General features: G+C 64.5%; 53 protein-coding genes and 2 tRNA genes (2 of these 55 running past the window's edge). 37 read left to right on the top strand and 18 right to left on the bottom strand.

Annotated features, from left to right (window positions below; all coding sequences use genetic code 11):
- On the top strand, positions 1–551 hold the 3' portion of the coding sequence (phoU, locus tag QA639_RS04350; protein ID WP_028333751.1) for a phosphate signaling complex protein PhoU. It extends 166 nt beyond the left edge of the window; 551 of the gene's 717 nt are visible here — the last part of the coding sequence; the start codon falls outside the window, past its left edge; its stop codon occupies positions 549–551.
- A 129-nt stretch (positions 552–680) separates the two neighbouring features.
- The gene (gene phoB, locus QA639_RS04355) at positions 681–1,391 is read left to right on the top strand and encodes a phosphate regulon transcriptional regulator PhoB (protein WP_016844067.1); all 711 of its coding nucleotides are present in this window, start codon (positions 681–683) and stop codon (positions 1,389–1,391) included.
- 229 nt (positions 1,392–1,620) lie between these two features.
- Here the strand turns inward: phoB and QA639_RS04360 are convergent, their stop codons facing one another.
- Positions 1,621–2,133: a GcrA family cell cycle regulator gene (locus QA639_RS04360; RefSeq protein ID WP_018269585.1), complete on the bottom strand. Its 513-nt coding sequence runs from the start codon at positions 2,131–2,133 to the stop codon at positions 1,621–1,623.
- A 486-nt stretch (positions 2,134–2,619) separates the two neighbouring features.
- Between QA639_RS04360 and QA639_RS04365 the strand changes: the two genes are divergently transcribed.
- The 3 genes from QA639_RS04365 to QA639_RS04375 all read left to right on the top strand — a co-directional run bounded on the left by QA639_RS04365 (position 2,620) and on the right by QA639_RS04375 (position 5,952).
- Positions 2,620–3,828: an aspartate aminotransferase family protein gene (locus tag QA639_RS04365; protein WP_283089245.1), complete on the top strand. Its 1,209-nt coding sequence runs from the start codon at positions 2,620–2,622 to the stop codon at positions 3,826–3,828.
- Positions 3,828–4,754 (top strand): ornithine carbamoyltransferase, encoded by a 927-nt coding sequence (gene argF / locus QA639_RS04370; protein ID WP_028333749.1) that lies wholly within the window; start codon positions 3,828–3,830, stop codon positions 4,752–4,754. Before QA639_RS04365 ends, argF begins: the two co-directional genes overlap by 1 nt.
- Before the next feature lie 196 nt (positions 4,755–4,950).
- Entirely contained in the window at positions 4,951–5,952 is a 1,002-nt protein-coding gene (locus QA639_RS04375; protein ID WP_050384728.1) for an Hsp33 family molecular chaperone, read from the top strand.
- Positions 5,953–6,061: 109 nt separating this feature from the next.
- On the opposite strand, the gene apaG is transcribed toward QA639_RS04375, so the two are convergent.
- Complete coding sequence (gene apaG / locus QA639_RS04380; RefSeq protein ID WP_028333747.1) at positions 6,062–6,460, bottom strand: Co2+/Mg2+ efflux protein ApaG; 399 nt, start codon at positions 6,458–6,460, stop codon at positions 6,062–6,064.
- 301 nt (positions 6,461–6,761) lie between these two features.
- Here apaG and QA639_RS04385 point away from each other — a divergent pair, with 301 nt between their 5' ends.
- From QA639_RS04385 to QA639_RS04440, 12 genes are all read left to right on the top strand, one after another.
- On the top strand, positions 6,762–8,021 hold the full coding sequence (locus QA639_RS04385; protein ID WP_028333746.1) for an OpgC domain-containing protein: 1,260 nt from the start codon (positions 6,762–6,764) through the stop codon (positions 8,019–8,021).
- Positions 8,018–8,800, top strand: coding sequence for an SGNH/GDSL hydrolase family protein (locus QA639_RS04390; protein ID WP_152977610.1), 783 nt, complete (start codon positions 8,018–8,020; stop codon positions 8,798–8,800). Before QA639_RS04385 ends, QA639_RS04390 begins: the two co-directional genes overlap by 4 nt.
- A 13-nt stretch (positions 8,801–8,813) precedes the next feature.
- Entirely contained in the window at positions 8,814–9,803 is a 990-nt protein-coding gene (locus QA639_RS04395; protein WP_028333744.1) for an SGNH/GDSL hydrolase family protein, read from the top strand.
- A 257-nt stretch (positions 9,804–10,060) separates the two neighbouring features.
- Positions 10,061–11,563 (top strand): glycerol kinase GlpK, encoded by a 1,503-nt coding sequence (glpK, locus tag QA639_RS04400; RefSeq protein WP_028333743.1) that lies wholly within the window; start codon positions 10,061–10,063, stop codon positions 11,561–11,563.
- Between the two features lie 281 nt (positions 11,564–11,844).
- Entirely contained in the window at positions 11,845–14,289 is a 2,445-nt protein-coding gene (locus QA639_RS04405; RefSeq protein ID WP_283089246.1) for a penicillin acylase family protein, read from the top strand.
- A gap of 768 nt (positions 14,290–15,057) precedes the next feature.
- Positions 15,058–15,315, top strand: coding sequence for a hypothetical protein (locus QA639_RS04410; protein ID WP_283089247.1), 258 nt, complete (start codon positions 15,058–15,060; stop codon positions 15,313–15,315).
- A 212-nt stretch (positions 15,316–15,527) separates the two neighbouring features.
- Positions 15,528–16,121 carry a GNAT family N-acetyltransferase gene (locus QA639_RS04415; protein ID WP_283089248.1) on the top strand — a complete coding sequence of 198 codons (594 nt, stop codon included), beginning with the start codon at positions 15,528–15,530 and terminating at the stop codon, positions 16,119–16,121.
- A 332-nt stretch (positions 16,122–16,453) separates the two neighbouring features.
- The gene (locus QA639_RS04420; RefSeq protein WP_283089249.1) at positions 16,454–17,080 is read left to right on the top strand and encodes a glutathione S-transferase family protein; all 627 of its coding nucleotides are present in this window, start codon (positions 16,454–16,456) and stop codon (positions 17,078–17,080) included.
- 528 nt (positions 17,081–17,608) lie between these two features.
- Positions 17,609–19,024, top strand: coding sequence for a threonine synthase (gene thrC / locus QA639_RS04425; RefSeq protein ID WP_198400320.1), 1,416 nt, complete (start codon positions 17,609–17,611; stop codon positions 19,022–19,024).
- Positions 19,024–20,313 (top strand): M16 family metallopeptidase, encoded by a 1,290-nt coding sequence (locus tag QA639_RS04430; protein WP_157348368.1) that lies wholly within the window; start codon positions 19,024–19,026, stop codon positions 20,311–20,313. The genes thrC and QA639_RS04430 overlap by 1 nt, the downstream gene beginning before the upstream one ends.
- A gap of 59 nt (positions 20,314–20,372) precedes the next feature.
- Positions 20,373–20,960 carry a GNAT family N-acetyltransferase gene (locus tag QA639_RS04435; protein ID WP_026191927.1) on the top strand — a complete coding sequence of 196 codons (588 nt, stop codon included), beginning with the start codon at positions 20,373–20,375 and terminating at the stop codon, positions 20,958–20,960.
- 115 nt (positions 20,961–21,075) lie between these two features.
- A complete protein-coding gene (locus tag QA639_RS04440) occupies positions 21,076–21,726 on the top strand; it encodes a hypothetical protein (protein ID WP_028333737.1) in 651 nt (216 codons plus the stop codon).
- A 128-nt stretch (positions 21,727–21,854) separates the two neighbouring features.
- On the opposite strand, the gene QA639_RS04445 is transcribed toward QA639_RS04440, so the two are convergent.
- From QA639_RS04445 to QA639_RS04465, 5 genes are all read right to left on the bottom strand, one after another.
- Positions 21,855–22,340 carry a F0F1 ATP synthase subunit B family protein gene (locus QA639_RS04445; protein ID WP_028333736.1) on the bottom strand — a complete coding sequence of 162 codons (486 nt, stop codon included), beginning with the start codon at positions 22,338–22,340 and terminating at the stop codon, positions 21,855–21,857.
- 3 nt (positions 22,341–22,343) lie between these two features.
- A complete protein-coding gene (locus tag QA639_RS04450; RefSeq protein ID WP_028333735.1) occupies positions 22,344–22,910 on the bottom strand; it encodes a F0F1 ATP synthase subunit B in 567 nt (188 codons plus the stop codon).
- Positions 22,911–23,022: 112 nt separating this feature from the next.
- The gene (locus QA639_RS04455) at positions 23,023–23,253 is read right to left on the bottom strand and encodes a F0F1 ATP synthase subunit C (protein ID WP_016847054.1); all 231 of its coding nucleotides are present in this window, start codon (positions 23,251–23,253) and stop codon (positions 23,023–23,025) included.
- A 55-nt stretch (positions 23,254–23,308) separates the two neighbouring features.
- Entirely contained in the window at positions 23,309–24,058 is a 750-nt protein-coding gene (locus QA639_RS04460) for a F0F1 ATP synthase subunit A (protein WP_016847053.1), read from the bottom strand.
- Between the two features lie 72 nt (positions 24,059–24,130).
- On the bottom strand, positions 24,131–24,502 hold the full coding sequence (locus QA639_RS04465; protein ID WP_028333733.1) for an AtpZ/AtpI family protein: 372 nt from the start codon (positions 24,500–24,502) through the stop codon (positions 24,131–24,133).
- Positions 24,503–24,776: 274 nt separating this feature from the next.
- Between QA639_RS04465 and QA639_RS04470 the strand changes: the two genes are divergently transcribed.
- The 3 genes from QA639_RS04470 to QA639_RS04480 all read left to right on the top strand — a co-directional run bounded on the left by QA639_RS04470 (position 24,777) and on the right by QA639_RS04480 (position 26,694).
- Positions 24,777–25,400 (top strand): 2-hydroxychromene-2-carboxylate isomerase, encoded by a 624-nt coding sequence (locus tag QA639_RS04470; RefSeq protein ID WP_028333732.1) that lies wholly within the window; start codon positions 24,777–24,779, stop codon positions 25,398–25,400.
- A 30-nt stretch (positions 25,401–25,430) separates the two neighbouring features.
- Positions 25,431–25,955, top strand: a complete 525-nt coding sequence (locus tag QA639_RS04475; protein WP_157348367.1) for a hypothetical protein — start codon at positions 25,431–25,433, stop codon at positions 25,953–25,955.
- A 265-nt stretch (positions 25,956–26,220) separates the two neighbouring features.
- Complete coding sequence (locus QA639_RS04480) at positions 26,221–26,694, top strand: secondary thiamine-phosphate synthase enzyme YjbQ (RefSeq protein WP_028333730.1); 474 nt, start codon at positions 26,221–26,223, stop codon at positions 26,692–26,694.
- A 97-nt stretch (positions 26,695–26,791) separates the two neighbouring features.
- Here QA639_RS04480 and QA639_RS04485 read toward each other — a convergent pair whose 3' ends face one another.
- The gene (locus QA639_RS04485) at positions 26,792–28,417 is read right to left on the bottom strand and encodes an MFS transporter (RefSeq protein ID WP_080667053.1); all 1,626 of its coding nucleotides are present in this window, start codon (positions 28,415–28,417) and stop codon (positions 26,792–26,794) included.
- 349 nt (positions 28,418–28,766) lie between these two features.
- On the opposite strand from QA639_RS04485, the gene QA639_RS04490 reads away from it, so the two are divergent.
- Entirely contained in the window at positions 28,767–29,441 is a 675-nt protein-coding gene (locus tag QA639_RS04490; RefSeq protein ID WP_157348366.1) for a response regulator, read from the top strand.
- 78 nt (positions 29,442–29,519) lie between these two features.
- On the top strand, positions 29,520–30,815 hold the full coding sequence (locus tag QA639_RS04495; protein ID WP_244978816.1) for a lactonase family protein: 1,296 nt from the start codon (positions 29,520–29,522) through the stop codon (positions 30,813–30,815).
- Positions 30,816–30,999: 184 nt separating this feature from the next.
- Here QA639_RS04495 and QA639_RS04500 read toward each other — a convergent pair whose 3' ends face one another.
- The 6 genes from QA639_RS04500 to QA639_RS04525 all read right to left on the bottom strand — a co-directional run bounded on the left by QA639_RS04500 (position 31,000) and on the right by QA639_RS04525 (position 41,279).
- Positions 31,000–34,512: a PAS domain-containing hybrid sensor histidine kinase/response regulator gene (locus QA639_RS04500; RefSeq protein WP_028333726.1), complete on the bottom strand. Its 3,513-nt coding sequence runs from the start codon at positions 34,510–34,512 to the stop codon at positions 31,000–31,002.
- Positions 34,513–34,628: 116 nt separating this feature from the next.
- The gene (gene hemA, locus QA639_RS04505) at positions 34,629–35,858 is read right to left on the bottom strand and encodes a 5-aminolevulinate synthase (protein WP_028333725.1); all 1,230 of its coding nucleotides are present in this window, start codon (positions 35,856–35,858) and stop codon (positions 34,629–34,631) included.
- Between the two features lie 185 nt (positions 35,859–36,043).
- A complete protein-coding gene (locus QA639_RS04510) occupies positions 36,044–37,108 on the bottom strand; it encodes an MBL fold metallo-hydrolase (protein WP_283089250.1) in 1,065 nt (354 codons plus the stop codon).
- Between the two features lie 282 nt (positions 37,109–37,390).
- Positions 37,391–39,535, bottom strand: a complete 2,145-nt coding sequence (locus QA639_RS04515) for a methyl-accepting chemotaxis protein (RefSeq protein ID WP_283089251.1) — start codon at positions 39,533–39,535, stop codon at positions 37,391–37,393.
- Positions 39,536–39,888: 353 nt separating this feature from the next.
- Positions 39,889–40,632 (bottom strand): outer membrane protein, encoded by a 744-nt coding sequence (locus QA639_RS04520; protein WP_283089252.1) that lies wholly within the window; start codon positions 40,630–40,632, stop codon positions 39,889–39,891.
- Between the two features lie 326 nt (positions 40,633–40,958).
- Complete coding sequence (locus QA639_RS04525; protein ID WP_050382334.1) at positions 40,959–41,279, bottom strand: hypothetical protein; 321 nt, start codon at positions 41,277–41,279, stop codon at positions 40,959–40,961.
- Positions 41,280–41,481: 202 nt separating this feature from the next.
- Between QA639_RS04525 and QA639_RS04530 the strand changes: the two genes are divergently transcribed.
- The gene (locus QA639_RS04530) at positions 41,482–41,607 is read left to right on the top strand and encodes a hypothetical protein (protein WP_283089253.1); all 126 of its coding nucleotides are present in this window, start codon (positions 41,482–41,484) and stop codon (positions 41,605–41,607) included.
- A gap of 176 nt (positions 41,608–41,783) precedes the next feature.
- On the opposite strand, the gene QA639_RS04535 is transcribed toward QA639_RS04530, so the two are convergent.
- Both QA639_RS04535 and QA639_RS04540 read right to left on the bottom strand, forming a co-directional pair.
- Positions 41,784–42,974: a hypothetical protein gene (locus tag QA639_RS04535; RefSeq protein ID WP_157348361.1), complete on the bottom strand. Its 1,191-nt coding sequence runs from the start codon at positions 42,972–42,974 to the stop codon at positions 41,784–41,786.
- A 197-nt stretch (positions 42,975–43,171) separates the two neighbouring features.
- Positions 43,172–43,246, bottom strand: a tRNA-Thr gene (locus QA639_RS04540).
- Positions 43,247–43,560: 314 nt separating this feature from the next.
- Here QA639_RS04540 and QA639_RS04545 point away from each other — a divergent pair.
- From QA639_RS04545 to QA639_RS04600, 12 genes are all read left to right on the top strand, one after another.
- A complete protein-coding gene (locus QA639_RS04545) occupies positions 43,561–43,797 on the top strand; it encodes a hypothetical protein (RefSeq protein ID WP_283089254.1) in 237 nt (78 codons plus the stop codon).
- Positions 43,798–43,954: 157 nt separating this feature from the next.
- Positions 43,955–45,655, top strand: coding sequence for an FAD-dependent oxidoreductase (locus tag QA639_RS04550; RefSeq protein ID WP_051376116.1), 1,701 nt, complete (start codon positions 43,955–43,957; stop codon positions 45,653–45,655).
- A gap of 8 nt (positions 45,656–45,663) precedes the next feature.
- Positions 45,664–45,975, top strand: coding sequence for a UBP-type zinc finger domain-containing protein (locus tag QA639_RS04555; protein WP_028333718.1), 312 nt, complete (start codon positions 45,664–45,666; stop codon positions 45,973–45,975).
- A 176-nt stretch (positions 45,976–46,151) separates the two neighbouring features.
- Positions 46,152–46,652: a hypothetical protein gene (locus QA639_RS04560; RefSeq protein WP_038377410.1), complete on the top strand. Its 501-nt coding sequence runs from the start codon at positions 46,152–46,154 to the stop codon at positions 46,650–46,652.
- A 127-nt stretch (positions 46,653–46,779) separates the two neighbouring features.
- Entirely contained in the window at positions 46,780–47,604 is an 825-nt protein-coding gene (locus tag QA639_RS04565) for an alpha/beta fold hydrolase (RefSeq protein WP_050382324.1), read from the top strand.
- A 339-nt stretch (positions 47,605–47,943) separates the two neighbouring features.
- Positions 47,944–48,372: a DUF2948 family protein gene (locus QA639_RS04570; RefSeq protein WP_028333715.1), complete on the top strand. Its 429-nt coding sequence runs from the start codon at positions 47,944–47,946 to the stop codon at positions 48,370–48,372.
- 104 nt (positions 48,373–48,476) lie between these two features.
- Positions 48,477–49,772 carry a histidinol dehydrogenase gene (gene hisD / locus QA639_RS04575; protein WP_028333714.1) on the top strand — a complete coding sequence of 432 codons (1,296 nt, stop codon included), beginning with the start codon at positions 48,477–48,479 and terminating at the stop codon, positions 49,770–49,772.
- Positions 49,769–50,275 carry a UPF0262 family protein gene (locus QA639_RS04580; protein WP_016841326.1) on the top strand — a complete coding sequence of 169 codons (507 nt, stop codon included), beginning with the start codon at positions 49,769–49,771 and terminating at the stop codon, positions 50,273–50,275. The genes hisD and QA639_RS04580 overlap by 4 nt, the downstream gene beginning before the upstream one ends.
- A gap of 159 nt (positions 50,276–50,434) precedes the next feature.
- On the top strand, positions 50,435–50,899 hold the full coding sequence (locus QA639_RS04585; protein ID WP_283089255.1) for an arsenate-mycothiol transferase ArsC: 465 nt from the start codon (positions 50,435–50,437) through the stop codon (positions 50,897–50,899).
- 198 nt (positions 50,900–51,097) lie between these two features.
- On the top strand, positions 51,098–51,727 hold the full coding sequence (locus QA639_RS04590; RefSeq protein ID WP_050382316.1) for a Maf-like protein: 630 nt from the start codon (positions 51,098–51,100) through the stop codon (positions 51,725–51,727).
- 190 nt (positions 51,728–51,917) lie between these two features.
- Positions 51,918–52,100, top strand: a complete 183-nt coding sequence (yacG, locus tag QA639_RS04595) for a DNA gyrase inhibitor YacG (protein ID WP_028333712.1) — start codon at positions 51,918–51,920, stop codon at positions 52,098–52,100.
- Positions 52,101–52,240: 140 nt separating this feature from the next.
- Positions 52,241–52,316: transfer RNA gene (locus tag QA639_RS04600), tRNA-Phe, on the top strand.
- A gap of 352 nt (positions 52,317–52,668) precedes the next feature.
- Here QA639_RS04600 and QA639_RS04605 read toward each other — a convergent pair.
- Positions 52,669–53,544: an ArdC family protein gene (locus QA639_RS04605; RefSeq protein WP_283089256.1), complete on the bottom strand. Its 876-nt coding sequence runs from the start codon at positions 53,542–53,544 to the stop codon at positions 52,669–52,671.
- Positions 53,545–53,607: 63 nt separating this feature from the next.
- Entirely contained in the window at positions 53,608–53,931 is a 324-nt protein-coding gene (locus QA639_RS04610; RefSeq protein ID WP_283090546.1) for a helix-turn-helix domain-containing protein, read from the bottom strand.
- Between QA639_RS04610 and QA639_RS04615 the strand changes: the two genes are divergently transcribed.
- Complete coding sequence (locus QA639_RS04615) at positions 53,819–54,070, top strand: hypothetical protein (RefSeq protein ID WP_283090723.1); 252 nt, start codon at positions 53,819–53,821, stop codon at positions 54,068–54,070. The genes QA639_RS04610 and QA639_RS04615 overlap by 113 nt on opposite strands.
- A gap of 174 nt (positions 54,071–54,244) precedes the next feature.
- Positions 54,245–57,042 carry the 5' portion of a P-loop NTPase gene (locus QA639_RS04620; protein ID WP_283089257.1) on the top strand. It continues 343 nt past the right edge of the window, so the window shows 2,798 of its 3,141 coding nt (coding positions 1–2,798); it begins with the start codon at positions 54,245–54,247; its stop codon lies off the right edge, out of view.

The raw sequence follows: 57,042 nt of genomic DNA on the forward strand, positions 1-57,042 counted from the left end.
AGATCGACAATCTGCAGCGCAACATCGAAGAGCGCGCGGTGCTGACGATCGCGCGCCGCCAGCCGATGGCGATCGACCTGCGTGAGATCGTCAGCGCGATGCGCGTCGCCACCGACCTCGAGCGGATCGGCGACCTCGCCAAGAACATGGGCAAGCGCGTCGCGGCGCTGGAGAGCGATTTCCAGCCGCTGAAGCTGATCCGCGGCCTCGAGCACATGACCGACCTCGTGCTGTCGCAGGTCAAGTCGGTGCTCGACGCCTATGCCGCGCACGACCTGCCGGCGGCGATGAACGTCTGGAAGGGCGACGAGGAGGTCGATGCGATCTGCACCTCGCTGTTCCGCGAACTGCTCACCTACATGATGGAAGATCCGCGCAACATCTCGTTCTGCATCCATCTGATGTTCTGCGCCAAGAACATCGAGCGGATCGGCGATCACGCCACCAATATCGCCGAGACCGTATTCTACATGATCGAGGGCCAGCAGATCACCGACAAGCGCCCGAAGGGCGACATGACCACTTTTGCCACCACGGTGCCGGGCAGCTGAGGCTTGATCGGCAAGCGCGGAACCGGATTGTCCTTCGACAACTCGTTTCCGCGGGGACTATGCTCAAGGAAGTAAGCGTTTCGGTTTGCGTCTGGGCAACGGATCACCACAGAGAAAGAACTTAAACCGATGAGCGCACGCATTCTGGTAGTCGAAGACGAGGAAGCGCTGACGACGCTGTTGCGCTACAATCTCGATGCGGAAGGCTACGATGTCGAGACGGTCGGGCGCGGCGACGATGCCGACACCCGCCTGAAGGAGCGCGTTCCCGACCTCGTGGTGCTGGACTGGATGCTGCCGGGCCTGTCCGGCATCGAGCTGTGCCGCCGCCTGCGGGCGCGGCCCGAGACCAAGCAACTTCCGATCATCATGCTGACCGCGCGCGGCGAGGAAAGCGAGCGCGTACGCGGGCTTGCCACCGGCGCCGACGATTACATCGTCAAGCCGTTCTCGGTGCCGGAGCTGCTGGCGCGGGTGAAGGGCCTCTTGCGCCGCGCCAGCCCGGAGCGGCTTGCGACCGTGTTGACCTACGGCGACATCGAGCTCGACCGCGAGAAGCGCCGCGTGGCGCGCTCGGGCCGTCCGATCGATCTCGGGCCGACCGAGTATCGCCTGCTCGAATTCTTCCTCGAGCATCCCGGCCGCGTCTTCAGCCGCGAGCAACTGCTCGACAGCGTCTGGGGCCGCGACATCTACATCGATGAGCGCACCGTCGACGTGCATATCGGCCGTCTGCGTAAGCTCCTCAATCCCGGCCGCGAGCAGGACCCGATCCGCACCGTGCGCGGCGCCGGCTACGCGCTCGATGACCGCTTTGCCAAGGCCGAGCCGCAGCCGTAACGGCCAAGCGGCATTCATAAACCGCAACACGGCGAAAGCCGGGATCAATAGCCACCAATGGGCGTTGTTAGAAAGCCGTCTGGCCGCTTGCCGATTGCGCCGGCCGCGGCGTATGGGTCCCGGCATGCGCCGGGACGACGCTGGTGATATAGCCGGGCTGCGTCACACAAAAAAATCCCCGCTTTCGCGGGGATTTGTTTTTGAGGTCTTCCGACGTTTTCCCGAGTGCTCACTTGATCTGCGGTTTCGCCGACGGCCGGCGGCGATCGGCGGCGGGCTGGTAGGCGACGCGCGAGTGATGCGCGCAATAGGGCAGGCCGGCGAGCGCCTTGCCGCCGCAGAAGAAGAATTCCGGGCTCGAGGGATCGCCGACCGGCCAATGACAGGTGGCCTCGTTCAGCTCGAGCAGCGAGAGCCGCTGGCTCATTGGCACCACATTGTCGTAGGAGATCGGATCGGGCTCCATTTCGACCTCGAAGGCGTGCGCCAGCGCGGTGTTGCCGCGCGAGACCGGTCGCGCCACCCGCATCATGTGCTGGGCGGGGCGAGCCTTGCGCTGCCGCGGCGCGGCCGTGGAGGGCGCCTTGGCGCGGCCGGAGAGGCCGAGCCGATGCACTTTGCCGATCACGGCGTTTCGCGTCACATTGCCAAGTTCCGCCGCGATCTGGCTGGCCGACAGGCCGGACTCCCAGAGCTTCTTCAGCTGCTCGACGCGATCGTCGGACCAGGTCAATACAGTCATCGCATTCTTCCCTTCGCGTAGCGCCGGCCAATCGTTGGAGCGGCGCTGCGAGCCAATCTGGACAAATATCCCTGCGGCCAGAATCCCTTAGCCCTCGCCGGGCACGGTGTTGCGCCCGAACGTTTACGCGAGACACGAAGGCTACTTAGAGGGTCCAGTACCGCCGCACGAGATGTCGTACCCGACAGGCCAAACGCTACAATATGGCGTGACTCAGGCGCAAGAGTCCGCGGCCGTGCGTCCACATGTTCCCACACAGTTAAGCATTTCGATGAGGCTTTTCCACCGCACCGGAATGCTCCGGATTGCGCTCGTTTCGCATTGCAGGAAGGCCACTTCGTGGCGATTGACACTTACTGACCGCAGCATAGAATGCCCGCCACGTGCCGCCCGCAAAGGCGGCCGTTTTGTTTTCCGAAGCTGGCCGTTGCTGCGCTGGCGTCAAGGCGCGCGGCAATTGTCGGCTTCAAACCGTCAGTGATCGCCATGACCAACGCTGCCACGTCGCATCTGCTCCCCGTCTTCGCCAGGGTCGATCTCGGCTTCGAGCGCGGTGAGGGCGCCTGGCTGATCGCAACCAACGGCGACCGCTATCTCGATTTCACCTCGGGCGTCGCGGTCAACGCGCTCGGGCATGCGCATCCGCATCTGGTCAAGGCGCTGCAGGAGCAGGCGACCAAACTCTGGCACATGTCGAACCTGTTCAAGAGCCCGGACGGCGAGGCGCTTGCCGCGCGGCTGTGCGAGCAGAGCTTTGCCGACTTCGTGTTCTTCTGCAATTCCGGCGCGGAAGCGATGGAGGGCGTGATCAAGCTGGTCCGCCACTATCACTTCTCCAAGGGCCACGGCGAGCGCTACCGCATCATCACCTTCGAGGGCGCCTTCCACGGCCGCACGCTGGGCACGCTGGCGGCGACCGGCTCGGCGAAATATCTCGAGGGCTTCGGGCCGCCGATGGACGGCTTCGACCAGGTGCCGCATGGCGACATCGAGGCGGTGAAGAAGGCGATCGGTCCGCACACCGCCGGCATCCTGATCGAGCCGGTGCAGGGCGAGGGCGGCGTGCGCTCGGCGCCGCAGGCGTTCTTCAAGGCGCTGCGCGCGCTCTGCGACGAGCACGGCCTGCTGCTTGCCTTCGACGAGGTGCAGACCGGCATGGGCCGCACCGGCGAGCTGTTCGCCTACAAGCGCACGGGCGTCACGCCGGATGTGATGTCGCTGGCCAAGGCGCTCGGCGGCGGTTTCCCGATCGGCGCGGTGCTGGCTACCGCGCAGGCCGCGGCCGGCATGGCGCCCGGCTCGCACGGCTCGACCTTCGGCGGCAATCCGCTCGCGGTCGCCGCCGCCAATGCCGTGCTCGACGTCATGCTGAAACCGGGCTTCTTCGAGCATGTGCAGAAGATGTCGCTGCTGCTCAAGCAGAAGCTCGCCTCCGTCGTCGACCGCTATCCCGGCGTGCTGTCGGAGGCGCGCGGCGAGGGGCTGTTGATCGGCGTCAAGGCCGTGGTGCCGTCGGGCGACCTGATCGCCGCCCTGCGCAACGAGAAGCTGCTCACCGTCGGCGCCGGCGACAATGTGGTGCGGTTCCTGGCGCCGCTGATCGTGACCGAGGCCGAGATCGATACGTCGATCACCGCGCTCGAGCGCGCCTGCGCGACATTGTCGGCGGCGCAGCCGAAGAAGGCGGCTGGATGATGAGCAAGCCGGTCCGTCACTTCCTCGACATCAACGAGCTGCCGCTCGGCGAGCTGCGCAACATGCTGTCCGCCGGAGCCGCCATGAAGGCGAAGCTGAAGGCGCATGAGAAGGGCAGGAAGCCGCTCGAAGGCAAGACGCTGGCGATGATCTTCGAGCGCCCGTCGACCCGCACAAGGGTGTCGTTCGACGTCGGCATGCGCCAGCTCGGCGGTGAATCCATCATGCTGACCGGCGCCGAGATGCAGCTCGGCCGCGGCGAGACCATCGCGGACACCGCGCGCGTGCTGTCGCGCTATGTCGATGCGATCATGATCCGCATCCTCAACCATGACGCGCTGCTCGAGCTCGCCGCCCACGCCACCGTGCCCGTGATCAACGGCCTGACCCGGCGCTCGCATCCCTGTCAGGTGATGGCCGACCTCATGACCTATGAGGAAAATCGCGGCTCGATCGAGGGCAAGACCGTGGCCTGGACCGGCGACGACAACAACGTGCTGGCCTCCTGGGCGCATGCCGCCGAGCGATTCAAGTTCCAGCTCAATGTCGCAACCCCGCCGGAGCTCTCGCCGAAAAAGCCGATGCGCGACTGGATCAAGGCGACCGGCGCGCCGATCGTGCTCGGCACCGATCCGGAAGCCGCCGTGCGCGGCGCCGACTGCGTCGTCACCGACACCTGGGTGTCGATGGGCGACAAGGAGGGCGAGCACCGTCACAACGTGCTGCGGCCGTATCAGGTCAATGCCAAGCTGATGTCGCTCGCCAAGCCCGACGCACTGTTCATGCACTGCCTGCCCGCGCATCGCGGCGAGGAGGTCACCGACGAGGTGATCGACGGGCCGCAATCCGTGGTGTTCGACGAGGCGGAAAACCGCCTGCATGCGCAGAAGGGCATCCTGGCCTGGTGTTTCGACGCGGTCGCGTAGCGCCCATTCAATGCTGTCGTCCCGGCGAAGGCCGGGACCCATAACCACCGATGTAAATTTTGCGAAAGCTGGAGCCCCAGCTGAATGCAGCAACTCACATCGGCGGTTATGGGTCCCTGCTCTCGCAGGGACGACGGATAGATCCGTTCTGCTGAACCCCTTTCGTTTTGCGGTCCGAGACCCCAGATAGAGCGCCATGGTTTCACAATCCCCCGACATCAAAATCACGCCCGAGGCGCCGGTTCGCGCGCCCTCAGCGGTTCCTGTCGACGATGCCGTGCTGGCCTTCGAGGTCGGCGCGCTGGATCTGCGTGGCCGGTTGACCCGGCTCGGACCCGCGCTCGACGAGATCCTGCACAAGCACGATTATCCGCCCGCGGTCGGCAAGCTGCTCGGTGAGGCGATCGTGCTCACCACGCTGCTCGGCTCGTCGGTCAAGTTCGAGGGCCGCTTCATCCTGCAGACCCGGACCGACGGTCCGGTCTCGCTCCTGATCGTCGATTTCCAGGCGCCCGACCGGTTGCGCGCCTATGCGCGCTACGACGCATCGCGCCTCAAGAATGGCCAGAGCTCGGGCGAGCTGCTCGGCAAGGGCCACCTTGCGATGACCATCGATCAGGGCTCCAACACCAGCCGCTACCAGGGACTGGTCGCGCTCGACGGCGGCGGCCTGGAAGAGGCGGCCCACGAATATTTCCTGCGCTCGGAGCAGATCCCGACGCGGGTGCGGCTTGCGGTCGGCGAGGAGATGCGCGGCGGCGAGGGCGGCAAGCTGCACTGGCGCGCCGGCGGCATCCTGCTGCAATTCCTGCCCAAGGCGCCCGAGCGCGCCAAGCAGGCCGATCTGCATCCCGGCGACGCGCCGGAAGGCACGACCACGCATAGCGTGCCGGACGACGACGCCTGGGTCGAGGGCCAGTCGTTGATCTCGACCGTCGAGGATGTCGAGCTGATCGATCCCGATCTGTCCGGCGAGCGGCTGCTCTATCGCCTGTTCCACGAACGCGGCGTTCGCGTTTTCAATCCGCAAACGCTGCGCGCGCAGTGCTCCTGCTCGCGCGATGCGGTGTCGTCGATGCTGAAGAGCTTTGCGCCGAACGATCGCGCCGAGATGGTCAAGGACGGCAAGGTCGTCGTGACCTGCGAGTTCTGCTCGTCGGTGTATGAGTTCACGCCGCAGGAAGCCGGCGTCGAGTAGGCGCGTTCGTCATCGTAGCCCGGATGAAGCGCAGCGAAATCCGGGGTCGCTCCAACCGCGGATGCACCTGCCCCGGATTGCACTTAGCTCCATCCGGGCTACGCAGGCGTCAGTTCAGCACCCTTTTCCCGCCCGGGCTCGGGCTGTCCAGCGAGAATGTCGGCACGTCGATGTCGAAGCGCTCGCCGGCTTCGGTGACCATCTGATAGCTGCCGGTCATGAAGCCGGAGGCGGTCGGCAGCGGCACGCCGCTCGTGTATTCGAAGCGCTCGCCGGGGGCGAGCACCGGCTGCTCGCCGACTACGCCCTCGCCGCGCACCTCCTGGCGGCGGCCGGTGGCGTCGGTGATGATCCAGTGCCGCGTCCGCAGCTGCACCGTTTCCGGGCCCGAATTGACGATCACGATCTTGTACGACCAGAAATATTCGCGCCGGTCGACCGACGAGCGCTCCGGCATGAAGTTCGGCTCGACGGTGACTTCGATCTGGCGGGTAACGGCGCGGTACATGCGGCTCAATCCGATGGTCCTGGCGCATGCTCCGTTTTCGACCGGATCATGCTCAAACAGGGCGCTATCATAGCCAATTGAACCGCCGGAACCAATCGCCTGCCGGGCTGTGAAAAGGCGGGCTTGGAAAGCGGGACTTGGAAAGCCGGATTTGGGGCGGTCCGTTCATCGCGGTTTCAACATAGTTCCGCTCTAAAGCGCGGCCGCATGCCGCCGCACTCCGTGCTTTGTCGGCAACTCGCGGACCGATATTATCTTTTCAGCACGGCGTGCGGGGCGTCCGCAGCCGACACGGTGTTTGATGAGCTCGATTGCCGACCCCATAGCCGGTTCGCCGGCGGCCGACGCCAAGACCGAAGTAGAGGCTGAGGCCGAGGCGAAGGTTGCTGCGCCCGCGATCACGCTGCCGGCGACCGGCGAGCGCGAGCTCCGCCTCGATCTGTTCCGCGGGCTCGCGCTGTGGCTGATCTTCATCGATCATCTGCCGACCAATCTTCTGACCTGGCTGACGATCCGCAATTACGGCTTCTCCGACGCCACCGAGATCTTCATCTTCATCTCCGGCTACACCGCGGCGTTCGTCTATGGCCGCGCGATGCTGGAGGGCGGTGTCGTGATCGCGACCGCGCGCATCCTGCGCCGGGTCTGGCAGATCTATGTCGCGCACGTCTTCCTGTTCACGATCTTCCTCGCCGAGATCTCCTATGTCGCGACCTCGTTCGAGAACCCGCTCTACTCGGAAGAAATGGGGATCATGGACTTCCTCAAGCAGCCCGACGTCACCATCGTCCAGGCGCTGCTGCTGCGCTTCCGTCCGGTCAACATGGACGTGCTGCCGCTCTACATCGTGCTGATGCTGTTCCTGCCGCTGATCCTGTGGCTGATGAAATGGAAGCCCGATGTCACGCTCGGCCTCTCGGTCGTGCTCTACGCGCTGACCTGGCAGTTCGACCTTTATCTGTCGGCTTATCCGAACGGGTTCTGGGCGTTCAATCCGTTCGCCTGGCAATTGCTGTTCGTGTTCGGCGCCTGGTGCGCGCTCGGCGGCGCGCGGCGGATGTCGCGCATCCTGTCGTCGAACATCACGATGTGGATCTGCATCGTCTATCTGGTCGCGGCGTTCTTCGTGACACTGACCTGGTACGTGCCGCAGCTCGGCCACATCATGCCGAAGGTGATCGAGCAATGGATGTATCCGATCAACAAGACCGACCTGGACGTGTTGCGGTTCGCGCACTTCCTGGCGCTCGCCGCGCTCACCGTGCGCTTCCTGCCCAGGGATTGGCCGGGCCTAAAATCGCCCTGGCTGCGACCTTTGATCCTGTGTGGCCAGCATTCGCTTGAGATATTCTGCCTCGGGGTCTTCCTCGCCTTCGCCGGTCACTTCGTGCTTGCCGAAGTCTCTGGCGGTGCCGCACTGCACGCCTTGATCAGCGTCTGCGGCATCCTCATCATGTGCGGCATGGCGTGGATCATTTCGTGGTACAAGCACTCCGCCGACAAAGGCGCCTCGAAAAAAGGCGCCGCCGGCAACGCCGATCTGGCGGGAGGGGGAGCATGAAGTCCGCGCGGACGATGCTGGGCCTGACGCTGCTCGCAGCCTGCCTGACGGCCGGTTTGGCGGCGGCGCCCGCGCGCGCCGGCGACACCGCGGAGCCGCCCCCGCCGCCGCCCTGCGACGTGCCCGCCTATCTGCTTACGAGCGAGAGCTCGCTGCCCAAGGTCACCGACGCCATCAAGTCCAACCGGCCGCTCAACGTGCTGGTGGTCGGCAGCCGCTCCTCGACCATCCAGGGCAACGAGGCGAGCGCCTATCCGGCCACACTGCAGGCGGCGCTGAAGGAAGCGTTGCCGTCGTCGACGATCGATCTATCCGTAGAATTACAGGGTAAGAGCACCGCCGAGGAGACCGCGGGAACTCTTGTTAAGCTTGTTGAAGCAAAAAAGCCTACTTTGGTTATCTGGCAGACCGGAACCGTCGATGCTATGCGAGCGGTCGATCCCGACGATTTCCGTACCGCCATCAACGAAGGCGTTGTTGCGTTGCGGGACGCCGGGACCGACGTGGTGCTGGTCAATCTGCAATACAGCCCGCGTACGGAGACGATGATCTCTGCGCCGCCCTATCTCGACAACATGAAGGTGGTGGCGCAGCAGCACGACGTTCCGCTGTTCGACCGGTTCGCGATTATGAAGCAGTGGAGCGACGCCGGATATTTTGACCTGTTCAGCACCTCGCATGGTGTCGATCTGGCCAAGAAGGTTCATGCCTGTCTCGGCCGCGCACTGGCGAAATTCGTGATCGATGCGGCCCATCTGGGCCCGGTGCAGCAGAATTAAGGAAGCAGAGTAAATGCGTTTTGCCTTCCCTTTTCGCGCTTCCGCAGGGCGAGGTCTCCGCGCCGTTGCGGTGCTGACGCTGCTCGCGGTCGTGCCGTCGCGCGCGCAGACCGACCAGCATGCGGCGCTTTCGTCCGACGGCAAGACCGAGGCTGCAAAGCCTGATGCGACGCTGCCGGCTGCGACGACCGATGCGACCAATCCGCCGCAACCCGGCGTCGCCGCGAAGGCGCTCGACAGGGTGAAGCAGGCCGCGAAATCCGCCAGCGACATCTTCCACCGCGTGCCCTGTCATCAGCCCAAGGGCGTGCCGAACAGTACCGGCTCGCTGCCGCATGTCGCGGCCAAGCTCGCCGCCGGCAAGCCGGTCGTCATCATCGCGTTCGGCTCGTCCTCGACCCAGGGTTATGGATCGTCGGCGCCGGAATTCACCTATCCGAACCGGCTGGCCGGACAGTTGCGGCGGCAGTATCCGTCCGCCGACATCACCGTGCTCAATCGCGGCAAGGGCGGCGAGGACGCGCCCGAGATGATGGCGCGGCTGCAAACCGAGGTCATCGACGTCCATCCCGACATGGTGATCTGGCAGGTCGGCACCAACGCGGTGCTGCGCAACCTCGATCCCGCCGAGACCGCCAAGCAGGTCGAGGACGGCGTGGCGCGCCTTCAGGCGTCCGGCGCCGACGTCGTGCTGGTCGATCCGCAATATTCGCCGCGCGTCACCGAGCGCCCCGAAAGCGCGCGCGGCATGGTGAAGCTGCTCGGCCGCATCGCAGCGCTGCGCCATGTCGGCATCTTCCCGCGCTTCGAGGTGATGCGCGACTGGCACGAGAAACAGGCGATCCCGATCAACGATTTCGTCATCGCCGACGGCCTGCACATGAACGACTGGGGCTATGCCTGCTTCGCCCAGCTGCTCGGCGACGACATCATCCGCTCGGTCGGCGCGATCAAGATCGGCGTCAACGTCCCCGCCGACGTCAGGACCTACCGGCCGATGTGATCGGACTCTCTCTTCGCGGACCCGTTGGCGCGCGTCAGAGAATGTAGGTGCATGAATCACCAGCGGCACCAAGCATTCAATGTTGTCCCGGCCTAGTGCGCAATTGCGCACTAGGCCGGGACGACAGCGGAGCGTGTGGCGCCACTCGCGCCTTAGGACCACGGGTCGCTCACCACCACCTCCCCAAGCTTGACCTTGCCACGGTAATCCGCTCCTTTGGCCTTGACGCATTCTCCTAAGCGCCAAAGGAAACGCTCATGTCTTTCGTGCTGGCCATCGATCAGGGCACCACATCGTCGCGCGCCATGGTGTTTCGCGGCGACATCTCCATCGCCGCCGTCGCGCAGCAAGAGTTTCCGCAGCATTTCCCCGCCTCCGGCTGGGTCGAGCACGAGCCGGAGGATATCTGGACCTCGACCGTGATGGTGTGCCGCGAGGCGCTGGAGAAGGCCGGCCTCAAGGCGAAGGACATCGCCGCGATCGGCATCACCAACCAGCGCGAGACCACCGTGGTGTGGGACCGCGCCACAGGACAGGCCGTGCACCGCGCCATCGTCTGGCAGGACCGCCGCACCGCCGACATCTGCGCCAGGCTCAAGGCCGAGGGCCATGAGCCGGCGATCTCGGCCAAGACCGGCCTGATCATCGATCCTTATTTCTCCGGCACAAAAGTGGCCTGGATCCTCGATCACGTGCCGGGCGCGCGCGAGCGCGCCGAGCGCGGCGAGCTGCTGTTCGGCACCGTCGACTGCTATTTGCTGTGGCGGCTCACCGGTGGAAGAGTCCACGCCACCGACGCCACCAATGCCTCGCGCACGCTGCTGTTCAACATCCACACCGGCGCCTGGGACGACGACCTCGTCAACCTCTTGCGCGTGCCGCGCTCGATGCTTCCCGAGGTGAAGGATTCCTCCGCCCGGTTCGGCGAGAGCACCGCCGATTTGTTCGGTGGGCCGATCGCGATCTCCGGGATTGCCGGCGACCAGCAGGCCGCGACCATCGGCCAGGCCTGCTTCGAGCCCGGCATGATGAAGTCGACCTACGGCACCGGCTGCTTCGCGCTGCTCAACACCGGCACCACGCCGGTGGCCTCGAAGAACAAACTGCTCACCACCATCGCCTACCAGCTCGGCGGCCAGCGCACCTACGCGCTCGAGGGCTCGATCTTCGTCGCCGGCAGCGCGGTGCAGTGGCTGCGCGACGGGCTCGGCATCATCAAGCACGCCGCCGAGACCGGGCCGCTCGCCGATAAATCGGACAGCATGCAGAGCGTCTATTTGGTGCCCGCCTTCGTCGGTATGGGCGCGCCGTACTGGAATCCGCGCGTGCGCGGCGCGCTGTTCGGGCTGACCCGCAACACCGGCCCGGCCGAGCTCGCGCATGCGACGCTGGAGAGCGTCTGCTACCAGACCTTCGATCTGTGGGCCGCGATGCGCACCGACTGGCCGGAGGCCAACGCCGCCAACACCGTGCTGCGCGTCGACGGCGGCATGACCGCCTCCGACTGGACCATGCAGCGGCTCGCCGATCTGCTCAACGCCCCGGTCGATCGCCCGATGATCCAGGAGACCACGGCTCTGGGAGCCGCCTATCTCGCCGGCCTCGATGCCGGCGTCTATCCGGAGCCGACAAAATTCGCCGACAACTGGCGGCTCGAGCACCGCTTCAGGCCGGCGATGAGCCAGGCGACGCGCGAGCGCAAGCTCGCCGGCTGGGCCCGCGCCGTGAAGGGCGTGCTGGCGAGCGACGAGGGGGAGTGATGAACTGATGTTGCGGCAAGCTCGCTGCACCTCTCCCGCTTGCGGGGTCGAGACGAGCGAAGCTCACTCTTAGGTCGTAGCGCATCGTCGGATGCACTACGGATCGGGGGCTCTCTCCTCACCAAGAGTGTCGCAAGCGGCGAAACTCCCACCCTGACCCTCTCAGCGCGAGCTTTGCCCGTCGCGACCCGCAAGCGGGAGAGGGGGCGAAGCTTCGCTGCGGCTGCTGTTCAATCTCGCCAAGTGTGCACAACAATCAATAACAACCATCGGAGAACAACATGAACACGGATCTCAACCGCGTCGCCAAGCTACTCACTGCCGCACTCTGCGCCGCAATACTTGCTGCACCCACCACCGCGCGTGAGAAGCCGAGCCCGCTCGTCGCGGCGCGCGAGGTCAAGACCGACGTCGCCGGGCTGAAGGCGCCGGGGCAGATCCTGGTCGATGTCTGGGGCATCCCGCACATCTATGCCGGCAACGAGCACGACCTGTTCTTCCTGCAGGGCTTCAATGCCGCGCGCGATCGGCTCTGGCAGATCGATCTCTGGCGCAAGCGCGGGCTCGGCCTCCTGGCGAAGGACTTTGGCCCCGCTTATGCCGAGCAGGACAAGGCGCTGCGTCTGTTCCTCTATCGCGGCGACATGAATGCGGAATGGGCCGCCTATGGCCCGAAGGCGAAATCCTATGCAGAGGCGTTCGTCGCCGGCGTCAACGCCTATGTCGCCGACGTCCAGGCGGGCAAGCGCGCGCTGCCGATCGAGTTCAGGATCGCAGGCACGATGCCGGACCTGTGGTCGGCGGAGGATGTCGTGCGCGTCCGCAGCCATGGTCTCACGCGCAACGTCGCCTCCGAGGTGAAGCGTTCGCGGGTCGCCTGCGCCGCCGGCCTCGATGCCGATCGCTTCCGCGTCAAGCTGGAGCCCGCCTGGACCACCAGGATCCCCGACGGGCTCGATCCCTGCAGCGTGCCGAAGGCGGTGCTCGCCGCCTACGATCTTGCCACGCGGCCGGTGAAGTTCGCCGCGCCGAAGGACCAGAAGGCGGCGCTGGCGCATGATCCCGACACGTACCTCGCCGAGGCCGACCAGCAGCGCGACACCATCGGCTCCAACAACTGGGTGATCGCGGCAACGCGCACCGCGACCGGACGTCCGATCCTCGCCAACGATCCGCATCGCGAGCACTCGGTGCCGTCGCTGCGCTACATCGTCGGGCTCAACGCGCCCGGCATCTCCGTGATCGGCGCCGGCGAGCCGGCGCTGCCGGGCATCTCGATCGGCCACAACGACACCATCGCGTTCGGGCTGACCATCTTCAACGTCGACCAGGAAGATCTCTACGTCTACGAGCTCAACCCCGACAATCCGAACCAGTACCGCTATGGCAGCGGCTGGGAGGACATGCGGATCGTGCATGAGAAGGAAGCGGTGAAGGGCGAGGCCGACCGCGACCTCGAGCTGAAGTTCACCCGCCACGGCCCGGTGATCTTCGTCGACGCCGATAAGAAGCGTGCCTTCGCCGTGCGCTCGATCTGGTTCGAGCCGGGCACCTCGGCCTATTTCGGCTCGTCCGACTACATGACGGCGAAGAACTGGAACGGCTTCCTCGGCGCGATGCGGCGCTGGGGCGCGCCGTCGGAGAACCAGGTCTATGCCGACACGTCAGGCAATATCGGCTGGGTCGCCGCCGGCAAGACGCCGCGCCGCGCCAGTTTCGACGGCCTGATGCCGGTGCCCGGCGACGGCCGCTATGAGTGGCAGGGCTTTCTGTCGCTCGACGAGTTGCCGAAGCTGTATCAGCCGAAACAGGGCTTTATCGCCACCGCCAACCAGATGAATCTGCCGGCGGATTATCCGGTGGGTGAGCGCCGGGTCGGATTCGAATGGGCCGACAGCGCGCGCTGGCAGCGCATCACCGAGGTGCTGCAGGCCAACAGCAAGGTGACGCTGGCGGACGCGATGGCGCTGCAGAACGACGACACCGGCATGCTCGCGCGGCGCCTCGTCGCGCTGCTGAAGCCGCTCACGTCGGATGACGCGAACGTCAGGAAGGGCCTCGATCTGCTCAAGGCGTGGGATGCGCGTGACGCGGCCGATAGCGCGGCCGCCGCGGTCTACGAGGTGTGGATCGCAAACCATCTCGGCCCGGTGCTGCTCAAGACCACCGCGCCGAAGGCGGCCGAACTGATCGCGCCGGAGGCCTCCAGCATCTCCGCCATTGTCGGCTATCTCGAAAAGCCGGACGCGGCGCTCGGCAGCGATCCGGCAGCGGAGCGCGACCGCGTGCTGCGCGACAGTCTCGGCGAGGCGGTCGCCGATGTTGCCGACAAGCTCGGGAGCGATGCGTCGACCTGGCGCTGGGGCCGGCTGCATGTCGCGCAATTCAATCACGCGCTGATGCCGCTCGCCGACAAGGCGACCGCGGCGCAGATGCAGGTCGGCCCGCTCGCCTTTGGCGGCGCCGCCAACGTGCCGCGCGCCGCCACCTATCGCCGCTCCGACTATCATCTGATCTCCGGCGCTTCATTCCGCATGGTGCTCGATGTCGGCAATTGGGATGCGAGCCGCGCCGTCAACACGCCGGGCCAATCCGGCGATCCCTTCAGCGGCCACTACCGCGACCTCGCGCCGCTATGGGCGACGGGCCAGTATGTGCCGCTGCTCTACAGCCGCAGCGCCGTCGAAGCCGCGACCGCGGAAGCGATCGCGCTGACGCCGAGGTGAGCAGGGCGGTCGCCCAAAGCTCCACTGTCGTCCCGGGCAAGCGGAGCGCGACCCGGGACCCATAACCACGAATGCTGATTGTCTTGCGATGTTGGGGCCGTAGCGTGCCTTATCAACTCAACCCTCTGGTAATGGATCCCGGCTTCCGTGCGCAATTGCGCACTAGGCCGGGACGACACCGAGTGTTCGGCACCGCTGTAGCCGCAACCGCGGAGGCGATCACGGTGACGCCGAGGTGACGGGCGAGTACGTCTCACTGGCTGCGCCACAAACTCCGCCGTCGTCCCGGCGAAGGCCGGGACCCATAACCACGAATGCCAATTGTCTTGCGATGTCGAGGCCACAGCGTCGTTCAACAACGTAGTCCTGTGGTAGTTGGTCCCGGCTCCCGTGCGCAATTGCGCACTAGGCTGGGACGACGTCAAACGTGTGGCGAGCACCGCGCTCACTTTTCCTGCTTCTCCTGAAGGCGGAAGCGCGACCCGGGATTCATCCATGCGAATGCCGACGCGGACTGCGGCGGTCAGTCACTATTCACTTTGTGCCATCAACGCGGCGGCGCATCTGGATCACTACAAGTTGACGTTTGCGATTTGCGCATGGACTTCCCGCGACGCTGTGCGCGGGGGTCCAAGAAGCGTTGGCTTCTGCCTGCTAGTCTGACCGATCGTGATCGCCGCCGGCCTGTGACGGTTTTCACATCCGGCGCGAGCACGTATTTTCTGAAAGCGATTGAAAGCTCAGCTGGTTACTTCACAGGAGCTGACCATGACGAAAATCATTCTTGTTTCGATCGCAGTTGCTTCTCTGTCCACGGCGGCACTCGCCGATGCACGCACGGCACAACACCGGGCCCACCAGCGTCTCGTGATGGGTACCGCACTAAGTCCTGCCGTGCTCAATGCCAACGCCAGTCTCAATGGCGATGTCAGCGACCGCGCGATGCGTATGCGGAGCCTTCGCGAGTCCGGCTACAACCCGAAGAACGATTTCGACGCCAACGGCAACGTATGGGTCGGCAACTAACCGAGTACGGGAGGGCCTGGGGAGCCCTCCCTCAAAGCGCGTTCAAGCTGGTTTATCCCGCTCGTTGGACCTGTCCGCTCGAATGAGCAGCGGCGGATGCGGCGGATTACCTCGTCTGCTTCTCCTGACCAGGCATTGCGCGCAGCGTTGCATTGCATCCGCGGCGACGTGCGGTTATGTCCCGTCGACAGCCTGCAAACAGAGGTCGCGCGATGCCGCTGCCCGACGGTTACTCCGACATCCCCCACGGCAAGATTGCTGCCGTCGTCACCCATCTGGAAATGACCGCGCGTCCGCCGCTGCGCGACGATCCGCCCGGCGCGTGGCGCCTTCGCAAGGTCGATCCGCCCGCGCTCGACTGGTATCGCGATATCTATCGCCGGGTCGGCGAGGAGTGGCTGTGGTTCACCCGCACCGGGCTCGATGACGCCGATCTCGCCTCGAGGATCCACGGCCCCGGCAACGAGCTTTTCGGGCTGGCCGTCGACGGCCAGGATGAGGGCCTGCTCGAACTCGATTTCAGCGTGGCCGGCGAATGCCAGTTGCTCTATTTCGGCGTCACCGCAAGATTCATCGGCACCGGCGCCGCGCGCTTCCTGATGAACCGCGCGCTCGAGATCGCCTGGTCGCGCGACATCAGCCGCGTCTGGGTACACACCTGCACCTTCGACCATCCCTCGGCCGTCGCGTTCTACCAGCGCTCCGGCTTCCGTGCGTTCCTGCGGCAGATCGAGGTGGCGGATGATCCGAGGCTCGATGGTAAGCTGCCGCGCGATGCGGCGAGGCACGTGCCGGTGATCGGGTAGCTGCTGCCACAAACTCCGCTGTCGTCCCGGGCAAGCGCAAGCGCGACCCGGGACCCATAACCACCGAAGTGAGTTGGTTTGCGTCGCTGGGGCTCCAGCCTCTACCACAACGGGGGCCGGTGGTTATGGGTCCCTGCTTTCGCAGGGACGACACTGAATATGTGGGTCAATTGCCGGCATGCGTCACTGGAATGACTCAGTGTCTTGCAACGCCGCGCGGCCCATCTAGGATGGTGCAAAGCGCAACCTTTGACCCCGGCTTGGCCGCCACACCTTCGAAAGCCCTGCTTTCGCGGCAACGGCCTGCCGCGGCATGACCGACGAGATGCCAGATGTTTCTGATCGGCCAGTACGACTCGCCCTTTGTCCGCCGCACCGCGATCGCGCTGCGGCTCTATGGATTGCCGTTCGAGCACAAGCCGTGGTCGACCTTCGGCGATGCGGAGAAGGTTGCCGCCTACAATCCGGTGCGGCGGGTGCCGACGCTGGTGCTCGATGACGGCGAGGCGCTGATCGAGAGCGGCGCGATCCTGGATTATCTCGACGAGTTGGTCGGTCCGGACAAGGCGATGATCGCGCGCTCGGGCGAGGGGCGGCGCAAGCATCTGCGTATCACGGCGCTGGCGACCGGGCTCGCCGACAAGGCGGTGAGCCTTGTCTATGAGCACGTGCTGCGCAAGGAGCAGCTGAAGCTCTGGGTCGAGCGCTGCGAGGCGCAGATCGCGGGCGTGCTCGCGGTGCTGGAGCAGGAGCGCGCGGCCGTGCCGACGCCTTATTGGTCGGGCGATCGCATCGGTCATGCCGACGTCGCGGTGGCCTGCGCGCTGCGCTTCACCGGCGAGGCGCATCCGCACCTGTTCGACGCGCGCTATCCGGCGCTCAAGGCCCACGCCGCGCGCTGCGAGGCGCTGCCGCCGTTCCAGGAGATCGTGCAGCCGCTGGCGCCGCCGAAGGGGTAGGGGGGGCGCGTCTTCCTCCGTCGTCATTCCCCGGTGCGCAATCGCGCACCTGAGGGCGTGCGGAGCATGAATCCATTTGGCCCGATGGATTCCGGGTTCTCGCTTCGCGAGCCCCGGAATGACGAAGAAATGCCGTGCAGCAAACTCCTCGTCGTCCTGGCGAAAGCCAGGACCCATTACCCCAAATCTTAATTGCTGCGCGATGCTGGGGCCGCCATCCCGTTCATCACCGAGTGCGGTGGTTATGGGTCCTGGCTTTCGCCAGGACGACGGCGGTGAATGCGGAGCCGGTGATGGTCAGTCGCGGGCAACACCGGCTTTCGCCAGGACGACGGCGGTGAATGCGGAGCCGGTGATGGTCAGTCGCGGGCAACACCACCCCCCGCGTCTGGGCGACCCCGCAGCGCTTCGGGCTACCCATTGCCGGTCCGATCTTCTATGGTGAACCGTTCGGGTCGCACGAGGCGAACTCGATAATTCCATGATATCAAAGGCTTAAGGCTCGGATCGAAGCCTTTGGAGGGCGGTTTGACGCGGTATATTTCGACCAGGGGCGAGGCCCCGGTGCTCGGCTTCTGCGATGTGATGCTGACCGGGCTTGCCCGTGACGGCGGGCTCTACGTGCCCGAGACCTGGCCGCAACTGTCGCCCGAGACCATCGCCACCTTCTTCGGCCGTCCCTATTGGGAGGTCGCGGTCGAGATCATCCGTCCGTTTGTCGCCGGCGAGATTTCCGACGCCGAGCTCGGCCGCATGGCCAACGAGGCCTATGCCACGTTCCGCCATCCCGCGGTGGTGCCGCTCGACCAGGCCGGGCCGAACCAGTTCCTGCTCGAGCTGTTCCACGGGCCGACCCTGGCGTTCAAGGACGTCGCGATGCAGCTGATCTCGCGGCTGATGGATCACGTGCTGGCCAAGCGCGCGCAGCGCACCACCATCGTGGTCGCGACGTCGGGCGATACCGGCGGCGCCGCGGTCGAGGCTTTTGCCAATCTCGACAATGTCGACCTCGTGGTGCTGTTCCCGAACGGGCGCATCTCCGAGGTGCAGCGCCGCATGATGACGACGACCGGCGCCGCCAACGTCCACGCGCTCGCGATCGAAGGCACCTTCGACGATTGCCAGGCGCTGGTGAAGGCGATGTTCAACAACCATCGCTTCCGCGACCAGGTGGCGCTGTCGGGCGTCAACTCGATCAACTGGGCGCGCATCGTCGCGCAGGTGGTCTATTACTTCACCTCGGCGGTCGCGCTCGGCTCGCCGCAGCGCACCGTCGACTTCACGGTGCCGACCGGCAATTTCGGCGACATCTTCGCGGGCTATGTCGCCAAGCGGATGGGGCTGCCGATCCGGAACTTGCGCATCGCCGCCAACGTCAACGACATCCTGGCGCGCACGCTGAAGACCGGCATCTACGAGGTGCGCGAGGTGCACGCCACGACGTCGCCGTCGATGGACATCCAGGTGTCCTCGAACTTTGAGCGGCTGCTGTTCGAGGCGAGCGGCCGCGACGCCGATCAGGTTCGCCGCCTGATGGCCTCGCTGAAGCAGTCCGGCCGCTTCGTGCTGCCGGATGCGACGCTGGCCGCCGTGCGCCGTGATTTCGACGCCGGCCGCGCCGACGAGACCGAGACGGCGGCCGCGATCCGCGCCGCCTGGCGCGAGGCGGGCGATCTGGTCGATCCCCACACCGCCGTGGCGCTCGCGGTCGCCGACCGCGACACCTCGGATTCCAAGATCCCGAACATCGTGCTGTCGACCGCGCACGCGGCCAAATTCCCCGACGCGGTGGAAGCCGCCTGCGGGGTGCGTCCGCAGCTGCCGGTCTGGCTCGGAGGCCTGATGAGCAAATCCGAACATATCACGGTCATGAAGAATGATTCCGCCGAGGTCGAGCGCTTCGTGCTGGCGGTCAGCCGTGCTGCCAAGCAGGGAGTTGCCTGATGGGCGTTGAAATCACCAAGCTGCCGAGCGGCCTGACGATCGTCACCGACACCATGCCGCATCTGGAAACCGCGGCGCTCGGGGTCTGGGCCGGCGTCGGCGGGCGCGACGAGAAGCCGAACGAGCACGGCATCTCGCATCTGCTCGAACACATGGCGTTCAAGGGCACGGCGCGGCGCTCCTCGCGCGAGATCGTCGAGGAGATCGAGGCGGTCGGCGGCGACCTCAATGCCGGGACCTCGACCGAGACCACGGCCTATTATGCGCGGGTGATGAAGGCGGATGTACCGCTGGCGCTCGACGTGCTCTCCGACATCCTCGCCAACCCCACCTTCGTGCCGGACGAGCTGGAGCGCGAGAAGAGCGTCATCGTGCAGGAGATCGGCGCGGCGCAGGATACCCCCGACGACGTCGTGTTCGAGCATCTCAACGAGCTCTGCTATCCGGAGCAGCCGATGGGCCGCTCGCTGCTCGGCACCGCCAAGACGCTGAAGGCCTTCGATCGCGACATGCTGCGCGGCTATCTCTCGACGCATTACCGCGCCCCCGACATGGTGGTCGCGGCCGCCGGCGCGGTCGATCACACGCGGATCGTCGAGGACGTCACGCAGAAGTTTGCAAGCTTCGACGCCACGCCGGCGCCGCAGCCGCAGGCCGCGATGTTCGGCAAGGGCGGCTCGCGGGTGGTGCATCGCGATCTCGAGCAGGCACATCTGACGCTGGCGCTCGAAGGCGTGCCGCAGACCGACCCCTCGCTGTTCTCGCTGCAGGTCTTCACCAACACGCTCGGCGGCGGGATGTCGTCGCGGCTGTTCCAGGAGGTGCGCGAGAAGCGCGGACTGTGCTACTCGATCTACACCTTCCACGCGCCCTACACCGACACCGGCTTCTTCGGCCTCTACACCGGGACCGATCCGGCGGATGCGCCGGAAATGATGGAAGTCATCGTCGACGTCATCAACGACGCGGTCGAAACCCTGACCGAGGCCGAGGTCGCCCGCGCCAAGGCGCAGATGAAGGCCGGCCTGTTGATGGCGCTGGAAAGCTGTTCATCGCGGGCCGAACAATTGGCACGCCATGTGCTAGCCTATGGCCGGCCGCAGACGGTGGAAGAGCTGGTGGCCCGGATCGACGCGGTCAGCGTCGAATCGAGCCGCAACGCCGCCCGTGCCCTGCTGGCGCGCAGCCGGCCCGCCGTTGTCGCGCTCGGCAGCGGCAGGGGTCTGGACACGGCGGTGGCTTTTGCGGAAGGATTGACGAAGTCGAAGGCAAAGACGCTGCTGCACTAAGGGGGCCGCGAGGCTCGGGGCAGGGTGTCACGCCCGAATGGGCGGGGGAGTGTTGGGCCATGGCCCTGTTTCGTTTGCCGTCCAATGGACCCGCTGCACTGATGCCGCGCGGTCACGGGCTCTTGCTGCGCGCGCCGCAGATGTCGGATTTCCCGCAATGGGCGCAATTGCGCGAATTCAGCCGCGCCTATCTCACGCCGTGGGAACCGATCTGGCCCTCCGACGACCTGACCCGCGCCGGCTTCCGCCGGAGGCTGCGCCGCTACACCGAGGATATCGCCGCCGACCGCTCCTATCCGTTCATCATCTTCCGCGAATCGGACGGGGTGATGATCGGCGGCATCACGCTCGCCAATGTCCGCCGCGGCATCGTGCAGGCCGGCACGATCGGCTATTGGGTCGGGCTGCCGCATGCCCATCGCGGCTACATGACGACGGCGCTGCGGGTACTGCTGCCCTCGTTGTTCGGCGAGCTCAATCTGCACCGCATCGAGGCGGCCTGCATTCCCTCCAACGCCTCGTCGATCCGCGTGCTGGAGAAGTGCGGCTTCACCCGCGAGGGCCTGGCGCGGCGCTATCTCTGCATCAATGGGATCTGGCAGGACCACCTGCTGTTCGGCCTGCTGCACGAGGATTTCCGCGGCTGATCCGTAAGCCTTTTTGCGGAGGGCGGTGCCGCCCTCGATGCCTTGGGTTCGCCGCCATTGCCTTGCTATAACGGCCGCGAAACAGGGAACCCGGTTGGGAAATTTGAGGATATTGATGGGTGAAAGGGTGATCAGGTTCGCGCTCGCAGCGGCGGTATCGATCGGTCTCGGTGCCACGCTGCTGCCTTCGGCAGCTTCCGCGCAGTCGCTGAGCGACCGCTTCAAGAGCCTGTTCGGCGGCGGCTCGTCCGACCAGGACAAGCCGGCGACGCCCGCGGCGCCGCAGCAGCTCAACGATGCCGACGCTGAACTGACCTGCCCGCCGGTACAGATTCGCTCCGGGGCCTCGACCTATTCGGTGGCCGCGAACGGCAAGGAAGCGGTCGGCAACGACGTCAAGTTCCTGGCCTCGATCACGCGCACGGCGCGGCAATGCAATCTGAACAGCGGTCAGATCACGGCCAAGATCGGTATCCAGGGGCGGATCATCGTCGGACCCCAGGGCGCGCCACCGAGCATTCAGGTGCCGCTGCGCGTCGCCGTGGTGCAGGGCGGCGTCGGCGAGAAGACCATCATGACCAAGGCCTACACCACCACGGTGCAGATGGACGAAAGCGGCAGCGTGCCATTCAGCCTGGTTGCCGAGGACGTCGTCTATCCGGCGCCGTCGCCGGCCGACAACGACAATTACATCTTCTATATCGGCTTCGACCCGCAGGCCCTGAAGCCGGAGCCCAAGGCCCGCGCGCCGCACAAGAAGAAGTAACAGAGCGTTTTCGAGCGACGTGGATACCGGTCGCGTGAAGAAAACGCGTCAAACGGACGAATTTGGACAAAACAAAAGGCCGGCGCGATGAGCTCGCGCCGGCCTTTTTTTAAGGAGTTGAGATCGCGTCAGTTCAGCTTGGAGCGGACTTCCGCGATGCCCTTGCCGACGAGGTCGTCGGCAACCGAGCCCTTGACCGACTGCGACAGGATGGTCGAGGCGGCGGTCACGGCGGCGTTGGCCGCGGCGGCGCGGACATCGGCCACGGCCTGGGCCTCGGCTTGGGCGATCTTGCTCTCGGCGGTCTTGGTCCGCCGCGCGACAAAATCTTCCATCTTGGTCTTGGCTTCGGCCGCGATCCGCTCGGCTTCGGCCTTGGCGCTGGAGATGATCTCCTCGGCCTCGCGCTCCGCGCTGGCGCGGCGCGCCTTGTACTCGCCGAGCAGCTTATTGGCCTCGTCCTTCAGGCGGCGGGCGTCTTCCAGCTCGGCCTTGATGCGCTCGGCACGGTGGTCGAGCGCCGTCAGCAGGGTGCGATGGACGCCGAGATAGCCGAACACGACCAGCAGAATGACGAAGGCGATCGCAACCCAGGTTTCCGGTTCGTAAAACATCGTCTATCCCTTCAGCGACGCGTCGACGGCGCTGTTGACCGCATTGGCGTCCGGCGTGACGCCGGCAAGTTGCTGGACGATGGCGCCGGCCGCATCCGCCGCGATGCCGCGGACGTTGCTCATGGCGTTGGTCCTCGTCGTTGCGATCTGCTTCTCGGCGTCGGCGAGCTTTGCCGCCAGCTTCGCTTCCAGCGCCTTGCGCTCGGCTTCCGAGGCCGCGTTCAGCTTCTCGCGGGTCTCGTTGCCGATCGCCTGCGCGTTGGCGCGCGCATTCGCCAGCTCGGTCTCGTAGGCCTTCAGCGCCGCGTCGGACTCGTCCTTCAGCTTCTGCGCCTCGGCCAGATCGCCCTCGATCTTGTTCTGACGTGCATCGATCGTCCCGCCGACGCGCGGCAGGGCGATTCGCGACACGATCAGGTAGAGCGCGACAAATGCAATCGCCAGCGACACCAACTGCGAGGCGAAATTGGACGAATCGAACGGCGGAAAGGCTCCGCCGTGATGTCCGCCATCGGTCTCGGTGTGGGCGCCGGCTTTCTGGCCTTTTGCCTCGCCATGACTCTCAGCCATGGTGTTCTCCTGTTGCTGTCATGCGCGCCGCCCTTGGAACGACCCTTGGGCGGCGCGAAGGGGTTACCGCAAAGCGGAACCGGGTTACCGCAGAGCGGAACCGGGGTGCCGCTCAGAGCGGAACGAACAGCAGGAGCAGCGCGATCAGCAGCGAGAAGATGCCGAGCGCTTCGGTCACGGCGAAGCCGAAGATCAGGTTGCCGAACTGGCCCTGAGCGGCCGACGGGTTACGCACCGCAGCGGCGAGGTAGTTGCCGAAGATGATGCCCACGCCGACGCCCGCGCCGCCCATGCCGATGCACGCGATGCCCGCGCCGATAAGTTTTGCTGCTGCCGGTTCCATATGTAGCTCCTTGAGAAAGATAGACAGATTGGTGGGTGGAGATTCCCCGGACCGCTTAGTGTCCCGGATGAATGGCGTCGTTGAGGTAGATGCAGGTCAGGATCGCGAACACGTAGGCCTGCAGGAACGCGACCAGCAGTTCGAGCGCGTACAGCGCAATGGTGAGCGCCAGCGGCAGCACGCCGCCGACCCAGCCGAGCGCGCCCAGCGAGAAGCCGAGCATCGCGACGAAGCCCGCGAACACCTTCAATGCGATGTGGCCGGCCAGCATGTTGGCGAACAGACGAACGCTGTGCGAGACCGGCCGCAGGAAGAACGACAGGATCTCGATGAACATGACCAGCGGCAGGATGTAGATCGGAACGCCGTGGGGGACGAAGATGCTGAAGAATTTCAAGCCGTTCTTGTAGACGCCGTAGATCAGGACGGTGAAGAACACCAAAAGCGCGAGCGCCGCGGTGACGATCAGGTGGCTCGCGATCGTGAAGGTGTAGGGGATGACGCCGACCAGGTTCGACACGCAGAGGAACATGAAGAGCGAGAAGATCAGCGGGAAGAACTTCATGCCTTCCGCGCCAGCCGTGCTGCGAATCGTGGTGGCGACGAACTCGTAGGAGATCTCGGCGACCGACTGCAGCCGTCCCGGAACCAGTTCCCGACCGCTCGCCAGCATCAGCAGCGCGATCAGCAGCACTGCGATGAGCATGAAGAGCGAGGAATTGGTGAAGGCGATCGTGTGATTGCCGATGTGGCCGAGCGTGAAGAGGGGCTCGATATTGAACTGGTGGATCGGGTCGATTTTCATCCGCGCGGCTCTTGGTCCACCGGCTATCGTGCCGGTAATCGAATTTCAAATGTCGTGACTTCCCGCCAGCGCTCAGCGCTTGCCCGAGGCCACGCCCGCGGACCTCACCACGTTGACCACCCCGGCGACGAAGCCGAGCAGCGTTAACACGATGAAGCCGAATGGCGACGTCGACAGCAAACGGTCGAACCCCCAGCCAATCGCCGCTCCGACGGCAACGCCCGCGATCAGCTCCGAGGAAAGACGAAAACCGAGCGCCATCGCCGAAGCTCTGGCCGCACTGTCCCCGCCTTCAGTACCGGATTGATCAGTCTTGCTCCTGCGGCTGTCGCGAATTTCTGACAACCGATGATCGAGACTTCCGAGCCTTGCGGAAAGCGCAGCTTCGTCAGGAGGCGATTGATCGCGACTTCCATTTGCGCCGTCGTTGGTGTTCTCAGCCATGCTGGAAACACTAACCGATGCCGCGGATGATGGAAATTGCGCCCGTCCCCGTCAAAAGCCGCGCGGACCATACTTACCGCGTCTAATCAAGTCAAGATTGCGTCGTAACCAGTTATTGCTTTGATTCTGCTGGTTTTATTTGGAGATATTCAAGGTCAGAGTGACGCAGTGATCGCAGTGCAACAGCTTGCGTGGCATTGAGCGATATTGCGTGGCTTTTCCCGCTCTGCTGGGATCGCCGAAAGTCCCGTCCTCTCACGCAGTCAGGTTCCGCATGCCGCGCCAGATCGATTACTACTTCTCGCTGCAATCCCCCTGGGCCTATATCGGCCACAAGCCCTTCGTTCGACTCATAAGCACTTACGATCTCAAGGTAAATTACCGGCCCGTGCTGCTGGTCGATCTGTTCTCGGAGACCGGCGGACTGCCGCTCGCCAAGCGCCATCCAGTGCGGCAGCGCTATCGGATGATCGAGTTGCAGCGCTGGCGCGACAAGCGGGGGCTGAATTTTCATCTGCAGCCGGCCAACTGGCCGTTCAACGGGCGCCTTGCCGATGGCGTGGTGATCGCGATGCTCGAGTCCGGCCTCGACCCCGAGCCGTTCTTGCAACGGGCCTATCCCGCGGTGTGGGAGCAGCAGCTTAATCTTGCTGATCCTGCGACGCTGGTGAAGCTCGCCGACGATGCCGGTTTGCCCGGCCGGCAGCTGGTCGAGCGCTCGGGCACTGAAGCGATCAGCGCGGCCTATGAGCAGAATCGCCAGAATGCATTGGACGCCGACGTGTTCGGCTCGCCCGGATACGTGCTCGATGGCGAGGTGTTCTGGGGCCAGGACCGGATCGAATTGCTTGAAGACGCGTTGAAGTCGGGCCGCAAGCCCTATAGCTCTGTGGTCTAGGGCAGGAATCAGGTTGAGGCGGAGCAAGCCATGCCCATCGCGATGTCGCCGTCGAAATTGTCCATCGCAATTGCTGCCATCCTGATCGCAAGCGGCGGCGCGGCGATCGCGCAAACCGCGCCGGACACCGAAAATGGCCGCTACGCATTATCACCCGCCGGCGATGGTTTCCTGCGGCTCGACACGCGCACCGGCGCGGTGTCGACCTGCACCAATTCCAGCGCCGGCTGGGCCTGTTACATGGTGCCGGACGAGCGGGCGGCGCTGGACGTCGAGATCGGGCGCCTGCAAGCCGACAATGACAAGCTCAAGGGTGAGCTCGCCGCGCGCGCACCGTCGGCCAAGACCGACGAGGCGTTGCCGAAATCGGATCAGCTGAAGAAGGCGGAGCCCAAGACCGAGCCGAAGGTCGCCGAGGGCGAGCGCAAGATCGAGATCCCGCTGCCGAGCGACCGCGACATGGATCGCATGATGTCGTTCCTGGAACGGGCCTGGCGGCGGCTGATCGAGATGGCCAACCGCGTGCAGCGCGACGTCAATGGCGGCAAGATTTGATTTTGTGCCGACACTGTTACGACAGCGTCGTCCCGACGAAAGCCGGGACCCATACGCCGCGGCCTCTCGATTTCGATGACTCGGAGTTGATGTCTCGCCGAACTAAAGCATGATCCGGAAAAGTGCGAAGCGGTTTTCCGAAGAGATCATGCTCAAACAAAGAGCTAAGGCGCGATGACGATTCAACCTAATCTCATCGCGCTTTAATGAACATCGGTGGTTATGGGTCCCGGCCTTCGCCGGGACGACATAGTGAGAGTTACAGATGAACTCATCGAGGACCATCACGCACTCGGCGCCATCCTCCGTCGCGGCAACCAGCATCGTGTCGTCGCGCTTGACCGTCGAAACGTCGAGCGCCGGCTTCACCGACATCACGCGCGAGGTCGCCAAATTCCTGCGCGAGGCGCGCGCCGGCGAGGGTGCGGTCACGCTGTTCATCCGCCACACCTCGGCCTCGCTGACGATCCAGGAGAATGCCGATCCGACCGTGCTGGTCGATCTGATGACGGCGCTCGACCGTGCGGCGCCCGAAGACGGCGGCTGGCGTCACGACACCGAAGGCCCTGACGACATGCCGGCGCACATCAAGTCCATGCTGACGGCGACCTCGCTGCAGGTCCCCGTGCTCGACGGCGAGATGGCGCTCGGCACCTGGCAGGGCATCTATCTGATCGAGCATCGCGCCCGCCCGCACCGGCGCGAGATCGTACTGCAATTCATCGGCGCTACGCGCTGACGTGCGCGATCCATCTCTTAAGACCTGGCCTCCAAATGACATCGGCCGCGGATCGCTCCGCGGCCGATGCAGTTTGATTTGATCGCGATGTCGACGGTCAGGTCTTGGTGATGTCGACGTCCTTGGTTTCCGGAATGAACAGCGCGCCGACCACGACGGTGATTGCGGCGAAGATGACCGGATACCAGAGACCGGAGTAGATATCGCCGGTCGAGGCGGTGATCGCGAACGCGGTCGCCGGGAGCAGGCCGCCGAACCAGCCGTTGCCGATATGATAGGGCAGCGACATCGAGGTGTAGCGGATGCGGGTCGGGAACAGTTCGACCAGCATGGCGGCAATCGGGCCGTAGACCATGGTGACATAGAGCACCAGGATGAACAGCAGGCCGATGACCGAGGCCACCTGCGGACGGAAGACATCGAACGGGTGCGACATCTTCACGATGCCGGCGTCACCCGGCTTCGGATAGCCCGCCGCCTGTACCGCCGCGAGGATTGCGGGGTTCGATGTCTTGGCGTCCGTATACGGCACTTCCTTGTCGTTGATCAGGATCTTCACCGGCGAGCCGGCCGGGCCCGGCACCGTCGAATATTTCACCGACGATTGGGCAAGGAAGGCGCGGGCGGTGTCGCAAGGCGCCGTGAAGACACGGGTGCCGACCGGGTTGAACAGATCGCCGCAGCCCGCGGGATCGGCAACGACCTGCACCTTGATCGACTCGTAAGCCTTTTCCAGCGCCGGATTGGCGTTGGTCGTGATCATCTTGAAGATCGGGAACAGCGTGAGTGCGCCGATCAGGCAGCCCGCCAGGATGATCGGCTTGCGGCCGATCTTGTCCGACAGCGCGCCGAACACCAGGAAGAAGCCGGTGCCGAGCAACAAAGACCAGGCGATCAAGAGGTTGGCGGTGTAGCCGTCAACCTTCAGGATCGATTGCAGGAAGAACAGTGCGTAGAACTGGCCCGTGTACCAGATCACCGCCTGGCCCATGGTCAGGCCGAGCAGCGCGAGGATCACGATCTTGGCGTTGCTCCAGGTCGCGAAGGCCTCGGTCAGCGGCGCCTTCGAGGTCTTGCCCTCATCCTTCATCCGCTGGAACACCGGCGATTCGTTCAGCCGCAGCCGGATCCAGACCGAGATGCCGAGCAGCAGCACCGACACCAGGAACGGAATTCGCCAGCCCCAGTCCGCGAAGTCCTTCTCACCGGTGATGGTTCGGGTGAACAGGATCACCAGCAGCGACAGGAACAGGCCGAGCGTTGCCGTGGTCTGGATGAACGAGGTGTAGTAACCGCGCTTGCCGGGCGGCGCGTGCTCGGCGACGTAGGTCGCGGCACCACCATACTCGCCGCCGAGCGCGAGGCCCTGCAGCAGGCGCAGCGAGATCAGGATGATCGGCGCCGCGATGCCGATGGTCTTGGCGTTGGGCAGCAGGCCGACGATGAAGGTCGACAGGCCCATGATCAGGATGGTGACGAGGAAGGTGTATTTGCGGCCGACGATGTCGCCGACCCGGCCGAACACGATTGCGCCGAACGGGCGCACCAGGAAGCCCGCCGCGAACGCCAGCAGCGCGAAGATGTCGCGGGTCGCCGGCGGATAATCGGAGAAGAATTGCGCGCCGATGATGCCGGCCAGTGAACCGTAGAGATAGAAGTCGTACCACTCGAACACGGTGCCGAGCGACGACGCCAGGATGACGAAACGCTCATCCTTCGTCATGCCGGCGGGCCGCGCCGAACTTGCAGTCATTGTAGACATCTGGATAGCTCCCCCCGAAATATTGCTGCCATGCTCGCCCCCGGCTGGCGGGTGAGGCCCGAATGGGCCCTCGGCTTGAGATGAAGGTAACATCGCAGTGAAACCCGCCCCAATAAGACTTTTGGCCTTTTCAGGATCGAACCTATCTTCAGAAGGAAGAGCAGGATGGAACGCCCCCGCGTGCGTCTATTGCGGCGCACAAGCTGCGCGGGTTAACTGCGTTGGCATCTGGTATTATCAAGCGCTTGCGTGATACTGCCGCGCGGGCGAAAACCGGGCGACGCGGGTTAAGCCCGCTTGTGGGACTGAGATGACTGCTGCTGCCAATACTCATCTTGTCATCGCCGACGACCATCCGTTGTTCCGCGATGCGTTGCGCCAGGCGGTGTCGAGCGTCGTGACTTCGGCCACGATCAGCGAGGCCGGATCATTCGAGGACCTGACCGCGCTGCTGGAACGGGACTCCGAGGTCGACCTGATCCTGCTCGATCTGAGCATGCCGGGGATCAGCGGCTTCTCCGGCCTGATCTATCTGCGGGCGCAATACCCTGCGATCCCGGTCGTGATCGTCTCCGCCAGCGACGATGCCGGAACCATCCGCCGCTCGCTCGACTTCGGCGCCTCCGGTTTCATTCCCAAGCGCTTCGGCGTCGAGACGCTGCGGGATGCCGTCATGAAGGTGATGGAGGGCGACGTCTGGGTGCCGCCGGACACCGATCTGTCGGCGGCCGGCGATCCCGACATGACGCGGCTGCGCGACCGGCTGGTGACGCTGACCCCGCAGCAGGTGCGGGTGCTGATGATGCTGTCCGAGGGGCTGCTCAACAAGCAGATCGCCTATGAGCTCGGCGTTTCCGAAGCGACCATCAAGGCCCATGTCTCGGCGATCCTGCAGAAGCTCGGCGTCGAAAGCCGCACCCAAGCCGTGATCGCCGCCGCCAAGATCGCCGGCGGCCAATGGCGCCAGGGCACGCCGCCGACGTAGTCCCGAGCAACTCCAGCTGTGATTGCCGGGCTCGGGCCACGGCATCGCGAGCCGGCGGGTGGCGCGAATGCGCGCCCGATGGCAGGCTTCCGGCGAAGCCATCCAGATCCTCACTCAAAGTGCGCGTCGGTAGAAAACCGGGTATCCTGTCCGGCATCGGCCCGTGAGAGGCCGCGTGCTTTTGGGGAGAACGCCATGACTTCGGTAACTCGTGTCGCCGGACTATCTCTGGCTGCGGCAATCCTTCTCGGTGCCGGCTTTTTCAATTGCGCTCAGGCCAAGCCGCTGATGATCGTCGGCCTGGATGAGAAGCTGTTATGGGATGACGACGGCAAGCCGGTGTTGTCAGCGCCCGGCAAGGATCAAGTGCTGATCGTCGATCTCGCCGATCCCGAGAACCCGAAGATTGCGGCTTCTCTCCCATTGAAGAACTCGGTGGTCGGTCCCCCGGTCAACGTTGCTATCGATCCGACCGGAGCCGTGGCGCTGGTCGCGGACTCGGTTGACGTGGTGAAGGAAGGCGACGCTCTGAAGCAGGTGCCGGACAACAAGATCTATGTGATCGATCTCAAGACGACCCCGCCCAAGCTGGCCGCGACCATTGCTGGCGGAAAGCAGCCATCAGGATTGAGCTTCAGTCCCGATGGCAAGATGGCGTTGGTCGCCAACCGCGGGGACAATTCGATCAGCGTACTTTCGGTCAACGGCACTGACGTCAAGATCACCGACACGATATCGATGCCTGACAGTGTCGCACATGTCGCGTTCGCGCCAGACGGCAAGCACGCGCTGGTCGCGCGTTTTCCCGCGCACAAGATATCGGTGCTCGATATCGCCGGCGACAAAGTCACCTACACCAAGATAGACCTGCCGGCCGGCCAATGGCCTTACAATGTCGCAGTGACCCCGAACAGCAAGATCGCGTTGACGTCGGACAATGGCAACTCAGGCGCGTCGGACGGCAGCGTCGACACGGCCAGCGTCATCGATCTCGAAGCGAAGCCGCCGCGCATCATCGATCGCGTGGTGGTCGGCGATGGACCGGAGGGGCTTGGCGTCAGTCCGAAGGGGGATCTCGCAGTCTCGGTGATCCTGCGCGGCTCGAACATGAAGAATGCGTTCTTCCATGAGAAGAACGGCAGCGTCTCGGTCCTGAAGATCGACGGCAAGAAAGTGACCAAGACCGGAGATATCGAAGTCGGTGGACTGCCTGAGGCCGCGGTCTTCACGCCTGACGGAAAATACATCCTGGTCGGGAACTACCTCAGCCAGGATTTCTCGATCCTCAAGGTCGACGGAACCAACGTTACCGACACAGGCAAGCGCTTTCAGGTGCCAGGGCACCCGGCGTCGGCCGGAATGGGACCGAACTGAACCGACGCTTGGCGATCTTGCGGAGCATGTGATTTTCGGTTGAGCCGGCCACTCCGCAGGCTCGCTTCACCTCTCGCGCTTACGGGAGGGAGCGCAGTGTCCTTGCGGCGCCTTCATGATGCGATTCGATCCAATTGCATCATGATCCAAAGCGAGATGCGCGCCCGGATTGCGCCGCCGCGCGCTACTCCGCCGCCGCGACCATCTGCTGGGTGCGCCACTGTCCGAGCAGGGCGCGCAGCGAGGCGGGTTTGACCGGCTTGTTCAGCACCGCGATGTTCTCCTCGCGCGCGGCGGCGCGCACCGCCGGACTGCGGTCGGCGGTAATCAGGATCGCCGGAATGCCGTCGCCGAAGCGGCGGCGGATCTCGCGGATCGCGGCGACGCCGTTGCCGCGGTCGAGATGGTAGTCGACCAGGACGCCGGTGACGCGGCCGCCGGCGGCCTCGATCGCGCTGATCGCGCCGTCGGCGTCGAGCACCGCGATCACCTCGGCGTCCCACGCCGTCAGCAGCGTCTTCATGCCGTCGAGGATGGCGGGATCGTTCTCGATGCAGACGATCAGCGAGCCGCTCATCGGCGTCTTCGACAGCGGCGTAGCGGTGGTGACGGCCGCAGTATGGTTGACCGCGGTCGCGACCGGCACGGTGACCGAGAACGCCGAGCCGCCGCTGACATTGGCCGAGATTGCGATGCGGTGGTTGAGCACCCGCGCCAGCCGTTCGACGATCGACAGGCCGAGACCGAGGCCGCGGGCGATCCGGGCGCCCTGCTCGAGGCGGTGGAATTCCTTGAAGATCTCACCGCGCTTCTGCACGGGAATGCCGACGCCGGTGTCGAAGATGCTGATCTGGAGCGTGGTGCCGCGGCGGCGGCAGCCGATCAAGACGCGGCCGCGCGGGGTATATTTGATCGCGTTGGAGATGAAGTTCTGCAGCAGCCTGCGCAGCAGCGAGCGGTCGGATTCGACCGGCAGCGAGCAGGCCACGAAGCGCAGGTCGAGGCCCTTGTCGCGGGCGATCGGCATGAACTCGATCTCCAGCGAGCGCATCAGGTCGGCCATCCGGAAGCTCGTGATCGCCGGCGTCATGGCGCCGGCATCGAGCCTGGAAATGTCGAGCAGCGCGCCCAGAATGTCCTCGATCGCTTCGAGCGAGTCGTCGATGTTCTCGACCAGGCGCGAATCCTCGCCGCCGTTCTGGCGCTCGACCAGGCTCGTGACGTAGAGGCGCGCCGCATTGAGCGGCTGCAGGATGTCGTGGCTGGCGGCCGCCAGGAACCGCGTCTTGGAGGCGTTGGCGTCTTCCGCGATGCCCTTGGCGAGCGCCAGCTCCGAGTTCAGCCGCGTCAGCTCCTCGGTGCGGTCGCGCACCCGCTTTTCCAGCGTCGCGTTGGCGCGCTCCAGCGCCTCTGCCGCCTCGAAGCTCGGCGTGACGTCGGAGAAGGTGATGACGAGCCCGCCGCCCGGCATGCGGTTGGCACGTACCTCGATCACCAGATGGCGGTCGGTGAAGCGTTCCAGATAAGGCTCGCCCTCGGTGGTGTAGGCGCGCAGGCGGGCCTGCAGCAGGCTGTCGGCGTCGCCGGCCGCGGGCGGACTGATCGCGCCCATGAATTCGAGGATCTCGGACAGCGGGATGCCGAGTTGCACCAGATGCTGCGGCAGCCCCAGCAATTCGGAGAACTGGCGGTTGGAACAGATCAGCTGCAGATCGGCGTCGAACACCGCGATGCCCTGGCGCACGTGATTGAGCGCGGTCTGCAGGATCTCGCGGTTGAAGTGCAGGGCGGCGTGGGAGTCGTCGAGCAGTTTCAGCGCGGCCTTGGCCGACACCGTGCGCCGCTGCAGCAGCAGCGACATCACGAGGCGCGAGGACGCCGCCCCGATCGAGGAGGCGATCAACCGCTCGGCATGCTGCAGCAGCTCGAAATCGGCCGGCGCCGACGCCAGCAGCACGATGTTGCGGTCGACGGCGAAGGAAGCGAAGGCCTCGCGGGTGCGGTCGGGGCCGAGATATTGCGTCACCGTGCTCTGGATGTCCTCCACCGTCACCGTGGTGCGCCAGCGCCGGAAGCTGGGCGCGATCGGGGCCAGCGCGTTGGGCACGAACACGTCGGCCTGCAACAGCTCGATCGAGGACGGCGCGCGCGCCAGCGAGAACAGCACATAGGTGAGGATGTTGAGCGCAAGGCTCCACAGCACGCCGTGCAGCAGCGGCGGCAGGTCGGCGCCGAACAGCGCCTGCGGCCGCAACGCCTCGATCCCGAACGGCCCGTGCTGCAGCAGCATCAGGCCGGCGGTCGAGTTCTCCAGGAAGCTCGGGATGAACAGCGTGTAGAGCCACGTCGCGAAGCCGACCAGCATGCCCGCCATGGCGCCGCGTGCGGTGGCTCTGCGCCAGAACAGGCCGCCGAAGAACGCCGGCGCCAGCTGGGTGATCGCGGCAAACGACAACAGGCCGATCGCGACCAGCTGGGTGTTGCCGAGCGCGCGATAGTAGAAATACGCCAACACCATGATGGCGAAGATCGAGAAGCGGCGCGCCTTCAGCAGGAAATCGCCAAAGTCCTTCTGGCCGGCGCTGGCGTCGTCGCTGCGCGGCAACACCAGCGGCAGCACGATGTCGTTGGAGACCATGATCGACAGCGCGACGCATTCGACGATCACCATCGCGGTCGCCGCCGACAGCCCGCCGACGAACACGGCGAGGCTGAGCAATTGCGAATTGCCCTCGATCGGCAGCGCCAGCACGAACATGTCGGCATCGACCGCGCCGAACGGGAAGATGACGAGGCCGGCGATCGCGATCGGAATCACGAACAGGTTGATGGCGACAAGGTAGAGCGGGAACAGCCAGCGCGCCCGGGTGACTTCGGCGGGCGTCGAATTCTCCACCACGCTGACATGGAACTGGCGCGGCAGCAGCATGACCGCGCAGAACGACAGCAGCGTCATGATCAGGAAATTGCCGATCGACGGCACATATTCGATCGCGCGCACCGCCTCCGGCGTCTTCAGGGCGCGCTCGTAGAGCTCGACCGGAGAGAACATCCAGAAGGTGACGAAGGCGCCGGCGGCGATGAAGGCGACCAGCTTGACGATGGACTCGGCCGCGATCGCGAGGATCAGGCCGTGCTGGTGCTCGGTCGCGTCGGTGTGGCGGGTGCCAAACAGCACCGCGAACACCGCCATCGCCAGTGTCACCATCAGCGCGATGTCGCCGATCACAGGGATTTTCGAGAACGCCTGGTCCTCGCTCAGGATGGTCTCCAGCGACGCCGCCACCGCCTTCAGCTGCAGCGCGATGTAGGGCACCGAGCCGATGATCGCGATCAGCGCCACGGTCGCCGCCACCGCCTGGCTCTTGCCGTAGCGCGCGGCGATGAAGTCGGCGATCGAGGTGATGTTTTGCGACTTGGCGAGCGCGATCACCCGGCGCAGCAGCGGCGTGCACAGCCCGACCATCACGATCGGGCCGACATAGATCGCCAGGAAGTCGATGCTGGTGCGGGTAGCGAAGCCGACCGAGCCGAAGAAGGTCCAGGAGGTGCAGTAGATCGCCATCGACAGCGGATAGATCCACTGGCTGGCGCGGCCGCGCTCGCCGGGCGACGTGCGATCGCCGCGGCTAGCAATGAAGAACAACAATCCGATGTAGGCGAACGCCGTGGCGATTACGCCCCAGTCGTGCAGCATCGCTGCTCATCTCCTGTCCCGGCCGCTGGGGAAGGGCCGGTTGTCAGGATTATAACGCAAAGGGCCGGCCGCGCGATGCACGGCCGGCCCAAATTAGGGGTCGGAAACGGATAGGGTTACTCGGCGGCCAGCGACTTCTGGTGCAGGGGCAGGCCGAGCCGGTCCCAGACCTGGAGCAGCGCCTCGGCCAGCGCGTCGATCAGGCCGTCGTCATGGTAGGGCGAGGGCGTGATGCGCAGCCGCTCGGTGCCCTTGGCGACCGTCGGATAGTTGATCGGCTGGATGTAGATGCCGTGGTCCTCGAGCAGCAGGTCGGAGGCCCGCTTGCACTTCTCGGGATCGCCGACGAACAGCGGCACGATATGGGTGTCGCTCGACATCACAGGCAGGCCGGCGGCGGTCAGGATCGCCTTGGTGCGGGCGGCCCGGTCCTGGTGGCGCTCGCGCTCCCAGTTCGAGGTCTTCAGGTGGCGAATCGCAGCCGTCGCGGCCGAGCAGATTGCCGGCGGCAGCGCGGTCGTGAAGATGAAGCCCGGCGCATAGGAGCGCACCGCGTCGATGACCTCGGCGCGGCCTGCAATGTAGCCGCCGAGGCAGCCGAAGGCTTTTGCCAGCGTGCCCTCGACGATATCGATCCGGTGCATCACGCCGTCGCGCTCGGCGATGCCGCCGCCGCGCGGGCCGTACATGCCGACCGCATGCACTTCGTCGAGATAGGTCATGGCGCCGTATTTCTCGGCGAGATCGCAGATCTTGCCGAGCGGCGCGACGTCGCCGTCCATCGAATAAAGGCTCTCGCAGACGATCAGCTTCGGCCGGTCGGGACCGGCGGCGATCAAGAGCTCCTCGAGATGCGCGACGTCGTTGTGACGGAAGATCTGGCGTTCGCAGCCGGCCTGGCGCACGCCTTCGATCATCGAATTGTGGTTCAGCGCGTCCGACAGGATCAGGCAGTTCGGGATCAGCTTGGCGAGCGTCGAGATACCGGTCTGGTTCGAGACATAGCCCGAGGTGAACAGCAGCGAGGCTTCCTTGCCGTGGAGGTCGGCGAGTTCCGCCTCGAGCTGCACCAGCGGATGATGGGTGCCCGCGATGTTGCGGGTGCCGCCGGCGCCGGTGCCGACCCGGGTCGCGGTCTCGACCATGGCGCCGACCACCTTGGGGTGCTGGCCCATGCCGAGATAGTCGTTGGAGCACCAGATCACGACGTTGCGGCTGCCCTTCGGCGAGTGCCAGGTGGCGTGCGGGAAGCGTCCCGCGATCCGTTCGAGGTCGGCGAACACCCGGTAGCGCCGCTCGTCATGCAGGCGGTTGAGGGCGGTATTGAAGAACTGGCTGTAATCCATCGGCAAACCCAGAAAGCGGAACCTGACCGGAATGACTGCTTCTTCTTAGAGCTTTTCCAGCTCTAATGTCCATGCATTGACCCACATCTGGGCACGCGCCGCAGTTGGGCAAATTGCCCTAGCTGGGGACCGTTCGGCTCGATTTCGGTCATATCGCCGGGCGACGCTTGCCGCCCGGCCGGGGCTCAGGTCGTCTTGAAGCGCAGCATGCCGTCGGCGTGCATCTCGGCCGTCAGGCGGCCCTCGACCAGCATGTAGTTGACATGGGCGACCAGCTCGCCGGCGGCAAAACCCATCTGGTGCTCGTCCAGGACGTGCTTGTGGAACACCACCGGCACCAGCTCCTTGGAGGTCTGCGGCACCTCGCGGCAGGCCTCCGCGATCAGCCGGCAGCGCTCCTCATGGTGATCGGCAAGCTGCTTGATCCGGGTCTTCAGCCCGTAGAACGGCACGCCGTGGCCCGGCAGCACCATCACGTCATAGGGCAGGGTGGTGGTCAGGCTTGCAAGCGAGGCCAGATATTCGCCGAGCGAGTTCTGCTCGGGCTCGACCGCCCAGACGCTGACATTGGGCGAGATCCTGCTCAGCACCTGGTCGGCGGACAGGAACAGCTTGTCGGCCGCGCAATACAGCATCACCTGGTCGAGCGCGTGGCCGCCGCCGGTGATCACCTTGAAGCGCCGCGTGCCGATCACGACCTCGTCGCCGTGTGTGAGGCGGTGATAGGACGGCGGCAGCACCGACACGCGCTTCAGGTAATCCTGGCCGCGGCCGAGCAGCTTCTCGGTGAGGTCCTCATCCATGCCGTGGCGGCGGAAGAACAGCCGCTGCGCGTTGCGCCGCTCCTCGGTGCCGCGGTTCTGGTGATAGACCGACTGCAGATATTCCACCTGCGACATGAACAGCGGGCAGCCGAAGCGCTCGGTGATCCAGCCGGCGAGACCGACATGGTCGGGATGCGAATGCGTCACGATCAGGCGGGTGACCTTGACGTGCTTCAGCGGCCCCTCGAACAGCGTGGTCCAGGCCGCGATCGATTCCTCATTGCCGAAGCCGGCATCCACCATGGTCCAGCCGTCGCCGTCGGCGAGCAGATAGACGTTCACATGGTTGAGGCGGAACGGCAGCTTCAGCCGCGCCCACAGCACGCCGGGAGCCACCTCCACGACCTGGTCGTGGCCGGGATGGTTCTCCCAGGGGTATCGCAGTGCCTCCGCCGAGGCGTGCACGGGGTCGGTCTTCTTGTCCATGCTACGGGCTTAGCGGCACATTGCCCGCCGCGCCAGCCGAAAAATCAGATAGTCGTCCGGAGAAAGCGATGGGAAATCGCCGGAATTCCGTAGCCCGGATCAAACGAAGCGTAAGCCGGGTTCTGTCTTCTCCTTCCCCCCTGAAAGGGGGAAGGTTGGGATGGGGGTCAGCCGCAGGCGACGCTGCAAGCCGAGAGAGCGGATCCCCACCCGCTTTGCTCTGAAGAGCAAAGCGACCTCCCCTTTTCAAGGGGAGGTCAGGGCTGCAATTTCGCGCGCAATCTACGCCGCGCGGATGTTCGACAGGAAGCCGTCGATCTCCGAGCGCAGCACGTCGGCCTCGCGGCGCAGTGCGTCGGAGGCGCTCAGCACCTCGCCGGCGGCGGTGCCCGCCTCGGCCGAGGCGGTCGAGACGCCGACGATGTTGCTCGACACCTCGCTGGTGCCGCCCGCCGCATGCTGGATGTTGCGGGCGATCTCGCGGGTCGCCGCACCCTGCTGCTCGACCGCGGCGGCGATCGCGGTGGTGACGTCGTTGATCTCGCCGATCGTGCTCGAGATGTTGCGGATAGCGGAGACGGCCGTCGTCGTCACCTCCTGCATGCTGACGATCTGCTGGCGGATTTCCTCGGTCGCTTTTGCGGTCTGGCTCGCGAGGTTCTTCACCTCGGAGGCGACCACGGCAAAGCCGCGGCCGGCCTCGCCGGCGCGCGCCGCCTCGATGGTGGCGTTGAGCGCGAGCAGATTGGTCTGCGAGGCGATGGTCTGGATCAGGTCGACCACGACGCTGATGCGTGCGGCATTGTCGGCGAGCCCCTGCATCGTGCTGTCGGTGGCGCTGGCTTCCTCCACCGCCTTGCGGGCGATCTCCGCCGAGGTGACGACCTGGCGGCCGATCTCCTGGATCGAGGACGACAGCTCCTCGGTGCCGGCCGACACCGTCTGCACGTTGACCGAGGTTTCCTCGGCGGCCGACGCGACGGCGTTGACCAGCGCGCTCGACTGGTCCGCGGTCGCCGACATGCTCTGCGCGGTCGACTGCATCGAGTTCGCCGCGGTCTGCAGGCTGCCGAGCGCGCTGCGGACGTTGGATTCGAACGTGACGATCTGCGCTTCCATGCGCGAGGCGCGCTCCGCCTTGGCGCTGCGGTCCTTGTTCTGGTTTTCGGTGAGCTCGCGGCTCTCGACCATGCTCTCGCGGAACACCTGCAGCGCGTCGGCCATGACGGCGATCTCGTCGCGCTGGCGGCTCTGCGGGATCTCGGTGTCGAGGTCGCCGTCGGACAACAGCTGCATCGAGCGCTGCAGGCCGCGGATGCGGCGCAGGATGTTGCGTCCGACATAGAGCCAGACGAACAGGAACGAGCCGACCAGGGTCAGGGCGCCGAGGCCGATCATCACCATGGTGGCGAGCGAGATCTGATGCCGCGCCTGGAAGGTCGAACTGTCGGTCTCCTTCTGCACCGCGTCGACCAGCTGCTGGACGCTGATGCCGAGCCCGACATTGAGCTTGCGCGTCTCTTCCAGGATGGTCTGGCCGTAGTCGATCGCGTCGAGCTCCTTCTGGCGGATCTTGAACACGCCGGTCTTGCCTTCGCCGAGCACCAGCAGCCGCGAGGCGGTGTCGCGCACCGCCACGATCGAGGGATTGTTCGGGAGGTCCTCGAGGTTGGACTTGATGCGTTCGCGCCCCTTCTTGAATTCGGCCTCGATCGCATCGAGCGTCTCGCTGGAATTGGCCGACAGCGCCGCGGTCATGTCGGCGGCCATCAGATTGCCGGCGGCGAGCACGTTGCTGATCTGGCCAACGGTGCGGGCAGCTTCAGTGGCGTCGTCTGCGGACACCTCGGCCGCGGCGAGGATGGCGTTGAGCCGGGTCTGCGCGTCGAGCATCGCGGGACTTGCGGCGGAGACGAACGCCGCCTGCGCCTTGCGCAGCGCGTTGTACTGCTTGTCGCGCAGCGCGCCGACCTCGAGCCGCTCGCGCGCCGCCGAGATCAGGCTCTTGGTCGCCTCGTCGGTGTTCTTGACGTTCTCCTGCAATGCGCTGACCACGGATTTGTCGGCGCCGAGCTCGATGATCTCGCCAAGCTTGGCGTTGGTGAGCCGCGCGACGTCCTGCACCTTCTTGGTGCGATCGTTCAGCGCGTCCTCGCTCTGCACGGCGAGCAGGCCGGGACCTTGCGCCGCCAGCGAAGCGCTTTGCGCGGCCAGTTGCAGGCTGGCGGCAAGCCGCGGAATGTCGCGGCCAGAGAGATCGGTCATGGTGCCGCCGAGCTGATGCAGCACGATGCCGGCGCCTGCGCTGATCACCAGCGCCATGCCTGCGATGACAGCGAACGCTGCGAACAGGCTGCCCCTGACACCCATCTGCGGCAGATGGATACGCTTGAGATTTGGTTTGCCGAGCTTGAATCGAAACGCCATCGCCCCTGTGCCCCCTGGCCCACTACGCTTGGCCACTATCCTTGGCCACTACTCTTGGATGTTTCCCCGGCGCGGGAGTATCGGTGCGGCCGGTTAACAAAATCGGGAAAATTGCGACGATCTGCGGGATTTTTCAGGGCTGCCGCGCAGTGGCGACGTCTCGGTTCGCTGTGCGGAATCGATGCACGCGATCGGATGCAAAAAGGCCGGCTTGCGCCGGCCTTTTCCACTGTTGGTTGTGGGTGTGTTCTCAATAGCGTTTTCGAGCGAAGTGGGTACCGGTTCGCGTGAAGAAAACGCGTCAAACAAGGATCCAGAGCCTCCGTTCCGATGCAATCGGAACGGGGATGGCTCTAGTAGCGGCCGTAAGCGGGGCCGCCGAGGTTGCCGAGATTGAAGCGGTAGTTGAGGCCCGCCTTCACCGTGTGCTCGTCGTTGTGGAAGCTGCCGACCGGCACCAGCGCGCCCGGCGCGGTGAAGCGGCTGTCGCCGAAGTCGTAGTACTGGTACTCGACCTTGGCCGACCAGTTCGGCGCGAACATGTATTCGGCACCGCCGCCGATGGTCCAGCCGTTGCTGTGGTTGTCGCTGAGCGAGAAGCCGACCGGCGCGCCGCCGAGCGTCACCGTTTCGTTGTTGTCGGAATAGGCATAACCGCCCTTCACATAGATCAGGCCCGGACCCCAGGTGTAGCCGACGCGGCCGGTGATCGAGCCGATGCCGCGCTGGTTGTTGTTGTAGACGTAGCCGCCCGGGAAGATCGCGTTGAGCTGATGGCCGCCGACCCAGGAATACTGGCCTTCGAGGCCGATCACCCACATCGGCGACAGCTGCCAGTCATAGCCGGCCTGCACGCCGCCCATGAAGCGGGCGTCGGAGTCGGACAGCGCGAGGCCGTTGAAGTTGTTGTTCTGGGAGAACACGCCGCCGAGATGGCCGCCGAGATAGAAGCCGGTCCAATTGTAGAGCGGAGCGGCGTAAACAGGCGCGGGCGCCTTCTGATAATAGCCACGGTTGAAATCGGCGGCGTTGGCGGTCGCGCCAAAGGCAGCGACGGCCGCCGCGACGGCGGCGGTTGCGAGCAGGAACTTCTTCATGGGGCAGTCTCCGGACAAGTCATGAGGCGCAGCGTGAATGGCGCCATCCACGGCGATGCGTTAGACCGCATTTGAATAAAATGCAGTCACCGGAACGCTGCTCGGAGCGTTAAGTCGCAGCCTTTGCGGCGAAACGTTTTGTTGTGCCTAACGAACGCTTAAGGCGGAATGAAGCAAGGCTTAACGCGGTGCGCGAGCCGCGTTTCCTGTTAACCAAGCCGCCGGCTGGAGCATGATCCGGAAAAGTGCGAAGCGGTTTTCCGAAGCGATCATGCTCGTACAAGGAGCGAAAGCGCGCTGACAATTCAACTCAATCTCGTCGCGCTTTAAGCCAGTCGTTTGCGCACATCGTCGCGCATCTGCTCGCGGAACGCCTGGCGGCGCGCGGCGCGATCCCTGACCGGAACGTCGTGGCGATCGAACACGTCGAACTTCTCCAGGATCGGATAGTGCTCGCTCGCCATCGCCAGCACGCGCAGCAGGGCGGCAACCTTCGGGGTCGGGCCGCTGACTTCCCATCTGCGCAGCTTCTCGGCGCCGCCGGCGGCCGATAACCCGCACAGCTTGGCCATGTCAGCCGCCGTCAGCTCGCGGCCCAGCGCCTCGCCGAGATGTTCGCGCAGTTTCTTCAGTTCTGGGCCGGTCACGCTTGGTCCGCTCCGCGATGGCAAAATGTGAAGTGAGTCACATGACGTGCTCGAGGCGCGGGTTATACGCCACGCAGTCGACTTCTAGAGCCTTTTCCGTTCCGATTGAATCGGAACGGGGCTCCAGATTCTTGTTTTGACGCGTTTTCTTCACGCGAAGGGGTACCCACTTCGCTCGAAAACGCTTCTGAAGGAAACCATCATGCACGGCATCATCGAAAGCCTCAGCCCCGAACACGATCAGATCGATTGGAAATGGGTCGGCAGTATGTTCGCGTTCTACGTCGTGCTGACGATCGGCGGGATGGGCGCGCTGCTGGCGCGTTGATCCGCGGAAGCAGTGCGAAGGGCCGATTGCGCGGATAGCGATCATGATAGAGCGGTCACGTGACGGCTCAGGCCCGGCGTTAGCCGCCGCAACCGGATCGCATAATCCTCCCTGAGAGGCGGTAGCCACGTCCTGCCGGCGCCTCCGTTCGGCGCCGACAGGGTGTGTTCAGATCATCAGCGTGAAGCGAGAGCGTTGGCCATGCGGGCAGATGTGCCGGGCGGCCTTGGCAAAGACCGTGCAGCGACCGCGGGTGCGGATGGCGTCGCATTGGTCGGCCAGGCACCAGGGAACGGCGGAGCGAAATGGTGCGCCTTCAGAGCGGCGACTTCCCATGAGTTCAGACAGGTTTTCCCGCCATACTCCGTCGAGTTGTAGAAGGCGTGAAATCCGATACCGAGAGCCGAGGCGAAGCGGTCTCCCTTGGTCGCTCCATCCACATAGCTTCTGAGCTTGGCGCAGAACTTGGGCAGATTTGCCGACCAGGGAGAATCAACCGCATTCTGGGCATTGTTGAATTGGCTTTGAAGCTCGCCGTAGCGATCGGAAAAGGCCCTGTCCACTCCGAGCCAGCCGTTTCCGCCGTCAATATCCGGCCCGGTGTCACGCACGATCTTGTCGATCGAGATGACGGTCTTTCGGCCGCTTCTGTAGCTGATGTTGCTGGCGGTTGACCTGATCTCATACTGCCTGGGATCGGGCGATCTGGTTTCCGCAAACGACGCCATGATCGAGTTCACCCCGTTGTTGAGCGTGGTGATGGCGTTGCTGTTCTTCTCCAAATAGGAGACGACAGGAACGATCGCCGATCCAATACCGGTGCCCGTGGCCAAGGAGCCCAACGCGACGGCACTGGTGCCGATCGTCGCAATCCCGCTCACAAACTTCGTCGGGTCGTTGAATCGAATGGTGTCCGACTGCTTGTATTCAAAGTGCAGCCTTACTTTCGCGTTCGCCGGAACGTCGGTGATGATGGTGCCTTCGCAGTTCTGAATTTGAACGTCGCCAAAGTTGGCTTTCGCTATGATCGGCACTTTGACCTGCTTGGTCTCGTTGCTCTTGGCGTTCGGGAAGGTCACCACGGCCGCCAGGGCGACAGACTTGTCGTGAATATTGAACCCATCCTGAAATATGTTGCCGGTTCGCTTCGCCCCGACCCAACCCGACGCCACGTTGTTCAGGCTCTGCGCATCATCGCAGAGATTACGGACCTTGAGATCGTATTCGAAGACGTCCCTGGGACTGTCGAAGGCTCTTATGACCGGCGGCGAGCCCGAAGCACGCTCAATATCGACCAACTCAAAGCCAAATGCGGACGAGGATGCCAACAGCGCAAGAGCCGTCGGCAGCAAGGTTTTGATGCGCACGTGAAATCCCCCAATTCCCAATCGTATTGCGGAGTCTTGAAATTCGCCATGTAACTACAGTTACATAGAAGTATAGCTCCGGCCGAAAATCAACCAAAAGTAGATTTTCGTACGGAAGAACGGAGGGCTGTCGAGGGGGTAGTGGGATCAGGGCGGGCGGGGAGGTCTTCGGCTCAGTCGCAGTGCGATGAAGATCCTGGTGCTGCCAGACAGGATTGAACTGTCGACCTCTCCATTACCAATGGAGTGCTCTACCACTGAGCTACGGCAGCATGCCCGGGAAAAATTGAATCGGCCCCGAGGGCCCATCCAAGCGGGCGGTTCTTGCCACAGGCCTCCCTTTGGCGCAAGCGAAACAGCGCCCCTGTCGCCCTTGAAATCGGCAGAAATCGACGGCCTCGCTGTTGATTCCGGCCAATCTGGCCGATTTCGGCCGGATTGGGTTCCCGATCGCGCCGAAACTATTCCGATCCGCGCTTGCCGCCGAATCATATCGCCGCAACTGGCCGACCGGGCAGGGTGCGCGGGCATCCGCCATTGGCTATGCTCACCTCGCGCGGGGCAGCGGCGGTTCGAGAGTTTTGCAATGACAGGCGATCAGGACAGAGGCGGCGGGCAGGCCGGAGCCCGCGTGAAGGATTCACGACAGGATCGTCTCAAGCTGGCGCTGCGCGAAAACCTGAAGCGGCGGAAATCGCAGGCGCGCGGTCGTGATGATGCGGCCTCTTCCGAAGCCGCCCATGGTTCGCTAGATGGCGGCCCGGTAGATGACGGCTCGCTGGACGACGATGGCGGAAGCGAGCCTGGCAAAGTGACAGGCTAAAGCCGCGGTTCTGATCCAATGAGAACTTCCGCATGGCGCAAGTGATGAGGGTACGTCGTTCCGGGGCGCGAAGCGAACCCGGAACCTCGAGATTCCGGGTTCGTGCTTCGCACGCCCCGGAATGACGAACGTAGGCAAAGAGAAGCGGGTCGCCGACATGGCTGTAGTAGAAGACACGACAATCAACCGGCTGAGCGCAACCGCCTACGCCTTCCCGCGCCATGAGCAGACCTTTCCGACCCTGACCGCGCAAGAGATCGAGCGGATGCGCCGCTTCGGCGAGCCGCGCGCATACCAGGACGGCGAGGCGCTGTTCGAGACCGGCAAGCCCGGGCCCGGCATGTTCGTGGTGCTGTCGGGCAATGTCTCGATCACCCAGCGCGACGGCCTCGGCCATGTCGCGCCGATCATCGACCAGGGACCGGGCCAGTTCCTCGCCGAGATCGGCCAGCTCTCGGGCCGCCCGGCGCTGGTCGACGGCCATGCCGATGGGGTGGTCGAGACGCTGCTGTTGCCGCCCGACCGGCTGCGCGCGCTTTTGGTTGCGGAGGCCGATCTCGGCGAGCGCATCATGCGAGCGCTGATCCTGCGCCGCGTCAGCCTGATCCAGGGCGGCGCCGGCGGGCCGGTGCTGATCGGCCCCGCCTCGGTCGGCAATATGGCCTCGCTGCAGAATTTTTTGGCGCGCAACGGCCAGCCGCACCACTTGCTCGACCCCGAGACCGACAAGGATGCCGCCGACCTCGTCGCGCGCTATTCGCCGACGCGCGCCGAGCTGCCGCTGGTGGTCTGTCCCAACGGCACGGTGCTGCGCAATCCTTCCGAGACCGCGCTTGCGATGGCGCTCGGCATGATCGGCAACAGCGCGCATGAAAAACTCTACGATGTCGCCGTGGTCGGCAGCGGCCCGGCCGGGCTTGCCACCGCGGTCTATGCGGCATCGGAAGGCCTGTCGGTTGCGGTGTTCGATTCCCGCGCCTTCGGCGGCCAGGCCGGGGCCAGCATGCGCATCGAAAACTATCTGGGCTTTCCGACCGGCATCTCCGGCCAGGCGCTGGCCGGGCGCGCCTTCAACCAGGCGCAGAAATTCGGCGCCGAGATGCTGATCCCGGTCTCGATCAAATCGCTCGACTGCACGAAAGCGTCCGGCGCATTCGTGCTCGACACCGCGTGCGGGCATACGCTGCGCGCGAAATCCGTGGTGGTCGCCAGCGGGGCGCGCTATCGCCGGCCCGAGATCGACAATCTCGATGCCTTTGAAGGCCGCGGCGTCTGGTACTGGGCCTCGCCGATCGAGGCCCGGCTCTGCGCCAACCAGGACGTCGTGTTGGTCGGCGGCGGCAACTCCGCGGGACAGGCGGCGGTGTTCCTGTCGGCGCATGCCCGCAGGGTCAACATGATGATCCGCGGCGGCGGGCTCGGGGCCAGCATGTCGCGCTATTTGATCGAGCGCATCGAGGCGACGCCGAACATCGAATTGATGTTCAACACCGAGGTGATCGGGCTCGACGGCGCGGAGACGCTGCAGCGGGTGCGCTGGCGCAGCCGGCTCGCGCCCGACGAGTTCACCATGGATATCCGCAATCTCTTTTTGTTTGTCGGCGCCGATCCGGCGACCGGCTGGCTCGAGGGCTGCGGCGTGCAGGTCGACCGCGGCGGCTTCGTGATGACCGGCGTGCAGACCGGCGAGGGCGCGCGCGCCGTGCCGCTGCTCGAGACCACGGTGCCCGGCGTGTTCGCGGTCGGCGACGTCCGCTCCGGATCGGTCAAGCGCGTCGGCGGCGCGATCGGCGAGGGTGCGCAAGTCGTCGCCGCGCTGCACGGCTATCTCGCTGACGCGGGCAGTCCGACGCTGTAGGAGGCATGATGTCGAAAGGCTGCATCCATATCGCCGGCATCCAGGATGTCACGCCGAGCGCGCTCGGCTGCGAGGAATGCCTGAAGAGCGGCAGCCGCTGGCTGCATTTGCGCATCTGCCGCACTTGCGGCCATGTCGGCTGCTGCGACGATTCGCCGAACCGGCATGCGACCGCGCATTTCCACGCCACCGGCCATCCCGTGATCGAGGGCTACGATCCGCCGGAAGGCTGGGGCTGGTGCTATGTCGACGAGGTGCTGTTCGACCTGTCGAAGCGCAAGACGCCGCATAACGGACCGATCCCGCGCTATTATCGATGAGGCTTCTTACACGGAGCACGTGCCGCATCGTGTGACATGCGTGCGAAAATTTTCAGCAATTGCCGGCGCCGGCAAAATTTTTCATGAGATGTCGGCCGTCCTGCCATCGAAGCATGTAGCAATTTTCCGTCACGCATCGTAACCTCGCACGTGGGTCTCAACGGGGAGTGCGCCACATGACGACATTGGTGCTCGTGCACGTCATTATCAGCCTGATTGCAATCGTCGCCGGCGTGCTCGTGATGTTCGGGCTGCTCGGCTCGCGCGCGATGCCGGGGCTGACCGCGATCTTCCTCGTGCTCACGATCCTGACCAGCGCCACCGGCTTCGTGATTCCGCCTTTGGTGACCGAGAAGCTGTTGCCGTCGCACATCATCGGCGGGCTTTCGCTGGTGCTGCTCGCGATCGCCTGCATTGCGCTCTATGCGATGCAGCTCAAGGGCGCCTGGCGTCCGATCTATATCGTGACCGCGATGGTCTCGCTCTATCTCAACGTCTTCGTGCTGGTCATCCAGAGCTTCCTCAAGGTGCCGGCGTTGCAGGCGCTGGCGCCGGCCGTGCCGCCGAACCCGCCATCCGGGCCGGTCTTTGCCGTGGTGCAGGGCATCGTGCTGGTGTTCTTCGTCCTGGTGACCATCGGTGCCTGGCGCCGGTTCAGGCCGGTCACGTTCGCCTGATCCGACAAGCCTTCGTCATTCCGGGGCGACGCGCAGCGTCGAACCCGGAATCTCGCAATCCAATATCTGGATTCCGGGTTCACGCTGCGCGTGCCCCGGAATGACGAATACAAGAGGAGCAATTCAAATGCCCACCATCACCACCAAAGACGGCGTCGAGATATTCTACAAGGATTGGGGCTCGGGGCAGCCGATCGTGTTCAGCCATGGCTGGCCGCTGTCGTCGGACGACTGGGACGCGCAGATGCTGTTCTTCGTGGGGCACGGCTTTCGCGTCGTCGCCCACGACCGCCGCGGCCACGGCCGCTCCGCCCAGGTCGCCGACGGCCATGACATGGATCACTACGCCGACGACCTCGCTTCCGTCACCGCGCATCTCGATCTGAAGAACGCCGTGCATGTCGGTCATTCCACCGGGGGCGGCGAGGTGGTGCACTATATCGCCCGCCACGGCGAGAGCCGGGTGGCGAAGGCGGCGATCCTGAGCGCGGTGCCGCCGTTGATGGTGCAGACGGCGAACAATCCCGGCGGCCTGCCGAAATCGGTGTTCGACGGCTTGCAGGCCCAGCTCGCCGCCAACCGCTCGCAATTCTACCGCGACCTGCCGGCCGGGCCGTTCTACGGCTACAACCGGCCCGGCGCAAAACCGTCGGAAGCCGTGATCCAGAACTGGTGGCGGCAGGGCATGATGGGCGGCGCCAAGGCGCATTACGACGGCATCGTCGCGTTCTCGCAGACCGACTTCACCGAGGATCTGAAGAAGATCAACGTGCCGGTGCTGGTGATGCATGGCGACGACGACCAGATCGTGCCCTACGCCGACTCAGCCCCGCTCTCGGCCAAGCTTCTGAAGAACGGCACGCTGAAGACCTACAAGGGTTTTCCGCACGGCATGCCGACCACGGAGGCCGAGACCATCAACGCCGACCTGCTGGCGTTCATCAAGGGCTGAGGCGGCCGGCGCTGCGCGTCGTACCGCTTGTCACAACGCCGCGCAGCTTCACCGCCTCCAAAGTGAGGCAGCCACCGACGGTAGGGTTCCCGCCTGGCGGGGGCCATTGTGAGCGAGGGGGCTCGCGATTTCTGAATATTAGAAAATTACCCCTGATTTGCCCGACGTGTCAAGTTACCTTGTCGAACGCCGCCGCCGTCATCTCCTTTGCATGGGGTTGTTTTCGATATTTTGGCCGTGCGCTCGCCGGTTCCCTTGAGCAGGGTTTCCTTGAGGCCACGTGGTACCGCTTGGTACCTCTTGGTACCTCTTGGGCCGCAAGGCGTTATAACCACCGTCATGTCCCCACCCGCGCCGCTGAAGCTGATCGCCCTCGATGCCGATGACCTCGCGGTCATCTCGGCCCATGTGCAGGACGCCCGCGTCCAGCCCTCCGACATCGTCTGGCGCCAGGACGAGAAGCGGCTCGTGGTCGGCCTGAACCGGCTGGACTGGGAGCAGACCCTGTCGGGCGGCACCTGCTCGCGGCGGCTGATCGCCGCGCTCAGGTTCGACCGGGTGCTGGCATGCAAGTCGCGCAATATCGACCTGGAGGCCCCGGAAGCCACCCTGGAACTGCTCGGGATCGAGTTCTATGCCTCCGACCCGCCGGGCGGCAGCGCGCTCCTGATGTTCGGCCATGGCGGGGCGCTGCGGCTGGATGTCGAGTGCCTGGAGTGCGAATTGACCGATCTTGGCACCGACGATCTCGGCGTGGCGCCGGGGTAGTCACCGTCGCCCCGGCCCTCGCCGGGACGACGACGCACAGGGTTGACGGCCATTATCCGTCGCGCCATTGAGCAGGGACCCGAATTCCTCCTAAGAAAGCCGTCATGCCCGTTCGCCTGGACCGACAGAGCGCCGATTTCGAGCAGCGATTCCGCGATTTCCTGGCGGCCAAGCGCGAGGTATCGGCCGACGTCGAGCGCGCCACCCGCGCCATCGTCGACGACGTGGCGGCCCGCGGCGATGCGGCGCTGCTCGAGGCGACCAAAAAGTTCGACCGGCTCGATATCGAGGCGGCCGGCCTGCGCATTACCGCAGCCGAGATCGACGCCGCGGTTGCGGCCTGTGACCCCAAGACCGTCGAGGCCCTGAGATTCGCGCGCGACCGGATCGAGACCTTCCACCGCCGCCAGTTGCCGAAGGACGAGCGCTTCACCGATGCCGCCGGCGTCGAACTCGGCTGGCGCTGGAGCGCGGTCGATGCGGTCGGGCTCTATGTGCCCGGCGGCACCGCGGCCTATCCGTCCTCGGTGCTGATGAACGCGGTGCCGGCAAAGGTCGCCGGCGTGCCGCGGGTGGTGATGGTGGTGCCGGCGCCGGACGGCAAGCTCAACCCGCTGGTGCTCGCCGCCGCCCATCTCGGCGGCGTGTCGGAAATCTACCGCGTCGGCGGCGCCCAGGCGGTGGCGGCGCTGGCCTACGGCACCGCGACGATCGCGCCGGTCGCCAAGATCGTCGGCCCCGGCAACGCCTATGTCGCCGCGGCCAAACGGCTGGTGTTCGGCAAGGTCGGCATCGACATGATCGCCGGGCCCTCCGAGGTGCTGGTCATCGCCGACGACACCGGCAATGCCGACTGGATCGCGGCCGATCTCCTGGCGCAGGCTGAGCATGACGTCAGCGCGCAGTCGATCCTGATCACCGACAGTGCACGGCTCGCCGCCGACGTCGAGCGCGCGGTCGAGGCGCAGCTTGCGACGCTGCCGCGCGCCGAGATCGCCCGCACCTCGTGGAACGACTTCGGTGCCGTGATCAAGGTGGCAAAACTCGACGACGCGGTCGAGCTCGCCAATGCGATCGCGGCCGAGCATCTCGAGATCATGACCGCGGACGCCGAGGGCCTGTCGAACAAGGTCCGCAACGCCGGGGCGATCTTCCTCGGGGCCCATACGCCGGAGGCGATCGGCGATTATGTCGGCGGCTCCAACCATGTGCTGCCGACCGCGCGCTCGGCGCGGTTCTCCTCGGGCCTCGGGGTGCTTGACTTCATGAAGCGAACCTCGATCCTGCGGTGCGGGCCGGATCAGTTGCGTGCGCTCGGGCCCGCCGCGATGACGCTCGGCCAGGCCGAGGGTCTCGATGCTCATTCACGTTCCGTCGGATTGCGCCTCAACCTCTCATGAACAAGCCACCAGACGACGAGGATTCCAACAATCGCATCGTCGCGGTGACGCTCGACGAGGAATCGATCGGCCGTTCCGGGCCCGATATCGAGCATGAGCGGGCGATCGCGATCTACGATCTGATCGAGCAGAACCTGTTCGCGCCCGAGGGCGCCGCCGGGCCGGGGCCTTACACCCTGCATATCGCGATCACCGGCAACCGGCTGATGTTCGATATCCGCAAGGAGGACGGCGCGCCGGTGGTCGCACATCTGTTGTCGCTGACCCCGTTCCGCCGCGTCGTGAAAGACTACTTCATGATCTGCGACAGCTACTATCAGGCGATCCGGACCGCGACGCCGGACAAGATCGAGGCGATCGACATGGGCCGCCGCGGCATCCATGACGAGGGCTCGCGCACGCTGCAGGAACGGCTCAAGGGCAAGGTGCGCGTCGATTTCGAGACCGCGCGGCGGCTGTTCACGCTGATCACCGTGCTGCACTGGAAGGGTGAAGGCGCATGATCCCGACCCGGAGGGCCGCGTTAGCGCAAAGTGGATACCGGTTTTCGGTCGCGACAAACGCGTGTGTTTGCGCGGAGGTCATGCGCCGGAAGACGGGGCGCGTGATCGGTGACGCGATGATTGACGGGGGCGTACCCCGATCGAAAAAAGCCTGATCGCATGGAAGCGCCGCGCGCGCGCCATCCCCAGGCCGTGCTGTTCGCATGCGGCCTGAACAGCGTGCGGTCGCCGATGGCCGAAAGCCTGCTGCAGCAGATGTTTCCGCAAGGCCTCTATGTTCGCTCGGCCGGCGTCAAGAAGGGTGAGCTCGACCCGTTCGCCGTCTCGGTGATGGCCGAACTCGGCCAGGACATTTCCAGCCACAAGCCGCAAACCTTCGAGGAACTCGAGGACTGGGAGGGGCTGAACTTCGATCTCATCATCACGCTGTCGCCGGAGGCGCACCACAGGGCGCTGGATCTCACCCGCACGCTCGCCGCCGATGTCGAATACTGGCCGACGCAGGATCCGACCGGCACCAGCGGCAATCGCGAGCAGAAACTCGCCGCCTACCGCGAAGTCTGCGACGGCCTGTTGCTGCGCATCCGCCGCCGCTTTGCCAAGGCCGGCGCGGCAAACCTGTGAGGCTCGGCGAGGCAAGGGGACCAGCGTGTTCCGATTCGCAGAACCGCCGCTTGTCGCCAGACTGACAAACAGCTGTGCTTATGGGGCCTTGTCTCCAGGCGGGGGCGCGATTCGCGGCCGGTTCCAAGGTTGTGCATCCATGCCCCATCCGATAGGTTCCGCCCGCGTCCGTCCCCCCGATTCAGCCCAAAAGCCCGCATGCTAGGCCGTCCCAAATTCGTTCTTGCTTCCGGTTCGCCGCGGCGGCTGGCCCTGCTCAACCAAGCCGGCATCGAGCCCGATGCGCTGCGCCCGGCCGATGTCGACGAGACCCCGCGGCGGGGCGAGTTGCCGCGCGCCTGCGCCAACCGCCTGGCGCGCGCCAAGGCCGACGCGGCGCTGAAATCGGTGCATCTTGACGACGACCTGCGCGGCTCCTTCATCATTGCCGCCGACACCGTGGTGGCGGTCGGCCGCCGCATCCTGCCCAAGGCCAATCTGGTCGACGAGGCCGCGCAGTGCCTGCGCCTGCTGTCGGGCCGCAATCACCGCGTCTACACCGCGATCTGCGTGGTGACGCCGCGCGAGGCATTCCGTCAGCGCCTGGTCGAAACGCGCGTGCGCTTCAAGCGGCTCAGCGAGGACGACATCCAGGCCTATATCGGCTCCGGCGAATGGCGCGGCAAAGCCGGCGGCTACGCGGTGCAGGGCATTGCCGGATCGTTCGTGGTCAAGTTGGTCGGCTCCTACACCAATGTGGTCGGCCTGCCGCTCTACGAGACCGTGACCCTGCTCGGCGGCGAGGGCTTTCCGATCCGCCACGGCTGGCTCAACTCCGTCGCGGTGTAGCGCTGATCAGACATTCTTCCTGCGCCGCATCGGCTCTGCACCTCTCCCCTTGTGGGAGCGGCCACATCGCATCGCAGATGCGAGTCGGGTGAGGGGTCTGTCTCCGCGGACGGAGGGAAGTGACCTGCGGCGAACGTGGAACATGCGACCGCCTCCTCGATTGCCAGTTGATATAGACTCCGGCCCAGCCATGACTGACCAAGCCCGAACGCCCCCGGCCACCCCGCGCGCCTGCCCGATTTGCGGCAAGCCCGTCGAGCAGGCCTTCCGCCCGTTCTGCTCGGCGCGCTGCCGCGACGTCGACCTCAACCGCTGGCTGACCGGCCGCTATGTCGTGCCCGGCCGCGAGGACGACGCGGAGGACCCGGAATAGCCCAGATTTCCCAACAAGTTGGGGAAAGAGTGCCGGGCGGGCCGAGCCCGGCGAAGCGTTTCGCGAAGCCGGGTGGACACGACGCTCCGACCTCTCTATAAACCGCCCGCTCGCTCCGGCCTTTTCGGCCCCGCGGGTATGCCCAGGTAGCTCAGTTGGTAGAGCATGCGACTGAAAATCGCAGTGTCGGTGGTTCGATCCCGCCCCTGGGCACCACCTAACAAATTGAACTAACTCGAGAAATTCTGTCGGCGGCGCTCCGAACGTTTTCTATCCGATCTTTGTTGCAACCTGATTGCAACCGCAGCCCGAAAAAAGATGCGCCGGTGGCCCGCCGTGCCGAATGCAGTGCGTCCCGATACGCTGAGTAGCCTGTCGGAAACGGCCCAATCGCCGACCCGGTAGGCGCGAACCCGCTCCGGCGCGGCCACCAAAACCAGCCAGCGTCGCGCCGGCCGAACGTTTCCAGTGACTGGTCGGCAAAGAAAATCTCGATAGAGGCGCCGGTCACCGGGTGGATGTCGAAGAATGCCTCATGGGCGGGTGCGGGAGGGCGCATGGCGGTGCCTCATGCCGCAACGACTGCCGGCGCTTGCAGCGCCAGGCCGCGCAAATAGTCCGCGGCCTTGGACGCTTGGCTGCAAGCGGTGAAGAAGGCCCGCTTGTCTGCCCTTAGAAGGTCGGTCCAGGTCGCAATGTAGCCGGCGTGCCGGAGATCACCATCGAAGCCAAACTCTGCACACAGGAATGCCGCGCCCAGCTCAGCAATCAGCTCTTCCGCCGCGTAGCGGCGCGAGCCGAAGCGGTTTTTCAGATCGCGATTAAGTCGGCTCTTGTGCCCGGTCCAGTGGGTCAGCTCATGAAACACCGTGCCATAGAAATGATCCGCGCCCTTGAACGCCTCGAAGGTCGGCATTGAGATAAGATCCCGGCTCGACACATAGCAGGCCTCGCCGCCTTCGCGGATGTCCGCGCCCGTTGAGCGCAGAAATTCGTCGGCAAAGTCGTCGCGGCGATCAGGGTTACGAACGCGCGCCGGCTTCCCGATCTTGACGCTGTCGGGAAGGCCCTCGCATTGCGAGACGTTAAAGACTGAGTACTCACGCATCATGGAGACGAGGCGCGTTGAGCGTTCGCCGTCTGCCCCCTCCTGGATTTTCAGCTGCTTGACGAAGTAAATTTTCGTTCCGCGCTCGCCCTTGCGGACGTGGCCGCCCAGCTCCAGCGCTTGCTTGAAGGTGAGAAACCGCGGCGTGCGATAGCCTGCCGCCTGCGCCATCCAAAGTAGAACGGTGTTGCACCCTGAGTAGGGGCGGTTCGTCACCGCGTTGCACGGCGTGTTCGCGCCGGATGTGGTCGACCATGGCTTATTCCACGGCATCGCGCCGGTTTCCAACTCGGCAACGATGCGCGCCGAGACTTCCGCATAGAGGTCGCGTTTCATGGGGGCTCGCTGGCTGGGGTTGATGCGGCCGATCGGTCGCTCGTTACAGCCGCGTCGGAGCCCTCACGCTGCGCGCCTTCGATTTTTACCCCAGGGGGACGCTTGGCCGGGCGGGGGGCCTTGCGCGCGCCGAAACGTGTGCCGCAAAGATGTAGCTCCCCAAAAGGAAATCGTTAACAGATCGTTAAAGGAGAGGTGTCCGCGAGCAGCATCGCGGCGCGGGCGTCCGCTTTCGTCGTCGCGGCTGAAAAGCTCCGCCAGCGAGACGTCAAGCGTGGCCGCAAGCTTCGCCAGCGAGGCCAAGGTCGGATTTGCTGTGCCGATTTCGATTGCACTGACCAAGGCCTGCCGCGTCCTGGCCGCCGCAGCCAAGTCCTCCTGTGACAACCCCGTTCTCGCCGCAACCGCTGTAGATTTCGCGCCAGGATGCGCTGCGCCGATTGAGAATGGCATGTTCGCTGTTTCCGCGAACGGACTGCCGCGCCATCAACCGACAAAGCCCCGTGGCCGTGCCGCTAAGCTGTGAACTTACTTCCGCTTTCGGCGGCATAGCGGACATGATGGCCAATCCGGCCCCTATCGCCTCGCGACGCTCGCAACCGGGTGTTAGCCCAATTTAGGGCTTGCAACTGCGCCTCTCACAACTAGCAAGTGTCCCAAAGGCTCGAATCAATAGAGCCCTTTGTTTTTGGGGGCTTCCATGGGGAAAAAACCGGCAGCGCCGCTCGTCAAAATCCCTGACGTGCTGGTTGAGGCAGTCAAGAGCAAGCGGGTGATTCCGTTCTTGGGAGCTGGAGCCTCAAAGGAATCCCGTAATTCTACGGGCAAAATGCCTCCTGACGCCGACCAGCTTAGGGACATCCTGGCCCTTAAGTTCTTTGGCAAGTTGATCCCAAATCGCGACGTGATGGCCGTTTCCGACATGGCGATATCGTCGGCCGGGGGAACGGGCCTCGTCTATGATGCTGTGCAAAAGGCCTTCGACGGTTTCCCACCATCCCAAGCCCACATAGCATTAAGTGCCTTCAACTGGCGCACGATCGCCACCACAAACTACGATACTCTCGTGGAGCAGGCCTACAGCAGCTCATCAAAGCGCTTGCAGTCACTTGTGCGGTTCGTCAAGGACGATGAGCCCGTTGAGGAGCGGATGCAGGCGGTCACAAATCCCGTGGCTTATCTGAAGCTGCACGGCTGCCTCGATCATATCTATGACAAGGACGTACCTCTCGTCCTGGCCAAGGAGCAGTATGCAACGTACTCAGCCAACCGAACCCACCTGTTCGAGCGATTGAAGCAGCTTGCCAGAGAGTCCACCCTACTCTTCATCGGATATCGGCTTGATGACCCTCACATTCGAGAACTGATCTACAAGCTGGAGATCAATCGTCGGCCGCGCTGGTACATCGTAACGCCCGATGCAGAGGACTACGATATCAATTACTGGTCCTCGAAGAATGTCGAAGTCATCAAAGCAAAATTCGCCGAGTTCATGCAGTCGCTCGATGCGGCCGTTCCGCCCCTTTGGCGATCGCTATCGGTAAGCGATGCAGTGTCCGAATTGCCGCTTCGTAAATTCTACGTCCAGCGGGTCGAGGAATCAGACAAGGTTAAGCTGGCACTGCAGAACGACCTCACGCATGTGCATGCGGGCATGGCATCGGCGCCGCAGACAGCGGAACGGTTTTACTCAGGGTATGACAGCGGCTGGGGAAGTATCGTCCAGCGGTTAGATGCCCGGCGAAAAATCGAGGACGAACTCCTTTTCACAATCCTTCTTGAAAACGAGAATGTGAAGGGGCCGCTGCTCGTCGTGACAAGGGGTCCGGGAGGAGCCGGAAAATCAATTGTCCTGAAGAGGACCGCATTTGAGGCGGCTACCGCGTCGAGCGCCCTGGTGCTTTGGCTGAACGAGGATGGCGCGCTCCGTCCAGAGGTATTCTTGGAAATCCACGAGCTAACCAACGCGACGATCTACCTGTTTGTCGATCAGCTCGCGCTCCACGTTGATAAGCTTCTGGGACTGTACAAAATCGCCAAGCAAAGACAAATCCCGCTCGTCATCGTGGGAGCTGAGCGGGACGCGGACTGGAACACCTACTGTGGTGCCCTTGAAGACCTTGAACCCGTTGAAAAGCGCGTTGGCAACCTGTCCGGAGACGAGACAAGCCTGCTACTTGACCTTCTTGAAAAGCACTCGTGCCTCGGATTGCTCAAGGAGAAGAATCATGAAGAGCGTGTCGAAGCGTTTATGGGGCGCGCCGCCAGGCAGCTCCTCGTGGCTCTCCATGAGCTGACGCAAGGAAAGCCGTTTGAGGAGATTGTCTTCTCCGAGCATCAAAACGTAAACCCCGAGCAGGCCCGCCAGCTCTACCTCGATATCGCGACCATGCACCAATTCGGTGTGAACATCCGCGCCGGTACGATTTCTCGTATCTCGGGTATCGATTTTGAGGAGTACAAAAATAACTTCTTCCACCCGCTAGAAAACATCGTCAGGGTTACAACCGATAGCTATTCGGGTGACTACGTCTACCGCACGCGCCATGCTCGCGTGGCTCAACTCGTGTTTAAGCAGGTCTGTCCGACCGACGAAGCCAAGGCGCGCCAGTTCATCCGGATTTTGGATGGCATCGACGTTGGCTACTCGTCAGACCGTCGCGCCCTGGAGGAAATGACGAAAGGGCGGGGCCTCGTCGAAAACTTCAATAAGCCCGACGAGGTGCGCGGCATTTACGAAGCTGCCATCAATGCCGCTCCTACTCAGGCATTTTTGCATCAGCAGTGGGCTGTATTCGAGCTTAACCATCCTCAGGGGTCAATTGCTGACGCGGAGAGGCATGCGGCTGTTGCTCATGAGCTGGACCCAAAGAACAAGAGTATCGTTCACACGCAGGCCGAAATCGACCGCCGGAGGGCGAGCGACGAACCCTCGGGTATCTTGAAGGAATCCCTCCGCAGGCGGGTGAGGGCGCGGCTGGCCGAGTTGCCCCACAACGACCGCTTCACCGTGTCGAGCCGCTGCAAGCTGTTGGTGGACGAAGTTGAGGATATCGGCAGGGCGTTGGCGGAGGATGCCAAGCCCCACGACGCGATTTTCTTTGCCGAGAAAGTAAAGGATGCAGAGACCGCGCTTCTGAAGGCTCAGCAAGAGTTTCCGGATGACGCTGATATTATCCAAGTAGAAGCGCGCCTGAGGAGCGAACTGGATCAGAAGGATAAAGCCCTGTGGGCTCTCGAACGTGCTTGGGCGGCCGGCCCGCGAGGATCCGGGTTGGCAATCCGCGTGGCTCGAATTTATCAGGCGCGGAAGCGCGAGGTCGACGCTGAAAAGATATTGAAGGAAGCGCTGACCCGTAACGCGGATGACAAGCAGGCCCACCAAATGCTCGCACTGCATTACCTCCGGCAGCCGAACTTTGACGCCGATCTTGTTGAGCAACACCTCCGCAACAGCTTCTCGGCCGGAGATGCGAATTACGAAGAGCGCTACGTCCT

Origin of the sequence: Bradyrhizobium pachyrhizi (genome assembly GCF_029714545.1) — a bacterium.
Taxonomy (GTDB): domain Bacteria; phylum Pseudomonadota; class Alphaproteobacteria; order Rhizobiales; family Xanthobacteraceae; genus Bradyrhizobium; species Bradyrhizobium pachyrhizi.

Excerpts from the sequence above, each read along its gene's own strand:
- phoB (WP_016844067.1), top strand. The coding sequence starts at position 681 with ATGAGCGCACGCATTCTGGTAGTCGAAGACGAGGAAGCGCTGACGACG.
- QA639_RS04360 (WP_018269585.1), bottom strand. The coding sequence starts at position 2,133 with ATGACTGTATTGACCTGGTCCGACGATCGCGTCGAGCAGCTGAAGAAG.
- QA639_RS04365 (WP_283089245.1), top strand. The coding sequence starts at position 2,620 with ATGACCAACGCTGCCACGTCGCATCTGCTCCCCGTCTTCGCCAGGGTC.
- argF (WP_028333749.1), top strand. The coding sequence starts at position 3,828 with ATGAGCAAGCCGGTCCGTCACTTCCTCGACATCAACGAGCTGCCGCTC.
- QA639_RS04375 (WP_050384728.1), top strand. The coding sequence starts at position 4,951 with ATGGTTTCACAATCCCCCGACATCAAAATCACGCCCGAGGCGCCGGTT.
- apaG (WP_028333747.1), bottom strand. The coding sequence starts at position 6,460 with ATGTACCGCGCCGTTACCCGCCAGATCGAAGTCACCGTCGAGCCGAAC.
- QA639_RS04385 (WP_028333746.1), top strand. The coding sequence starts at position 6,762 with ATGAGCTCGATTGCCGACCCCATAGCCGGTTCGCCGGCGGCCGACGCC.
- QA639_RS04390 (WP_152977610.1), top strand. The coding sequence starts at position 8,018 with ATGAAGTCCGCGCGGACGATGCTGGGCCTGACGCTGCTCGCAGCCTGC.
- QA639_RS04395 (WP_028333744.1), top strand. The coding sequence starts at position 8,814 with ATGCGTTTTGCCTTCCCTTTTCGCGCTTCCGCAGGGCGAGGTCTCCGC.
- glpK (WP_028333743.1), top strand. The coding sequence starts at position 10,061 with ATGTCTTTCGTGCTGGCCATCGATCAGGGCACCACATCGTCGCGCGCC.
- QA639_RS04405 (WP_283089246.1), top strand. The coding sequence starts at position 11,845 with ATGAACACGGATCTCAACCGCGTCGCCAAGCTACTCACTGCCGCACTC.
- QA639_RS04410 (WP_283089247.1), top strand. The coding sequence starts at position 15,058 with ATGACGAAAATCATTCTTGTTTCGATCGCAGTTGCTTCTCTGTCCACG.
- QA639_RS04415 (WP_283089248.1), top strand. The coding sequence starts at position 15,528 with ATGCCGCTGCCCGACGGTTACTCCGACATCCCCCACGGCAAGATTGCT.
- QA639_RS04420 (WP_283089249.1), top strand. The coding sequence starts at position 16,454 with ATGTTTCTGATCGGCCAGTACGACTCGCCCTTTGTCCGCCGCACCGCG.
- QA639_RS04430 (WP_157348368.1), top strand. The coding sequence starts at position 19,024 with ATGGGCGTTGAAATCACCAAGCTGCCGAGCGGCCTGACGATCGTCACC.
- QA639_RS04435 (WP_026191927.1), top strand. The coding sequence starts at position 20,373 with ATGGCCCTGTTTCGTTTGCCGTCCAATGGACCCGCTGCACTGATGCCG.
- QA639_RS04440 (WP_028333737.1), top strand. The coding sequence starts at position 21,076 with ATGGGTGAAAGGGTGATCAGGTTCGCGCTCGCAGCGGCGGTATCGATC.
- QA639_RS04445 (WP_028333736.1), bottom strand. The coding sequence starts at position 22,340 with ATGTTTTACGAACCGGAAACCTGGGTTGCGATCGCCTTCGTCATTCTG.
- QA639_RS04450 (WP_028333735.1), bottom strand. The coding sequence starts at position 22,910 with ATGGCTGAGAGTCATGGCGAGGCAAAAGGCCAGAAAGCCGGCGCCCAC.
- QA639_RS04455 (WP_016847054.1), bottom strand. The coding sequence starts at position 23,253 with ATGGAACCGGCAGCAGCAAAACTTATCGGCGCGGGCATCGCGTGCATC.
- QA639_RS04460 (WP_016847053.1), bottom strand. The coding sequence starts at position 24,058 with ATGAAAATCGACCCGATCCACCAGTTCAATATCGAGCCCCTCTTCACG.
- QA639_RS04465 (WP_028333733.1), bottom strand. The coding sequence starts at position 24,502 with ATGGCTGAGAACACCAACGACGGCGCAAATGGAAGTCGCGATCAATCG.
- QA639_RS04470 (WP_028333732.1), top strand. The coding sequence starts at position 24,777 with ATGCCGCGCCAGATCGATTACTACTTCTCGCTGCAATCCCCCTGGGCC.
- QA639_RS04475 (WP_157348367.1), top strand. The coding sequence starts at position 25,431 with ATGCCCATCGCGATGTCGCCGTCGAAATTGTCCATCGCAATTGCTGCC.
- QA639_RS04480 (WP_028333730.1), top strand. The coding sequence starts at position 26,221 with ATGAACTCATCGAGGACCATCACGCACTCGGCGCCATCCTCCGTCGCG.
- QA639_RS04485 (WP_080667053.1), bottom strand. The coding sequence starts at position 28,417 with ATGACGAAGGATGAGCGTTTCGTCATCCTGGCGTCGTCGCTCGGCACC.
- QA639_RS04490 (WP_157348366.1), top strand. The coding sequence starts at position 28,767 with ATGACTGCTGCTGCCAATACTCATCTTGTCATCGCCGACGACCATCCG.
- QA639_RS04495 (WP_244978816.1), top strand. The coding sequence starts at position 29,520 with ATGGCAGGCTTCCGGCGAAGCCATCCAGATCCTCACTCAAAGTGCGCG.
- QA639_RS04500 (WP_028333726.1), bottom strand. The coding sequence starts at position 34,512 with ATGCTGCACGACTGGGGCGTAATCGCCACGGCGTTCGCCTACATCGGA.
- hemA (WP_028333725.1), bottom strand. The coding sequence starts at position 35,858 with ATGGATTACAGCCAGTTCTTCAATACCGCCCTCAACCGCCTGCATGAC.
- QA639_RS04510 (WP_283089250.1), bottom strand. The coding sequence starts at position 37,108 with ATGGACAAGAAGACCGACCCCGTGCACGCCTCGGCGGAGGCACTGCGA.
- QA639_RS04515 (WP_283089251.1), bottom strand. The coding sequence starts at position 39,535 with ATGGCGTTTCGATTCAAGCTCGGCAAACCAAATCTCAAGCGTATCCAT.
- QA639_RS04520 (WP_283089252.1), bottom strand. The coding sequence starts at position 40,632 with ATGAAGAAGTTCCTGCTCGCAACCGCCGCCGTCGCGGCGGCCGTCGCT.
- QA639_RS04530 (WP_283089253.1), top strand. The coding sequence starts at position 41,482 with ATGCACGGCATCATCGAAAGCCTCAGCCCCGAACACGATCAGATCGAT.
- QA639_RS04545 (WP_283089254.1), top strand. The coding sequence starts at position 43,561 with ATGACAGGCGATCAGGACAGAGGCGGCGGGCAGGCCGGAGCCCGCGTG.
- QA639_RS04550 (WP_051376116.1), top strand. The coding sequence starts at position 43,955 with ATGGCTGTAGTAGAAGACACGACAATCAACCGGCTGAGCGCAACCGCC.
- QA639_RS04555 (WP_028333718.1), top strand. The coding sequence starts at position 45,664 with ATGTCGAAAGGCTGCATCCATATCGCCGGCATCCAGGATGTCACGCCG.
- QA639_RS04560 (WP_038377410.1), top strand. The coding sequence starts at position 46,152 with ATGACGACATTGGTGCTCGTGCACGTCATTATCAGCCTGATTGCAATC.
- QA639_RS04565 (WP_050382324.1), top strand. The coding sequence starts at position 46,780 with ATGCCCACCATCACCACCAAAGACGGCGTCGAGATATTCTACAAGGAT.
- QA639_RS04570 (WP_028333715.1), top strand. The coding sequence starts at position 47,944 with ATGTCCCCACCCGCGCCGCTGAAGCTGATCGCCCTCGATGCCGATGAC.
- hisD (WP_028333714.1), top strand. The coding sequence starts at position 48,477 with ATGCCCGTTCGCCTGGACCGACAGAGCGCCGATTTCGAGCAGCGATTC.
- QA639_RS04580 (WP_016841326.1), top strand. The coding sequence starts at position 49,769 with ATGAACAAGCCACCAGACGACGAGGATTCCAACAATCGCATCGTCGCG.
- QA639_RS04585 (WP_283089255.1), top strand. The coding sequence starts at position 50,435 with ATGGAAGCGCCGCGCGCGCGCCATCCCCAGGCCGTGCTGTTCGCATGC.
- QA639_RS04590 (WP_050382316.1), top strand. The coding sequence starts at position 51,098 with ATGCTAGGCCGTCCCAAATTCGTTCTTGCTTCCGGTTCGCCGCGGCGG.
- yacG (WP_028333712.1), top strand. The coding sequence starts at position 51,918 with ATGACTGACCAAGCCCGAACGCCCCCGGCCACCCCGCGCGCCTGCCCG.
- QA639_RS04605 (WP_283089256.1), bottom strand. The coding sequence starts at position 53,544 with ATGAAACGCGACCTCTATGCGGAAGTCTCGGCGCGCATCGTTGCCGAG.